At 65.6% G+C, this 57,424-nt stretch carries 54 protein-coding genes and 1 tRNA gene (1 of these 55 cut by a window edge); 29 read left to right on the top strand and 26 right to left on the bottom strand.

What is annotated here, in order from left to right:
• The first annotated feature begins 17 nt into the window (after window positions 1-17).
• On the top strand, window positions 18-710 hold the full coding sequence (locus tag ABQF30_RS21635; protein WP_448467567.1) for a class I SAM-dependent methyltransferase: 693 nt from the start codon (window positions 18-20) through the stop codon (window positions 708-710).
• A gap of 12 nt (window positions 711-722) precedes the next feature.
• Window positions 723-1,577 (top strand): alpha/beta fold hydrolase, encoded by an 855-nt coding sequence (locus tag ABQF30_RS21630; protein ID WP_448467565.1) that lies wholly within the window; start codon window positions 723-725, stop codon window positions 1,575-1,577.
• A gap of 64 nt (window positions 1,578-1,641) precedes the next feature.
• On the opposite strand, the gene ABQF30_RS21625 is transcribed toward ABQF30_RS21630, so the two are convergent.
• The gene (locus ABQF30_RS21625; protein ID WP_448467563.1) at window positions 1,642-2,913 is read right to left on the bottom strand and encodes a hypothetical protein; all 1,272 of its coding nucleotides are present in this window, start codon (window positions 2,911-2,913) and stop codon (window positions 1,642-1,644) included.
• A 673-nt stretch (window positions 2,914-3,586) separates the two neighbouring features.
• Here ABQF30_RS21625 and ABQF30_RS21620 point away from each other — a divergent pair.
• Genes ABQF30_RS21620 through ABQF30_RS21610 form a run of 3 tightly spaced genes read left to right on the top strand, consistent with a single transcriptional unit; the run spans window position 3,587 to window position 4,609 of the window.
• Entirely contained in the window at window positions 3,587-3,880 is a 294-nt protein-coding gene (locus ABQF30_RS21620; protein WP_448467561.1) for a hypothetical protein, read from the top strand.
• A 59-nt stretch (window positions 3,881-3,939) separates the two neighbouring features.
• Entirely contained in the window at window positions 3,940-4,218 is a 279-nt protein-coding gene (locus tag ABQF30_RS21615) for an ArsR/SmtB family transcription factor (protein ID WP_448467559.1), read from the top strand.
• Window position 4,219: 1 nt separating this feature from the next.
• Window positions 4,220-4,609, top strand: a complete 390-nt coding sequence (locus tag ABQF30_RS21610) for a VOC family protein (RefSeq protein WP_448467557.1) — start codon at window positions 4,220-4,222, stop codon at window positions 4,607-4,609.
• Between the two features lie 12 nt (window positions 4,610-4,621).
• On the opposite strand, the gene ABQF30_RS21605 is transcribed toward ABQF30_RS21610, so the two are convergent.
• A complete protein-coding gene (locus ABQF30_RS21605) occupies window positions 4,622-4,918 on the bottom strand; it encodes a hypothetical protein (RefSeq protein ID WP_448467555.1) in 297 nt (98 codons plus the stop codon).
• Window positions 4,919-4,937: 19 nt separating this feature from the next.
• Window positions 4,938-7,907: a PQQ-dependent sugar dehydrogenase gene (locus ABQF30_RS21600; protein ID WP_448467553.1), complete on the bottom strand. Its 2,970-nt coding sequence runs from the start codon at window positions 7,905-7,907 to the stop codon at window positions 4,938-4,940.
• A 321-nt stretch (window positions 7,908-8,228) separates the two neighbouring features.
• Between ABQF30_RS21600 and ABQF30_RS21595 the strand changes: the two genes are divergently transcribed.
• The 4 genes from ABQF30_RS21595 (at window position 8,229) to ABQF30_RS21580 (ending at window position 11,724) form a co-directional block, all read left to right on the top strand.
• A complete protein-coding gene (locus tag ABQF30_RS21595; protein WP_448467551.1) occupies window positions 8,229-8,522 on the top strand; it encodes a DUF4193 domain-containing protein in 294 nt (97 codons plus the stop codon).
• An 88-nt stretch (window positions 8,523-8,610) separates the two neighbouring features.
• Window positions 8,611-9,972: a cytochrome P450 gene (locus ABQF30_RS21590; protein WP_448467549.1), complete on the top strand. Its 1,362-nt coding sequence runs from the start codon at window positions 8,611-8,613 to the stop codon at window positions 9,970-9,972.
• Between the two features lie 107 nt (window positions 9,973-10,079).
• On the top strand, window positions 10,080-11,408 hold the full coding sequence (locus ABQF30_RS21585) for an MFS transporter (protein WP_448467547.1): 1,329 nt from the start codon (window positions 10,080-10,082) through the stop codon (window positions 11,406-11,408).
• Window positions 11,344-11,724 (top strand): ArsR/SmtB family transcription factor, encoded by a 381-nt coding sequence (locus ABQF30_RS21580; protein ID WP_448467545.1) that lies wholly within the window; start codon window positions 11,344-11,346, stop codon window positions 11,722-11,724. Before ABQF30_RS21585 ends, ABQF30_RS21580 begins: the two co-directional genes overlap by 65 nt.
• 92 nt (window positions 11,725-11,816) lie before the next feature.
• Here ABQF30_RS21580 and ABQF30_RS21575 read toward each other — a convergent pair whose 3' ends face one another.
• From ABQF30_RS21575 to ABQF30_RS21560, 4 genes are all read right to left on the bottom strand, one after another.
• Window positions 11,817-12,950, bottom strand: coding sequence for a hypothetical protein (locus tag ABQF30_RS21575; RefSeq protein WP_448467543.1), 1,134 nt, complete (start codon window positions 12,948-12,950; stop codon window positions 11,817-11,819).
• Between the two features lie 106 nt (window positions 12,951-13,056).
• Window positions 13,057-14,559: a pyruvate kinase gene (locus ABQF30_RS21570; RefSeq protein WP_448467541.1), complete on the bottom strand. Its 1,503-nt coding sequence runs from the start codon at window positions 14,557-14,559 to the stop codon at window positions 13,057-13,059.
• A gap of 56 nt (window positions 14,560-14,615) precedes the next feature.
• Complete coding sequence (locus tag ABQF30_RS21565) at window positions 14,616-15,524, bottom strand: alpha/beta hydrolase (protein ID WP_448467539.1); 909 nt, start codon at window positions 15,522-15,524, stop codon at window positions 14,616-14,618.
• Window positions 15,525-15,576: 52 nt separating this feature from the next.
• Window positions 15,577-15,768: a hypothetical protein gene (locus tag ABQF30_RS21560; RefSeq protein ID WP_448467537.1), complete on the bottom strand. Its 192-nt coding sequence runs from the start codon at window positions 15,766-15,768 to the stop codon at window positions 15,577-15,579.
• Window positions 15,769-15,856: 88 nt separating this feature from the next.
• Here ABQF30_RS21560 and ABQF30_RS21555 point away from each other — a divergent pair, with 88 nt between their 5' ends.
• Entirely contained in the window at window positions 15,857-16,168 is a 312-nt protein-coding gene (locus tag ABQF30_RS21555; RefSeq protein WP_448467535.1) for a GNAT family N-acetyltransferase, read from the top strand.
• Window positions 16,169-16,241: 73 nt separating this feature from the next.
• Here the strand turns inward: ABQF30_RS21555 and ABQF30_RS21550 are convergent, their stop codons facing one another.
• From ABQF30_RS21550 to ABQF30_RS21540, 3 genes are all read right to left on the bottom strand, one after another.
• The gene (locus tag ABQF30_RS21550; protein ID WP_448467533.1) at window positions 16,242-17,390 is read right to left on the bottom strand and encodes a zinc-binding dehydrogenase; all 1,149 of its coding nucleotides are present in this window, start codon (window positions 17,388-17,390) and stop codon (window positions 16,242-16,244) included.
• Between the two features lie 39 nt (window positions 17,391-17,429).
• Window positions 17,430-19,316 carry a hypothetical protein gene (locus ABQF30_RS21545; RefSeq protein WP_448467531.1) on the bottom strand — a complete coding sequence of 629 codons (1,887 nt, stop codon included), beginning with the start codon at window positions 19,314-19,316 and terminating at the stop codon, window positions 17,430-17,432.
• Window positions 19,317-19,438: 122 nt separating this feature from the next.
• Window positions 19,439-20,065 carry a hypothetical protein gene (locus ABQF30_RS21540; RefSeq protein WP_448467529.1) on the bottom strand — a complete coding sequence of 209 codons (627 nt, stop codon included), beginning with the start codon at window positions 20,063-20,065 and terminating at the stop codon, window positions 19,439-19,441.
• Window positions 20,066-20,279: 214 nt separating this feature from the next.
• Between ABQF30_RS21540 and ABQF30_RS21535 the strand changes: the two genes are divergently transcribed.
• From ABQF30_RS21535 to ABQF30_RS21520, 4 genes are all read left to right on the top strand, one after another.
• A complete protein-coding gene (locus tag ABQF30_RS21535) occupies window positions 20,280-20,939 on the top strand; it encodes a response regulator transcription factor (protein ID WP_448467527.1) in 660 nt (219 codons plus the stop codon).
• 1 nt (window position 20,940) lies between these two features.
• Window positions 20,941-22,353 (top strand): sensor histidine kinase, encoded by a 1,413-nt coding sequence (locus ABQF30_RS21530; protein ID WP_448467525.1) that lies wholly within the window; start codon window positions 20,941-20,943, stop codon window positions 22,351-22,353.
• 153 nt (window positions 22,354-22,506) lie between these two features.
• Window positions 22,507-23,874, top strand: a complete 1,368-nt coding sequence (locus tag ABQF30_RS21525; RefSeq protein ID WP_448467523.1) for an MFS transporter — start codon at window positions 22,507-22,509, stop codon at window positions 23,872-23,874.
• 27 nt (window positions 23,875-23,901) lie between these two features.
• Entirely contained in the window at window positions 23,902-24,816 is a 915-nt protein-coding gene (locus tag ABQF30_RS21520) for a TAXI family TRAP transporter solute-binding subunit (RefSeq protein WP_448467521.1), read from the top strand.
• 86 nt (window positions 24,817-24,902) lie between these two features.
• Here the strand turns inward: ABQF30_RS21520 and ABQF30_RS21515 are convergent, their stop codons facing one another.
• The gene (locus ABQF30_RS21515; protein ID WP_448467519.1) at window positions 24,903-25,547 is read right to left on the bottom strand and encodes an LGFP repeat-containing protein; all 645 of its coding nucleotides are present in this window, start codon (window positions 25,545-25,547) and stop codon (window positions 24,903-24,905) included.
• A gap of 262 nt (window positions 25,548-25,809) precedes the next feature.
• Entirely contained in the window at window positions 25,810-26,556 is a 747-nt protein-coding gene (locus tag ABQF30_RS21510; RefSeq protein ID WP_448467517.1) for a DUF2637 domain-containing protein, read from the bottom strand.
• A gap of 408 nt (window positions 26,557-26,964) precedes the next feature.
• Here ABQF30_RS21510 and ABQF30_RS21505 point away from each other — a divergent pair, with 408 nt between their 5' ends.
• Entirely contained in the window at window positions 26,965-28,224 is a 1,260-nt protein-coding gene (locus ABQF30_RS21505; RefSeq protein ID WP_448467515.1) for a hypothetical protein, read from the top strand.
• A gap of 180 nt (window positions 28,225-28,404) precedes the next feature.
• Here ABQF30_RS21505 and ABQF30_RS21500 read toward each other — a convergent pair.
• From ABQF30_RS21500 to ABQF30_RS21490, 3 genes are all read right to left on the bottom strand, one after another.
• Window positions 28,405-28,478, bottom strand: a tRNA-Leu gene (locus ABQF30_RS21500).
• Between the two features lie 257 nt (window positions 28,479-28,735).
• Window positions 28,736-29,926 (bottom strand): RNA-guided endonuclease InsQ/TnpB family protein, encoded by a 1,191-nt coding sequence (locus ABQF30_RS21495; protein ID WP_448467513.1) that lies wholly within the window; start codon window positions 29,924-29,926, stop codon window positions 28,736-28,738.
• Window positions 29,923-30,063 (bottom strand): transposase, encoded by a 141-nt coding sequence (locus ABQF30_RS21490; protein WP_448467511.1) that lies wholly within the window; start codon window positions 30,061-30,063, stop codon window positions 29,923-29,925. Before ABQF30_RS21490 ends, ABQF30_RS21495 begins: the two co-directional genes overlap by 4 nt.
• Before the next feature lie 488 nt (window positions 30,064-30,551).
• Here ABQF30_RS21490 and ABQF30_RS21485 point away from each other — a divergent pair, with 488 nt between their 5' ends.
• The 3 genes from ABQF30_RS21485 to ABQF30_RS21475 are packed head-to-tail and all read left to right on the top strand — an operon-like array spanning window position 30,552 to window position 34,651.
• A complete protein-coding gene (locus ABQF30_RS21485) occupies window positions 30,552-31,250 on the top strand; it encodes an ABC transporter ATP-binding protein (RefSeq protein WP_448467809.1) in 699 nt (232 codons plus the stop codon).
• Window positions 31,247-33,748, top strand: coding sequence for an ABC transporter permease (locus ABQF30_RS21480; protein ID WP_448467509.1), 2,502 nt, complete (start codon window positions 31,247-31,249; stop codon window positions 33,746-33,748). Before ABQF30_RS21485 ends, ABQF30_RS21480 begins: the two co-directional genes overlap by 4 nt.
• A 42-nt stretch (window positions 33,749-33,790) precedes the next feature.
• On the top strand, window positions 33,791-34,651 hold the full coding sequence (locus ABQF30_RS21475) for an alpha/beta fold hydrolase (RefSeq protein WP_448467507.1): 861 nt from the start codon (window positions 33,791-33,793) through the stop codon (window positions 34,649-34,651).
• A 10-nt stretch (window positions 34,652-34,661) separates the two neighbouring features.
• On the opposite strand, the gene ABQF30_RS21470 is transcribed toward ABQF30_RS21475, so the two are convergent.
• The 5 genes from ABQF30_RS21470 to ABQF30_RS21450 all read right to left on the bottom strand — a co-directional run bounded on the left by ABQF30_RS21470 (window position 34,662) and on the right by ABQF30_RS21450 (window position 39,248).
• The gene (locus tag ABQF30_RS21470) at window positions 34,662-35,747 is read right to left on the bottom strand and encodes a hypothetical protein (protein WP_448467505.1); all 1,086 of its coding nucleotides are present in this window, start codon (window positions 35,745-35,747) and stop codon (window positions 34,662-34,664) included.
• A 256-nt stretch (window positions 35,748-36,003) separates the two neighbouring features.
• Window positions 36,004-36,636, bottom strand: coding sequence for a class I SAM-dependent methyltransferase (locus ABQF30_RS21465; RefSeq protein ID WP_448467503.1), 633 nt, complete (start codon window positions 36,634-36,636; stop codon window positions 36,004-36,006).
• Window positions 36,623-37,222, bottom strand: coding sequence for a DUF4389 domain-containing protein (locus tag ABQF30_RS21460; RefSeq protein ID WP_448467807.1), 600 nt, complete (start codon window positions 37,220-37,222; stop codon window positions 36,623-36,625). Before ABQF30_RS21460 ends, ABQF30_RS21465 begins: the two co-directional genes overlap by 14 nt.
• Window positions 37,219-38,418: an FAD-dependent oxidoreductase gene (locus tag ABQF30_RS21455; protein ID WP_448467501.1), complete on the bottom strand. Its 1,200-nt coding sequence runs from the start codon at window positions 38,416-38,418 to the stop codon at window positions 37,219-37,221. Before ABQF30_RS21455 ends, ABQF30_RS21460 begins: the two co-directional genes overlap by 4 nt.
• A gap of 68 nt (window positions 38,419-38,486) precedes the next feature.
• The gene (locus ABQF30_RS21450; protein ID WP_448467499.1) at window positions 38,487-39,248 is read right to left on the bottom strand and encodes a type III PLP-dependent enzyme domain-containing protein; all 762 of its coding nucleotides are present in this window, start codon (window positions 39,246-39,248) and stop codon (window positions 38,487-38,489) included.
• Between the two features lie 196 nt (window positions 39,249-39,444).
• On the opposite strand from ABQF30_RS21450, the gene ABQF30_RS21445 reads away from it, so the two are divergent.
• From ABQF30_RS21445 to ABQF30_RS21415, 7 genes are read left to right on the top strand one after another with little or no spacing between them, the layout of a single operon-like run.
• On the top strand, window positions 39,445-39,552 hold the full coding sequence (locus tag ABQF30_RS21445; RefSeq protein ID WP_448467497.1) for a potassium-transporting ATPase: 108 nt from the start codon (window positions 39,445-39,447) through the stop codon (window positions 39,550-39,552).
• The gene (locus tag ABQF30_RS21440; RefSeq protein ID WP_448467805.1) at window positions 39,549-39,635 is read left to right on the top strand and encodes a potassium-transporting ATPase subunit F; all 87 of its coding nucleotides are present in this window, start codon (window positions 39,549-39,551) and stop codon (window positions 39,633-39,635) included. The genes ABQF30_RS21445 and ABQF30_RS21440 overlap by 4 nt, the downstream gene beginning before the upstream one ends.
• Window positions 39,635-41,317 carry a potassium-transporting ATPase subunit KdpA gene (gene kdpA / locus ABQF30_RS21435; RefSeq protein ID WP_448467495.1) on the top strand — a complete coding sequence of 561 codons (1,683 nt, stop codon included), beginning with the start codon at window positions 39,635-39,637 and terminating at the stop codon, window positions 41,315-41,317. The genes ABQF30_RS21440 and kdpA overlap by 1 nt, the downstream gene beginning before the upstream one ends.
• Window positions 41,317-43,467: a potassium-transporting ATPase subunit KdpB gene (gene kdpB, locus ABQF30_RS21430; protein WP_448467493.1), complete on the top strand. Its 2,151-nt coding sequence runs from the start codon at window positions 41,317-41,319 to the stop codon at window positions 43,465-43,467. Before kdpA ends, kdpB begins: the two co-directional genes overlap by 1 nt.
• Window position 43,468: 1 nt before the next feature.
• Window positions 43,469-44,341: a potassium-transporting ATPase subunit C gene (locus tag ABQF30_RS21425; RefSeq protein ID WP_448467491.1), complete on the top strand. Its 873-nt coding sequence runs from the start codon at window positions 43,469-43,471 to the stop codon at window positions 44,339-44,341.
• A 7-nt stretch (window positions 44,342-44,348) separates the two neighbouring features.
• The gene (locus ABQF30_RS21420; RefSeq protein WP_448467489.1) at window positions 44,349-46,871 is read left to right on the top strand and encodes a DUF4118 domain-containing protein; all 2,523 of its coding nucleotides are present in this window, start codon (window positions 44,349-44,351) and stop codon (window positions 46,869-46,871) included.
• A complete protein-coding gene (locus ABQF30_RS21415) occupies window positions 46,868-47,554 on the top strand; it encodes a response regulator (protein WP_448467487.1) in 687 nt (228 codons plus the stop codon). The genes ABQF30_RS21420 and ABQF30_RS21415 overlap by 4 nt, the downstream gene beginning before the upstream one ends.
• A gap of 33 nt (window positions 47,555-47,587) precedes the next feature.
• Here ABQF30_RS21415 and ABQF30_RS21410 read toward each other — a convergent pair whose 3' ends face one another.
• On the bottom strand, window positions 47,588-48,058 hold the full coding sequence (locus ABQF30_RS21410) for an SRPBCC family protein (RefSeq protein ID WP_448467485.1): 471 nt from the start codon (window positions 48,056-48,058) through the stop codon (window positions 47,588-47,590).
• Between the two features lie 107 nt (window positions 48,059-48,165).
• Here ABQF30_RS21410 and ABQF30_RS21405 point away from each other — a divergent pair, with 107 nt between their 5' ends.
• Window positions 48,166-50,037, top strand: a complete 1,872-nt coding sequence (locus tag ABQF30_RS21405) for a propionyl-CoA synthetase (RefSeq protein ID WP_448467483.1) — start codon at window positions 48,166-48,168, stop codon at window positions 50,035-50,037.
• A gap of 40 nt (window positions 50,038-50,077) precedes the next feature.
• Here the strand turns inward: ABQF30_RS21405 and ABQF30_RS21400 are convergent, their stop codons facing one another.
• Window positions 50,078-52,018, bottom strand: coding sequence for a heavy metal translocating P-type ATPase (locus ABQF30_RS21400; RefSeq protein WP_448467481.1), 1,941 nt, complete (start codon window positions 52,016-52,018; stop codon window positions 50,078-50,080).
• A 99-nt stretch (window positions 52,019-52,117) separates the two neighbouring features.
• Between ABQF30_RS21400 and ABQF30_RS21395 the strand changes: the two genes are divergently transcribed.
• From ABQF30_RS21395 to ABQF30_RS21385, 3 genes are all read left to right on the top strand, one after another.
• Complete coding sequence (locus tag ABQF30_RS21395) at window positions 52,118-52,471, top strand: ArsR/SmtB family transcription factor (protein WP_448467479.1); 354 nt, start codon at window positions 52,118-52,120, stop codon at window positions 52,469-52,471.
• Window positions 52,472-52,960: 489 nt separating this feature from the next.
• Window positions 52,961-53,668, top strand: coding sequence for a ZIP family metal transporter (locus ABQF30_RS21390; protein WP_448467477.1), 708 nt, complete (start codon window positions 52,961-52,963; stop codon window positions 53,666-53,668).
• Window positions 53,669-54,012: 344 nt separating this feature from the next.
• On the top strand, window positions 54,013-55,029 hold the full coding sequence (locus ABQF30_RS21385) for an MPT63 family protein (RefSeq protein ID WP_448467475.1): 1,017 nt from the start codon (window positions 54,013-54,015) through the stop codon (window positions 55,027-55,029).
• A gap of 68 nt (window positions 55,030-55,097) precedes the next feature.
• On the opposite strand, the gene ABQF30_RS21380 is transcribed toward ABQF30_RS21385, so the two are convergent.
• The 4 genes in view from ABQF30_RS21380 to eno are tightly spaced (at most 34 nt apart) and all read right to left on the bottom strand, a layout consistent with a single transcriptional unit that may run on beyond the window.
• Window positions 55,098-56,057 carry a Ppx/GppA phosphatase family protein gene (locus ABQF30_RS21380; protein WP_448467473.1) on the bottom strand — a complete coding sequence of 320 codons (960 nt, stop codon included), beginning with the start codon at window positions 56,055-56,057 and terminating at the stop codon, window positions 55,098-55,100.
• A complete protein-coding gene (locus ABQF30_RS21375) occupies window positions 56,048-56,539 on the bottom strand; it encodes a DUF501 domain-containing protein (protein ID WP_448467471.1) in 492 nt (163 codons plus the stop codon). Before ABQF30_RS21375 ends, ABQF30_RS21380 begins: the two co-directional genes overlap by 10 nt.
• The gene (locus tag ABQF30_RS21370) at window positions 56,532-57,233 is read right to left on the bottom strand and encodes an FtsB family cell division protein (RefSeq protein ID WP_448467469.1); all 702 of its coding nucleotides are present in this window, start codon (window positions 57,231-57,233) and stop codon (window positions 56,532-56,534) included. The genes ABQF30_RS21375 and ABQF30_RS21370 overlap by 8 nt, the downstream gene beginning before the upstream one ends.
• Before the next feature lie 34 nt (window positions 57,234-57,267).
• Window positions 57,268-57,424 carry the final stretch of a phosphopyruvate hydratase gene (eno, locus tag ABQF30_RS21365; protein WP_448467467.1) on the bottom strand. It continues 1,127 nt past the right edge of the window, so 157 of the gene's 1,284 nt are visible here — the last part of the coding sequence; the start codon falls outside the window, past its right edge; the stop codon is at window positions 57,268-57,270.

The raw sequence follows: 57,424 nt of genomic DNA, 5'->3' as shown, positions 1-57,424 counted from the left end.
CGCCCATCATCGGACAGGTGGACAAGCTCTCGGATTCGTTCTCAGACCCGAACTCCGTTGCTACGTATGCGGACCGCCCCCCGAAGCTGGTGCCCGGTTACTACGCCATGCAGCGGATGGCGGCCATACTGCTGGCCGAGCGTGTGCCTGCGCGCGGCCGGGTGCTGGTGTTGGGCGCCGGCGGCGGACTGGAGCTCAGCACATTCGCTCAGGCTCATCCCGAGTGGACTTTCGACGGCGTCGACCCGGCTCCCGAAATGCTGCGGCTGGCAGAAACCACGTTGGGACCGTTGATGTCACGCGTCCGCCTGCACGAGGGCTACATCGACGACGCCCCGCCGGGGCCGTTCGATGGCGCGGCCAGCTTGCTGACCCTGCAGTTTCTCGACCCGGACGAGCGTAGGCGCACGGCCGCACAAGTGCGCCGCCGGCTGCGGCCCGGGGCGCCGTTCGTGGTCGCACACTTCAGCTTTCCGTATTCCAACGACGACGACCGCGCGTTGTGGCTGTCCCGGTACGCCGCCTTCGGAACAGCATCGGGCATCGATGCCGCCACCATGGCCGACGCGCACGCAGCGATCGACGCTCGCCTCCACATCCTGACGCCCGACGAGGATGAACAGGTGCTGCGCGACGCAGGGTTCGCCGACGTCACCCCCTTCTACACAGCGTTCACCTTCCGCGGATGGGTGGGCTACGCGACCGATTGAGAGGATGTGCGGGTGTTCGAAGATTTCGAGGTACATCGCTCCGAGAACGGTATCGCCGCGCGGGTCGGGGGCAGCGGACCACCACTGCTGCTCCTGCACGGGTATCCCCAAACGCACGCCATGTGGCACGCGGTTGCGCCTCGCCTGGCGCAGAACTTCACCGTGGTGGCAGCCGATTTGCCCGGCTACGGAGACTCCGAGCCGCCTCCCGTCGAGGCGGATCATGCACCGCATTCCAAACGCGCATGGGCCGCGCAGCTCGTGTCAGCGATGCAGCAGCTGGGGTTCGATCGGTTCGCCGTCTGCGGCCACGACCGTGGCGCACGCGTGGCATACCGGATGGCACTGGACCACCCGCAGCGCGTAACGCGGGTGGCGGTACTCGATATCGTGCCGACGGTCGAGATGTACGAGCGGGCCGACCAGGCGTTCGGCTTCGGTTACTGGCATTGGTTTTTCCTGATTCAGCCAGCCCCGTATCCGGAGACGTTGATGGGCCACGACCCTGACACGTTCTTCGAGGGCTCGCTGATGAAGATGAGCACGTTCGCCCCAGAGGCACTCGAGGCCTATCGCGCGTCGTGGCGTCGTCCGCCGACGATTCAGGCGATGTGCGAGGACTACCGCGCCGGGTTCGGCATCGATTCCGATCTCGACCGCGCCGACCGCGAGGCCGGACGAAAGATCACCGCGCCGCTGCTCGCGTTGTGGGGCACCCGCGGCGTGATCGGTCGGTGGTACGACCCGCTGGCACTGTGGCAGGCGTGGGCCCGGGAGGTGTCCGGAACAGCTGTCGACGCAACGCATTTCCTGGCCGAGGATCAGCCGGATGACGTCGCCCGCCTGCTGGAGCAGTTCATGGGCTGACGTCGCTGACCGCAGCAGGCCCCTCCCGATGGTGCTTTGGAAGGGGCCTGCGTGCGGTGCTGGGTTATTCGTTGGCGCCCTTGGCAGAGTCGTTCGACGCCCCTGCCTTCTCGGCCTTGTTCTTCTTCAGCCCGTTGGTCGCCTTCTTGACTGCCGACTTCATCTGGTCGCGGACGGTCTTGGCGGGGCTGTCCCCCTTGACGTGCGCCTTGCTCGAAGCCTTCGGCGATGCCTTGGTGGACACCTTGGCGGCCTCTGTCTCCGGCGCCTCGACTGCACCGTCAGCTTCGGCGCCAGAAGCGTTGTCTGCGTTAACAGCTGGAGCGGACTCCGTCGTCGCGATCTCCTCGGTTGCCGGCTCGGCCGTCGTCGCAACGTCCGCCGTGGTCGCCGCTTCGATGGCCACCGGGGCCGGTGCGATCAGCGACTTGGTGGTCACGACGGTGCTCTTGGGCGTGATCGCCTTGAGTGCGTTGACGAAGCCGTCCGCGGCGTAGTTGCCCATGCTGATCGTCTGATCGATTTGGAAGATCGCACTCTCGGTGAAGTCGGCGACGCTGTGCTGTACGGCATTCACCACATTGACCAGATCACCGGAAGCGACCGCATCCGCCACATCCTGGGCTCCGACGAGGAGCTGCTTCACCACGGCCCGCGGCTGCCCGTCCAGGTCCATCCCGACACCGACCGTTGCAGCGGCCAGTCCGATCACCGTGCCAAGGGCGGCCTCTGACGCAGCATTGATGATCGGTTGCGGAACGTTGAGTACATGCCCGATGGCGTTGATCTGAGGACTCACCGCGAAGACCAAGATGTTGATGATGGATTGCATCCCCGCCTGCACCAAGCTATCGAGGGCGGCGCCGGCATCGCCTTCGGCGACCAGCGCCGCTGCGACCTGCAGCGCCTCGGGCAGTCCGGCACCCAGCTCACTGAGGGCTGCGCTGAGCGCGGTCGCGGCAGCAGATGTGGTCTCCCCGAGCGCGATCAGGTTGGGGCCGAAGGCCGCGGCGGCGGCCTTGCCGTCCTGGATGGCCTTTATACCGACGTTGATCGGGTCGGCGGTGTAGGCGTCGGAGAGGGCGATGGCGTTGGCGATGAGCTGCCGCGGGATCGGGGCGGGATTGGTGGTCTGGCGTTCGATGACGTTGCTGATCAGCGTCTGAGTGGCGGTTGCCACCGGCTGGAACACGGTCAACGGGTTATCGACGGCAGCGGTCAGAACCACCGGCAGATTTACCTGCGGTGCGGCCGGAGCTACGGGGCTGACTGCGATGGCGCTGGCACCTACGAGTGCCACCCCCGCGGCCAGATACGACCGGGCTGCGAGTTGCATTGAATCTCCTTACGGGAGCGTAATTTAGGTCAGCGCAGAAGTTACCTGAAAGTAAGTTGTGTTGTCTGCAAATTTTCTCAACCTTTTTTCAGGCGTCCAGAACGCTCGTACTGCTCCGCAAATGCCGTCTCGTCATCTGTGATCTTGCTGGTAATGCCGATTTTCGGCGTCCATACCACATGATTGCGCAACGGCAAGTAGCGATACGTCCGAGCAGTTCAGACGATCAGTAGCAAATATATGACGGCCTATGCCACCAGGTTGCCAGCGAAGGGCCCGACGATAGGTGTGATCCGGTTACCCAGCGGTAATGTCGTCGCGTTGTCAGATGGGCAGTTAGCGTGCACACATTGGACAATCGAGTGTGATGTGTAAAACATCGGACCGCAGACGCGACGGCGAACACTCCGGTGGCCAGTGCCGGCGGTATTCGTAGGTTTACCCGGATCAGCAACCAAGTGGCAGGCTCGGTCACCGTCAAAAACTACGGATTTCGTTGTCAGCGTTTGCCGGTCGACCGCACCCAGAGCGGCGGGAGCACGCCACGTTGGCCGCGCATCACCGCACGCCAAACTCAGGTAGTTCACTACTCGCGAACGGTGGTGAGCACCGCCGTACGTTCCTTTCATCGAAGCGCCAGACCGTCCGACGCTGAGGTCAGAGGAAGTTCAACATGAGCGTTTTCAAAACGGCTACCGCCGTCAAGCGCGGAGCCACAAAACCGGCGACAGCCACCCATACCGCTGCGCCAGTATTGATTACCGAACAGGAAGTGCTGTTCAGCACAGCAGCGAGCATGCCGCTGCCACGTCGTCGGCATATCGCCGACACCGTCTACCAAGTTGCGAATTCCGTTGTGGCGCACTGGCAGACCCGAGCAGAGCGCCGCCCCGTTCGGCGGGACCGCCCGTCCCACCTGGGCTATCTCGAACACTCGATGATGTCGCGGGAGATGGACCGGCTCTGAACGGATCCGGCAGCTTCTCAACCTTGACAGGCAAGTGTTTGCTTGCATAACGTGGAGCCGTGGGTGACGTCTTCAAGGCCTTGGCTGATCCCACGCGCCGGACCATCCTCGATGAGCTGACCGACCGAACTGGACAGACGCTCTTCGAGATCTGCGCACGCCTGACGACCAAGCACGGACTGTGCTCGTCGCGGCAGGCCGTGTCGCAGCACCTCGACGTCCTAGAGGCCGCAGGGCTGGTCGAGACCCGCCGCGAGGGCCGGTACAAGTTCCACTACATCAACACAACGCCGCTGGAGCCGATCATTGCGCGGTGGCTCAAGGACCGGGAGGGATGACGTGAGAATCAATCTGACCAGCGTGCTCGTCGACGACCAGGACAAGGCGCTGCAGTTCTATACCGAGATCCTGGGCTTTACAAAGAAACACGATGTCGCGATGGGTAAACACCGATGGATCACCGTGGTGTCCCCACAGGAGCCCGACGGCACAGAACTCGTGCTCGAACCCGACGAACACCCGGCCGCCAAGCCGTTCAAGGAGGCACTGGTCGCCGACGGCATCCCCTTCACGTCCTTCGCCGTCGCCGACGTCGAGGCGGAGTATGAGCGGTTGAGTGGGCTCGGGGTGCGCTTCACCCAACAGCCCGTGAACATGGGCCCGGTGACCACCGCAGTCTTCGACGACACCTGCGGCAACCTGCTCCAGATCGCCCATCAGGCCGGTTAGACCCGTAACGGGTCAGTCGATACGGATGACGTACGTACCGTCCTCGTCGCGCTCGATCTCGTGGTCGAGCGCGTTGACCCACACCGGGGTGTCACGGCGAGAACCGAGAAATGCCCCCAGCACCGCACCGCCCGGCTGGAGGTCGACGTTCCACTCGTCGTCCTGCGCCACGATCGTCACGATCTCTTCGCCATTCGCGCGGCGGATCGAGAGCACTTGGCCGTTGGACTCCTGGTCCTCCAGCTCGGCCTCGTACTCGTCCAGTTCGATCTCGTCAGCGATCTCGTTATCCAGGCCATCCTCATGCACGCCGACGACTGTACTTACCTCACAGAACTGACGGCACCCTGTCGTACGTCACGATGTATACGGTGTCGGTATCCGGCGTGACGATCGTGTGGGTTTGCGCTCCCCCATCAGACCAGTTGTTGAAGACCAGTTGCCCGTCGTCGACGAATTGCGGTGAGGGCGCACCGAGTACGCGCTCCACCCCCACGACCGACGTTTCGGTGTAGGACCCCGTATACGGCTTGCCGTCGATGGTGAACGTCGCGTCTGGGTCGCTGGCGGTGAACGTCTGGGTGACGGTGTTGGGATAGACGTTGGCCGTTTGAGTCGTCGACACGCCACGGCTGTCGGTCACCGTCAGTCTGACCTCATACCAGGTGTTTGCGACATTGTGCGGGTCGCGCGGCACGACGATACTGCCAGTCTGGCTGACGATATTGTCCGCGACCGGATGGATGTGGTCGGCATGATGGAACACCACGGTCCACTTGTAGGCATCGTCCGGGAGGGGTTCGTCGTCCTTAGCCGTGGCGCTGAACGTAATGGTGTCACCGGCATTGTATTTCGAGTTGTCGAGTGGTTCGCCTTCCAGTGTCGTGATAGTGACGTCGTACGGTGCGGTGGTTCCCACGGTGACTGTCTGAGTGGCCTGGCCCGTCTTCTCGCCGTCACTCACTGTCAGTGTCACGTGGTAGGTGCCATCAGTGGCGTAGGTCTTCGTCGCGTTGGGCTGTGTCGAAGTCGTACCGTCACCGAAGTCCCAGTTGTAGGTGAGCGTGGTGTTCGGATCGGGGTCGCTCGATCCCTGTGACGAAAAGTCGACGGTCAGAGGCGCTTCGCCACTGCTCGGGGTTGCGGTCACGACGGCCGTCGGGGCCCGGTTGCCCCCGGACGGGGCGATCACCGAGAGTTCACCCGGGTAGATGTTCAACTGGTAGATGTTGCCGTCCGGCCCTTGAATCAGCCGCACGGGTGTTCCGGCCTGCCCGTCCAACGTCTGCTCGCTGACGAAGCTCGTGTAGCCCTCGTCGAAGGTCAGTACCTTGATCCAGCCCAAGCTGTAATCGGCGATGAAGACCTTGCCCTGGTATTCCTCGCCCAGGGTGTCGCCCGTGTACACCAGAACAGATGCAATCGAGGCCGACCCGGACGGCGAGAGGGCGTGGGTGTACGCGTAGACGGGGTCGACGTAACCGCAGCCGACACAGTTGCCTTCCGCGTTCGGCCAACCGTAGTTGGCGCCCTTCTGAAGGACATTGAGTTCTTCCCAGGCAGTGTCGCCGACGTCGCCCACCAGCATCTGGCCGTTCGGTGCAACGTCAAACCGGAAAGGGTTGCGCAGACCGTACGCCCAGATTTCCTGTCGGGCACCCGGTGTGTTGTAGAAGGGATTGTCCGTAGGGATCGATCCGTCGGGATGGATTCGCAGGATCTTGCCGTGGATGTTGGTCAGATCCTGTGCATTGGTGCTGACCGAGTTGTCGCCCTTGGCCCAGTAGATGTAGTCGGGGGTGCCGTCGGGATTGTCCTGGTAGTAGATCTCACCGCCGTGGTGCACGGGCCCGGCCGCCTCGGTCGACGCCACCAGCTCCAGCTCGGAGGCGAGGATGGCCGCCGAATCACCGGAAAGAGTAAGGCGCGAAAGAACATCCACGTTGTCGCCCCGGGTGTACGACACGTAGACGTAGTGGTTCTCCGCGAAGTTCGGATCGACCTCAATGCCCCCGATACCGCTCTCGAAGTCGGTCTGTGCCGGCAGTGTCACAAGCGTGGTCGTGCCTTGCCCCTCCTTGTAAAGCTTGATCGCTCCGCCCTTTTCGGCGATGAGGATCCCGCCGTCGTCCGGGTTGTCCGGATCGTCAGGCAGGAAACGGAAATCCACCGGTTCGGATAGTCCCGACACGATCACGGTGCGTTCGAGGTCTGGCGGCAATCCCTGTACTGGCCCCCCGCAGGACTGGGTCACCTGCTGCAGGCTCACCACCCCCCAACTGGTGACGGCCTGCACGACATCGGATACCGGTGGGCTGGACAGTATTTGATCGGTCTGCCGGCGTACCCACGCCAGCACGGCCCACAACCCCGGTGATTCGGGGGTTTCGCCCGGTTCCGGTCCGGCGGCAAGCGGCCCAAGGATCCGGTTGACCAAGCTGCCGATCTGTTGCACGACCGGTGCGACCTCGTTGAAGACTTTGCAGAAGCAATCCCAGGCTTTCCTGATCGGCTCGGGTGAATCCGGCCCCGGGATGGGAAGTGGCGGGATTGTGATCGCTCGCGGCTCCTCGGCCGTCGTCACGGCCGCACTTACCGTGGGCTTGACGAGCGAGGCGGTGTCATCTGCCTGCGGTTGCGGATCGACGGCCGCGGCGGTTAGAGCGTGCTGGATGCGCTCGAACGGCCGTTTCCACGGCGCGTCGTCGTTGTGGCTGGAGCCGTCTTGAGGATCGCTCTCAAGAACCGGTGCCGCCGCAGGCAATATCGGTGTGACGTCGACGTCGGCTGGGGCGGTGTCTTCGACTTCGTCCTCGGCGGTGTCGCCGGCGTCTTCCTCGGCGGTGTCGTCAGCGACATCTTCGTCGACGATGTCTTCTTCGTCACCCGCGGTGTGCGCACCGCCCGAACTCCGGACGATCACGCCACCGTCGAGCGTGACAATTTTCTGACGCGACGTCGAGTTATCGTCGGCGGATTGGCGTGATTTACCGGTGGTCGGTTCGGACGCACCCGATTCGGATGGGGATGGCGGCAATGTGTCCGGTTCGGTCGATGCGGTATCCGTCTCGGCGGTTTGCGCATTCGATTCCGTTGGACCGGACTCCGACGATTCAGCCGAGGCCGAATCCTCGGCCCAGGCCACGCCGGGTGTGGTGGCGAGGGCACCGCCGACGCCCAGGGCGACGGCCAAAGCCCCCACGCGGGCAACGTGTTTGGCATACGTGGTGGCCACCGCTGGTTGATGCTTCTGCAGCCCTGCGTCGACCGCTTTCCCCCGCGCCTTTGCTGTCGTCATCACCCACCCCTGTGAGGCACATCGTGGCCACACCGATATCGGCGCATCGCCATTATTTCCATCGCCGATAATGCGGCGCGGGCGATTCTCCATCGCCGAAATACGGGTACTTTCGTTGGCAACTAGTAGTCACCCGCAGATTGGATATCAGCAAACCGCCCAGCCGCTGCGACGAGAGGCCGTCCGTCCCAGCCCCCGGACCGGATCTCCATCGTCCGGCACCGCCACACATTCACGGGAGGTTTACCTGTACCTTGCACCGGGAACAACGGACGCCACGGCGACGTTCCCCAAGCACCGGTCTGGAGAGGGAGGATCAGCATGGCTACCGACTACGACGCACCACGTACCAAGGAAACCGACGAGGCTACCGACGAGTCACTCGAAGAGCTGGCTACTCGGCGCGCGTCTGCCGATACTGCGGTGATCGACGAAGACGAGGTGGTCGATTCGTTCGACCTGCCCGATGCGGACCTCTCCGGTGAGGAGCTTTCGGTACGGGTCATCCCGAAGCAGGCGGATGAATTCACCTGCTCGAGTTGCTTCTTGGTGCAACACCACAACCGATTGGCCCTGCAGCGCGGCAACGAGCAGGTCTGCATCGACTGCGTCTGACGAGCGGTTCGGCAAAACCGCCCAACGTCACGCCGCGTAGTTCCTATTCTCGAGCTGCAGACCGGCAGCGACGGGGGAACGAACGCGGATGACCGACCACGCCACGGCAGATGCGCGTCTGACCAATCACGCGTACCACTTCGACCGCCACACTCCGCAGTATCGGGACCAATTCGAGGCGGTCACCTCGGAGATGCTCGGATCGTGCCCACTCGCATGGACGGACACCTACGGCGGGCACTGGGTGGCCGCGGGCAGTAAGGCCGTCTTCGAACTGGCACGGTGCCCGCATATCTCGAATGATCACGACATCAGCGGCGAACGCAACGGCTACCGCGGAATCACTATCCCGACTGCAGACTCCAGCACACCGTTCCGCGCCGGCATTCTGGAAATGGACGAACCAGGACACCGGACCTACCGCACACCGCTCAACGGGTACTTGTCGCCGGCCGCCGTACAACGGTGGGTCCCCGTCGTCGACGAACTCGTCAAGGCGTGCCTGGACGAGAAGATCGAAACGGGCAGCATCGACTTCGTCGACGACCTCGCGAACATCGTCCCCGCCGTACTGACGTTGGGGCTGTTGGGCGTACCGCTCAACGAGTGGGAGATTTACTGCGAACCCGCCCACGCGTCGGTGTACACGCCCGCCGATTCCCCGGACGCCAAACGCATCTTCGACCTGTCTATCGCCTCGGCGGTGCACATGATGGGCCATGTCGCCGTCATCCGCGAGACGCCGCGGCCTGGTCTGATCGACGCCATGGTCCGGATGCGCGTCGACGGCCAGCCTGCACCCGATCACGAGATTCTCGGCATGCTCATGCTTCTCATCGGTGGCGGATTCGACACCACGACAGCGCTGACCGCGCACACCTTGGAATGGCTGTCCCAACACCCCGATCAACGCGAACGACTCAGCCGGGATCGAGACACGTTGCTGCACAGCGCCACCGAAGAGTTTCTGCGGTTCTTCACCCCGGCACCGGGCGACGGCCGCACAGTCGCCGGCGACATCGAGCTGGACGGTGTCACCCTCAAAGAGGGTGAGCGGCTTTGGTTGTCGTGGGCGATGGCGAACCGAGACCCCGAGCTGTTCGAGAACCCCAACGTGGTCATGCTGGACCGAACAGGCAACCGTCACTTCAGTTTCGGACTCGGGGTACACCGCTGCATCGGCTCGAACGTCGCCCGAATGGTCTTCAAGTCTATGCTCACCGGGGTGCTCGACCGGATGCCCGACTTCCGCTGCGATCCGGCGGGCACGGTGCACTACCAGACCATCGGCGTGATCCAGGGCATGCAACACCTGCCCGCCACTTTCAGCCCCGGCCCCCGGCTCGGACCGGGCCTTGATGCCACTTTGGAGAAACTGCAGCGCATCTGCGACGACCAGGAACTCGCGTCGCCGATCACCGTGCGCAAGGCTGCTGCGGTCATCGACTGACTTACTCGCGAAACACCTACCTCAGCATTGCCGTGAGGCGGAGGAGGTGCAGCCTCCACCAAATACATACATGTGCGCAATTGCGCACATGAGTGTAGAAAGGAGGCATGCCAGAGGCTTCGAACCCACGGTGGCTGTCGGGTGCGTTGGCCAACAAGGTGTTTCGGCGATTGTTCGCTGCGCAGGCCGTGGCCCTGGTGGGCACCGGCCTGTTGACGGTCGCGCTGGGTCTGTTGGCCTATGACCTGGCGGGCAGTAACGCGGGTGCGGTGCTGGGCACCGCCCTGGCGATCAAGATGGTCGCCTATGTGACGGTGGCACCGCTGATGGCGGCGATCACCGACCGCATCTCGCGCCGGGCACTGTTGGTGGGCACCGACGTGGTGCGCGGCAGCGTGGCGTTGATGCTGCCGTTCGTCGATGCGGTGTGGCACATCTATGTGCTGGTTTTCGTACTTCAGGCCGCCTCGGCCACATTCACCCCGGCGTTTCAGTCGGTGATCCCCTCGGTGCTGGTCGACGAGGACGACTACACCCAGGCGCTGTCGATGTCACGACTGGCCTATGACTTGGAATCTTTGTTGAGCCCGATGCTGGCCGCCGCGCTGCTGACGGTGATGTCGTATCACTCCCTGTTCATGGGCACCGTGGCCGGTTTCACCGCCTCCGGGGCGCTGGTGCTATGGAGCCGACTCCCGGCGATGCCTGTGCCCGCGCGGCCCGCCCTGCTGCGCGACCGGATCCTCGTAGGGGTGCGAGTGATGGGCGCTCACCAGGAGTTGCGGGTACTGCTCGCGTTGAATCTCGCGGTCGGTGCGGCGACCGGGCTGGTGGTGGTCAACACCGTCGTCTACGTGCGTGACCTGCTCAGCGCACCGCAGTCCGGGCTCGCCGTGGCGCTCGCCTGCTACGGCGGCGGGTCGATGATCGTCGCGCTGACCGTACCCAGGCTGCTGCGCACGATGAGCGACCTGCCGGTGATGCTCGCCGGCGGGATGATCGCCGCGGCCGGCCTGGCCGCCACCACCCTGTTCGTCGTGAGTAATCCGGCCCCGCCAGCAGGCTGGGTCGCCCTCGGTGGGTTGTGGGTGGTGCTGGGCGCAGCGACCTCGATGGTCAACACCCCGTCGGCGCGGCTGCTGCGCCGCAACTCGACAGTCGACAACCGCACTGCGGTGTTCACCGCCCAATTCTCGCTGTCGCACGCGTGTTTCCTGCTCACCTATCCCATCGCCGGGTGGGTGGGCGCCACACTGGGTCAAACCGTTGCCGCGCTGCTGCAAGCCGTGGTCGCTACACTCGCCGCAGCGATCTCGCTCACGCTCTGGCGGCCGGCCACGGGTGCGGCCGGTCAGCAAGAAGGTGATGCAGATGACTCCAACAGCACCACGCGAACCGCTACCGACCCTGTCGCCGCGGGCCAGTCTGCGCCATGACATCGAGCCCGACCAACAGCGCCTCGACACCGCCAGCGACCTATTCCGCATGTTGGCCGACTCCACCCGACTGCACCTGCTGTGGCTACTGGCCCAAGGCGAATCCGACGTCGCCGCACTCACTGCCGCTACCGGCGCCACTCGAACCTCGATCAGCCAGCACCTGGCCAAACTGCGCTTTGCCGGACTGGTAGCCACCCGCCGCGACGGCCGTCACATCATCTACCGGCTGGCCGACGGCCACCTCACCCGCTTGGTGCAGGAAGGCCTCAACCATGCCGACCACCGTGTCACCGGGGAACCCGCGCACCCCTAGTGGTCCACCGTTGCCGGTAAGCGCGTTCTGGGCGTCCATCGGAGGCCGGGCATCTCGTCCGAATGCTCTGAGTCCAAACGAAAGACGTGAACCTACTCGTCTCCGGCATCCGACGCAGGTTTCGTGTCGGCGCCGCCATCCCTCTTATTCTCGGTGTCCTTATCCTTGGTGTCCTTCTTGACGCCGGCGGTCGCCCGGTCGCTCAGGCGCTTGACCGTCGTCTCCACCCGCTTCACCGCATCCTTGACCGGGGTCGCGCGGACCGGCTTCTTCGGTGCGTCAACTGAGTCCGTTTCAGCATCCAACCCTGGTGAAACATCGCTCTCCGCAATGGGTTTGGGCTCATCCACTGCTTCTGGCCCGGTCGCGGCGTCAACCACGGCGGTGCCGACCGTCGTCTGCTTCTCGGACCCGGCGGGGGCGCCGAGGGCGACGGACTTGAACGGCGCGGCGAGAGCCAACGTCGCATTGACTGCGGGGGTGCGCAATTCAGAGTTGTCGAAGGTGGGCGGGGGTGGCGGCTCGGTGGCGAGCGCATCGGCGATCCCCCGCTGCGCGGATTCGATACCGTCGATGATCGCCCCAGCGCCGTCACCGAGGGAGATCAGAAAGTTCCGCGTTCCATCGATGGTGGCATCGGCGATGTTGCTCAGATTGAAGGTAAGGACGGCGGCAACCAAGTCTTGCGTGCCCTGAATGAACGCCGTCGCGACTCCGCCACCGGCATCAAGGAATCCGTTGGCCACGTCGATGATCGCTTGGGGCCGCGCCTCCGACAACGCCGCCTCCACCAAGAGGTACTTCTGGTTGCGCCAGATCACCGAGTCCAATAGCGGCTGCCCAACGGCGATCACCGAATCACGCACTGCCTCCCCGAATGTCTCAAGGGCTCCGACGAAGTCGAGGTTGAGCAGCTCCTGAATGATCTCCACGGTAACCCCGGGGATGGCCACCAGAGACTCAACCAACCCGATGCCGGCCTGGGCAAGCCCGGAGAGGTAAACCGCCCAGTTCTCGGCCCAGTTGCGGAGGGACTGCCGCACGATCGGCAGCGTCAGGATGTAGGGGATCTCGATGTCGGTGAGTTGAACCTCAGACGAGATCGCTTTCGTTGCAACATGTACGTCCTCCACCGGCCACGACGGCGAGACCGGTGCCATCGCCACCGCACTCGCGCCGACGAGCGCAACTCCCGTGGTGAACCACGGGCGTACCGAGATGTCCATGCGCAACCCCAATCCTCCGAATTTGCTGAAGACCAAGCCGAACTGTAACCCGGGGCGCACACCCCGGGCAGGACAAGCACAGAACGTTCATCTTCCCAAGTGCGGTTCAGAAGTCGGGATTCGTGGCACGCGAGGTCGGGCCGGGCCGCCAGGACCGCAGGGTACGCAGCAGGGTGTTCTTCTTGTACAGGTGCTCTTCCATGCGATCCAGAATGCTGGCCAGCGTGCGCACGGCGTCGACGATATACGGGCCTTTGTTGAGCATCACGCACTCAGCGCGGACACCCATCGATGCGTCGCTGACCTCGGATCGCGCCGGTCGGCCCTTCTTGGCCAACTGTTCGAGCACCTGGGTCGCCCAGATGGCAGGCAGATGAGCGGCTTCACACAACCACAGCACCTCCTCCTGTAATTCGGCCATCCGTTCGTAGCCGACCTCGACGGCAAGGTCGCCGCGCGCAATCATCACGCCCACCTTGCGCCTCGCCATGGCCGCCATCACCAGTTGCGGCAGATTCTCGAAGGCCGGGCGGGTTTCGATCTTCAGCACGACGCCCAAGTGGTCGGCACCGATCCGGTCCAACTCGGCGAAGAGCCTATCGATGTCGCCCGGCGTGCCGACGAACGAAAACTCCACCACGTCAGCCACTTCGGCGACAATGCGGAGATCCTGGATGTCCTTGTCGGTCAGCGCCGAGATGGGCAACTCCGTGTCAGGCACGTTGATGCCTTTGCCTCCCTTGAGTTTTGCCGGTTTCAGTGTCGGGTGCTCGATACGCACCTCAAGAGTGTCGGGCTGGGCCTTGACGATGGTGCCGCCCAGCTTGCCGTCGTCGAAGAACACTCGCTGCCCTGTTCGCGCATGGTCGAACACTTCGGGCAGCGTGCAACCGATCCGCGGCGTGTCGGTTTCGGTGGGCGCCGGTGAGCAGTCGCGGGTCAATCGCAGAACGTCGCCGTTCTGCAGTCGCAGGCTGTCGTCTTCGCCTTCCAGCGGACCTGTGCGCAGCTTCGGTCCGGCGAGATCCATTGCGACGGTGCAGGATGGGTTTGCCTCCCGCACGTTGGAGGCCATGGCGCGCCATGCGGCCGCGTCGTCGTGCGCGCAGTTGATGCGGGCGACGTTCATACCGTGCTTGACGAGATCGGCGACGAGAGCCGTGTCATCAGCCGCCTCCGATGGCAACGTCACCATGATCCGCACACCGCGGTCGCTGGGAGACGGGCCGAGGAGGTCGGCGGCGTTGCGCGCAAGGAGTTCCGCGCCTTCTTTGACTCCCACCGCGACGTTATCGGGCGGCACATAGGCCCTACCCGCCATCGACTTGAGCGCCGCCGAAACCAGTTTGAGCGTGGCCTGCACATGCGCCTCACTGCGGCCGAGTGACGACAATCCCAGCTCGGCCAGGCGGCTTTGCAAGTCGCGCAGGTCCGACTGCCTGATCGCCCAGTAGTGCGCAAGATTGATCGCGCTGCGGCGATGCTCGGGCGCGGTGCGCTCAATCCACGACGACCATTGCCGCTCCGCGTCATCGAGCCTGTCGAGCAGCGCGTCGACGTCGCGGCGAAGTTCGTCGAAGTCGGCCTTGGTTTCCGTGTCGGGTGCCATGAGCATTGATTTGCCCTGGCCGCCGGCGCTCAAACAACATGCGACGGCACGCGTGCCTAGGCGCTCGACGCGCGAAGCCAGGTGTCGATGTCGCGGAGGGCGACGGACGCCATGGTGGTCGGGTGAGATGTGAAACCGTGCGGCGCTTCGGGGTAGATGCGCAGGTCAATGTCGACGCCCGCGGCTGACAGTCGAGCGGCCATGGCCATGTTGTCTTCGAGGAGGATGTCGGAGCTGCCGACGATCATCAGGAGTGGCGGTAAGCCGCGGAGGTCGGCGTAGATCGGGGACACGTCCGGGACGGTGCGATCGGGCACCTGGCCGACATAGGCCTCGAGGAAATACTCGCCGGTGATGAGACGGCCTGCTGGCGTCTGCTCACTGAGATCGTAGGTACCGCATTGCAGGACTGCTCCCGCGAAGGGATCCAGGCCTCGATCACGCAGGCGCAGCAAGGTTGTTGTCGCGAGGGTCGCTCCGGCCGAGAAGCCGCCGATCATGAGCCGGGTTGTCCCGAACCGGCTCTCGGCCGAATCGATGAGCCACAGCGCGACGGCTTCGCAGTCGTCGGGCCCGGCCGGCCACGGATCCTCAGGGGCCAGCCGGTAGTCGATGCTCACCACCGCGAGTCCGAGGCTGTCGGAGAGGTGTCGGTTATATAGGTCGTTGTGAGCGGCGGAGCCCATGTAGAAGCCGCCGCCGTGAATGTCGACGAACACTCCCGTCGGCTGGCCGCCTACAGGCGTGATGATCCGGACCGGCACGCTGCCGCCGCCCCACTCGACCACCGCGGTCTCGGCAGGCGGATCGCACGGCGCGGCAGCGCTCCGCCGGGCGCGGACCTCTTGTAGCCCGTCCCAGCCGCTCGGGCCACGCGCATCGGCCTGCCCTGCACGAAAAGTACGAACTTCCTCTGCATGAGGCGCCAACCGAGGGTCAATCAGTTCGTCGAGCCCGAGTTTCACCGACGCCACGGTAATGCGGCCCACGCCACGTGATCAGCCCGACGCGCAGGCGTCACCCTGTCTTTCGGCACAGTGACCGCGCGGCCGCCACAGCCACCGATATCCCGACGCTCAACGCGAACACCGCAACCACGGCATGCCGAGTTCGATCGGTGTCAATGAAGGCCCATAGCTGCAGCCCCCCGGCGACCAGAGCCAGGACGCCGAACGCCAGGCCCGCGAGTGCGAGGCGCCTCTGTGCCATGTCCGCAGTGTAATGCCTTCGCGGGAAACGGATTTGAGCCAGCACAGCTGCCTGTGGTTATCGTGGGGTATCGGCGAATGGAGGCAAAATGAGTTCCGAGACGCAACCCGACAGAACCGGTGCCGGCACGACTGTCACCGAGCACCCCGACCGGTTCACGATCGCGGTCGACGGCGCCACGGTAGGGCTCGCCGACTACCACGACCGCGACGGCCAGCGCATCTTTCCGCACACCGAGGTTCAGCCTGAGTACCGCGGTCGCGGGCTGGCGACGATCCTCATCGCCGAAGCCTTGCGTTCCACGCGTGCTGCCGGCCTGCGGATCGTCCCGACGTGCTGGATGGTGGCCGAGTACATCGATAAGCATCCGGAGTATGCGGATATCACTGACTCCCAGTGAGGTGTGCCGGCCAGGGCGTTGAGATTGCAGTCAAGGCTGCGATCCTCGAAGAACCACGACCCTGTGCGCAATCTCAACGCGGCGCTGCCTGAGGAGTCACCAGGAATTTCTCCCCCGTCGCGCGCTTGAGATAGCTGTTGTACGCGTCGGGCTTGAGCATGCCGGCCAGCGACACCTCCCGGGTGTAAGAACTCGCGAACGTCGTGGTGAGCTCCGCGGCCACGCGGGCACGAAGCCTGGCAAGGGTGTCCTGCCCCGCACTGGAGAGGAACGGCGTGAGCAGCCAACCACCCACACCCCATGTCATGCCGAACTTTCTGGTGAGGACGGTGGGGCCCGTGTCGAGGCCGCCGTAGATGTAGACCTGCTTGTGGACGGTCGAACCGTATCGGGAGTACTCCGTCGCGGTCGCGTTGGCGGCCTGCTCCATGCCGTTGAGGATCTGACTTGCCAGGGTGCCTCCACCAATGGCGTCGAACGCCAGCGTCGCCGATGTCACCTTGAGCGCCTCGACCAGGTCCGCCTCGAACGACGGTGACGCCGAGTTGCAGACGTAATCCGCCCCCAACCCACGCAGCAGTTCTTCCTGTTCGGCCTTGCGGACAATGTTGACCAGCGGCACGCCGTCGGCAAGGCAGATCTTGACGAGCATCTGGCCGAGATTCGACGCCGCAGCCGTGTGAACCAGTCCCGAATGTCCTTCGCGGCGCATGGTTTCCACCATTCCCAGCGCCGTGAGGGGATTCACGAACGACGATGCGCCGTCCTTCGCCGTCGCCCCCTCGGGCAGCACCAGACACGCCGCGGCATTCATCACCCGGTACTCCGCGTACATCGCGCCGCCGGCGATCCCCACAGTCCTGCCGAGCAGGGCTTGCGCGTGCGCAGAATCCCCCGCCGCCACCACGGTGCCCGCGCCTTCGTTGCCCACCGGCAACGACATACCGACGCGTGCCGACAAACCTGCCAGTGCCCCTGACGCCAGCGGTGCGGTGACGATCGGACGCTCCGGCGTACCGGCGACCGTCGCCGCCGACATGTTCGCACCAGGGATGAGCAGAGCCAGATCCGACGGATTGACCGGCGCCGCTTCGACCCGGACCACGACTTCGTCGGACGCCGGATCTGGAACGGGAACCTCATCCAACGACAGCTCGAGCGTGCCGTCCGTGGTCACCAACGACCGCAATTCCAAAGCAGTCTCGGGTAGCGCTTTGGTCATGGGTGTACCTCGTTCCTTGCCTCCACCACCAATCCTGCCCTACACCGGGCAGCTGCCCCCTGAGAACAGGTCGCAGGTGGTCTGCAGGCCGTTGAGCACTCCGGCCGGGATGGCGGTGACGAAGTCGGTCACGCTGATCGCGCGCAACGACGTGAGGTCGGTGGCCCGTTGGGAGCCGATCAGCACCGCCACTGCGTCACCCTCCGGCGTGGAGATGATGAAAGAGTCGTCGCCGTCGCCGTATTGGCCCGCGCAGTCGCTACTGCAGGCCCCGGTAGCGGGATCGATCTTCTCGTCGAACATGTCGTTGATCCACCCGGTGGACAGTTCGCGGACCGCCAGCGGGTTCTGCGGCTGCGGGAATCCGGCGATCGCGTAGGCGGCGACCTGGATGAGCGGATTACCGCCCTGCATCGGGTCCATGTGCACGCCGTCTTCGAGCACCACGCCGGTGAACTGCCCGGGCCTGGCCTCCGACAGCTGGTCGTTGACGTCGCTGAACACGTTCAGGAAGTTCAGCGGGGCGCCGATCTCGTAGATCGGGATGTAGTCGGCTGGGTCGTCGTCGCTGGGGTCGGCGGTCCCGTTCGTTTCCAGCTCGTCCAACCGGTCCATGGCGTCGGGGATGATCGAGCCCATCGGCACCGCGTCGTAGATCACCGCGCCGTCGAGATCGTTGGGTGCCTCTTCGCCGGCCGCACGCCGCGCGACCAGGCCCTCGGCGTAATACCCGGCAACCCCGGGGGCGAAGCCGCCGCCCAACGAGTGCCCGACGAGGACGAACTGCGTCGGCACGTCGACGTCGCCGGTGCGGCCGGCCTTCAACTCCGCGGTGTCCATGCTGGCGTTCAGCGCCGTGCGTTCCGGGTCGAGGAACAGCTGAGCGACCGCCTCGTGCAGGTTGTCGCCGCCCAACCACATGCCGTCGGCCTCGAACGGGTTGGACGTGAACGTGGTGGTGACGACGATGCTGTTGGTCTGATCGGCCAGATACGACGCGGTATAGCTGTAGAGCGGCCCGTTCGCCAGGAAGCCGTGCTGCAGGTAGATCAGCCGGGTGGGTGCCGGTTCCCCCTCCGCTGAGGTGGGGAAATACCAGTTGGATTCGACTTCGTGCCCTTCGGAGATGACCAGCGTGGACGTGCTGACCTCGACCGAGTCGCGCAGTGCCGGCGGTACCACCGGGTCGCCGCCCACGGCCCGTTCCAGGGTGGCGAGGGTGTCGAAGACGACGTCGCCGATTGCCGACAGCGGCTTGGGATAGTTCTGCGGCTCGGGATTGAGCACCAGCGCGCCGAGGCTGCGCAGCACGTCGTGGATGGTCTCGACGGGATCGTCTTGGGCCGGCGTCGCGGCGGTACGCAGCGTCTTCGCGACGGGGATGTCGGGTTGTTCGGCAGCCGCGTTGAGTCGCCACGCCGGCTCAAGGCGCTCACGTGGTGCGGCGAGCGCCGACCGGATGCTGATCGGCGGCCGGACCCGGACTTCGGCGGTGCGCGGTGCGGTCTCGATGACGTTGCGCGTGGTGTCTTCGATGCGCTCGCGGGCCGTATCGCCGATGTCGCGTGCCACGTTCTGAACGTCGCGGGTGGAATCCTGAATCGCGGTGCGGGCCTTCGCCCGAACCGAATCGGCGAACTGGCGCGCAGGCCGGTCGGATTCCTCGGTGCGCGTTCGTCGTTGTTTGGTGTTATCGGTCTTGTCTGCGCTCGTACTGTCCGCGGCTTCGGGTTTCGCCCGCTGCTTCACCGAGCGGGTCTTCCGGTGGTTGGGCCGCTGGTTGTCGTTCTGCGTTGCCGACGGTTTCGCGTCTTGCTTCGACGCGCCGTCCTCGTCGGCGTTGGCGGTCCCCGCACCGGCGAGCACGGCCGCCGACAGTCCCGCCGTGAAAACTCCGGCACCAACCCACGCTGCTACTCGCGTCATTCCCACTCCCCCTGTGTCGAACCTTTAGCGACGCTAACGGGTCAGCGCGGGGTTCCGGGCGAGATTCGGCGAGATCAGTTGGTGCGCAACAGCGTCGTCGACCCGGGTGCGGTGACGCGCGGTCAGGAGGCCAGCGAGTTGCCTTCTCGCGGCGTCGAGCTCGACCCGCCCCGGATCCGCGGCCGCAGGCCGTAGTCGTCCGGGCGGAGCGTGAGGTCCCCGTAGCTGGCGAGGTCTTGTTCGGTTCCCAGCGTGAGTTCGACCGCGGTCTTGGCCTGGAAGAGCGCTATCACCGCCTGCTGATGCTGTTCGGTACCGAAGGAGGTGAGTGCCAGCGTGAGCTTCCGGTCGACGTATTGCGCCGACCGCTGTAGTTCCGAATCGGCCGGCTCAGCCGGGTAGGCATCGGTGCGCTGCGGGGCTGTCTCTGCGCCGAGTCTGCTGTACCAGCGGTGCCCGAGCGCACCGAGAACGCCGGCGCACACCGGCACCACCATGACTGTGCAGAGCACGCCCAGAGCGTTGTCGAGCGCGATAGCGCCGGAGATTCCGAGGAGCAACGCGAGGACCGCAAGCGAGAACAGCTTGGCCGCCGGAGGCACCACTTCGAGCCGACGCCACATCTTCGCGGCAGCGGTCGCGCCGTATCGAGCCGCGCCCGCGATGAACCCGGCGACGCTGGATATGGCCCTGGACAGGGCGCGGCCGATGTCGTCGGTCTGCTCGCGGCTGAGCGGAGGCTTCGGCATCGACCACGAGCGCTGCCGATTCGACGGAGCTGGCCCCGCCGGTTGCTCGGCTGGCGTTTCACTGGTCGGTTCGTTAGTCACATTTGCCTCAGCAGACACATGCGTATCATCGCCCATTTGCATCGGATGACCACACGTGGCGCGCCGACCGGAACCCTCAGGAGAAAATCGCCGGACGCGTTCACCGGTGCGCAGCTGTCGTACCTTTGACCCGATGCGGATCGCGGTGGTGGAGGACGACGACGGCGTCGGTGAGGCGCTGGTTGATGCGCTCGCCGAGGTGGGCCACTCGCCGGTCCGGATGCGCCGCGGCGCCGACCTTCTGCTCGGCCACCGCGACGTCGACCTCGTGCTGCTCGACCTCGGCCTCCCTGACGCCGACGGGATGACCGTCCTGCGGCAACTGCGAGTGGTCAGCCAGGTGCCCGTCGTCGTGTTGACCGCCCGCGACGACGAGCGTTCGGTGGTACGGGCGCTGCGCGGTGGCGCCGACGACTATGTGGTGAAACCCGCGCGCCTCGGTGAGCTGCGCGCCCGCATCGAGGTCGCCGCGCGCAGGCGTATTTCAGCCGTCGACGAGGAACCGGACACGGTGGAGTCCGGTGACATCATCGTCGACCTGAATGCCCGGCGGGTTGAAGTCGGAGGCGAGGAAATCTCTCTGGCGCCCAAAGAATTCGAGGTGTTGGCCTACCTCGTGTCCCGCCGGGGCGAGGCGGTCAGCCGGCAGGAAATGATGGATGCGATCTGGGGTGACGCCTACGTGGCGATCTCCCGCAGTCTCGACGTGCACATGACGTCGCTGCGCGCCAAGCTCGGTCGGCCGCAAGCTATTACGACCATCCGCGGATACGGCTACCGGTGGAGTTTGTGACATGTGGCGGCGTGTTCTGCTGGTTCTTGTCATCTACTCCGCGATCGCCGTCATCGGCCTTGCGATTCCACTGGCAGTGACCCTCAGCCGAGAACGCCTGCAGCGGTTCGGCGAGAACAGATTTGCCGCCGCCTCGCACTTCGCCGGCCTGGCTTCGCGACAGGATGGCTACCAGGACATCGATCTCCAGCAGGCCGTCGACCGCTACTACACGCTCTACGGAGAGCCCGTCGTCATCGTCGACAGGAGTGGCAAACCACGGGCATCGGCAGGGTCGGGCACCACCTCACCGGACGTCGCCGGCGCCGTCTCGGAAGCCCTGCGCAATCAGCGCAGCCGCGTTCCGGGCACACTGACCCCCTGGTCTCCCGCACAAGTATTGATCGCGGTACCAGTCGGAACCGGCACACAGGTCGACGGCGCCGTCGTGCTGGCCGCCTCCACCGCCGCCGCCAAAGGCGACGTGACCCGGGCATGGCTGCTGATCGTTGCCGGCGCGGTCGCATTGCTGGCGGTTGCATCATTGATTGCTTTGGCCCTGTCGCGCTGGACGATTCGACCGCTGACCGAGCTCGCCGCACGAGTATCCTCCCTCGGCCACCGCGTTCTCGATCGCGCTCCCGGGGGCGGCTCCGATGACGACGGGCGCCCCGACACTGTGGGCGGATATGCCGGCCCGCAGGAGGTTCGCAGGCTTTCGGCCGTCTTCGACGCGATGGCCCGTGATGTGGAAGCGGCCGCCACCGCTCAGCGTCGGCTGGTCGCCGATTCAGCACATGCACTCCGAAACCCGCTGGCAGCACTGCGGATTCGACTCGACACTCTGGGCATGGCATTGCCGGAATCGTCAGCCGCCGCGCATCACAAGGCGGCGGTGGAAGTCGATCGACTCGAGGGCATCGTCGCCGACCTGCTCGCGTTGGCCACCGCCGAGACACGCCCCGACCCCGACGGCGAAGTCCGCAGCGCCGATGTGAGGGCAGCCATCACCGAGCGCCACGACTTCTGGTCGACGGCATTGACCGAGGCCCGCATCGAGGCCAGCGTCACCGATGCCTCCGACGGTCCGCTGTTCGCGAGCATCCCCGACCGCGACCTCACCCAGATCCTCGACATCGTCCTGAGCAACGCGGTGAAGTACGCCGGCACCGGTACCCACGTCGATATCGGGGTCCGACGTGTCGGCGACGACGTCGCGGTGTGGGTGGAGGACAACGGTCGCGGGGTATCCGAGCAGGACCTCCCGTTGATCGCGACCCGCTTCTTCCGGGCCGCCAACACCAACGGTCAGGGCACCGGACTCGGCCTGTCCATCGCTCGGGCGCTCACCGAGCGCGCAGGTGGGGTGTTCGGCATCGGCCCCGGCAGCAGCGGCGGGTTACGCATCGACCTGCGGCTCCCCGCTGCTGACTGAGACCGCAGGGCCGAATGAGTTTCGTCCTAAGGGAGTGTTAGGGATCGCGCCCGCGCCTTCCAAAGACCTTGTGACTGCCACCACAGTGGGGTCGCGACGGCGATGTCGGCGGCTCCGGTCCCGCCACAGCCCGTCACGGACAAGGAGACAGTCATGACCAGTTCGGCCATCCGTGAGCCGCTCGACGGTGCCGCGTCGACGACACCCGAGTCGTCGCCGGCCGCCACCCGCCGCGCGATCTTCAACACGTTGCGCGGGTCCTCGGGCAACCTCGTCGAGTGGTACGACGTCTACGTCTACACGGTGTTCGCCACCTACTTCGAGAGTCAGTTCTTCGACTCCGCGGACAAGAACTCGACCATCTACATCTACGCGATCTTCGCGGTCACCTTCCTGATGCGCCCGGTCGGTTCGTGGTTCTTCGGCCGTTTCGCCGACCGCCGCGGCCGTCGTGCGGCGTTGACCTTCAGCGTGTCGCTGATGGCCGCATGCTCACTGCTGATCGCTCTGACTCCGGGCCGGGAGAGCATCGGCGTGTGGGCCGCGGTCATCCTGGTGCTGTGCCGCCTGGTTCAGGGATTCGCCACCGGCGGGGAGTACGGAGCATCGGCCACATACATGTCCGAGGCGGCGACCCGTGAGCGACGCGGATTCTTCTCCTCGTTCCAGTACGTCACGCTCGTCGGCGGCCACGTCTTGGCGCAGCTGACCCTGCTCGTGATGCAGACGTTCCTCGAACGTGAGCAGATTCAGGAGTTCGGTTGGCGCATCGCCTTTTTCATCGGCGGTGTGGCTGCGGTGGTGGTGTTCTGGCTGCGGCGCAGCATGGACGAATCGTTGACCCCCGAACAGCTCGATGCGGTACGGCGCGGCGAGGACGACGGCTCGGGCTCGATCCGAGAGTTGATGGCTCATCACTGGCGGGCCCTGCTCACCTGCTTCGCCGTCACCATTGGCGGCACCATCGCGTTCTACACCTACAGCGTCAACGCCCCGGCGATGGTCAAGACCGCCTACGAAGACCATGGCATGACCGCGACGTGGATCAATCTCATCGGGTTGACCTTCCTGATGGCGATCCAGCCGATCGGTGGATTGATCAGCGACAAAGTGGGCCGCAAGCCCGTGCTGCTGTTCTTCGGGTTCGGAGCGGTGGTCTACACCTACGTACTCATCACCGTCTTGCCCCAAACCACCTCAGTGGCAATGTCTCTGACATTGATGTGCGTCGGCTACGTGATCCTGACCGGGTACACCTCGATCAACGCCATCGTCAAGGCAGAGCTGTTCCCGTCGCACGTACGGGCACTCGGAGTGGGTCTGGGCTACGCGCTGGCGAATTCGGCCTTCGGTGGCACCGCGCCGCTGATCTACCAGGCGGCCAAGAGCGGTGGCCACGTCACGTGGTTCATCGGCTACGTCACCGTCGTCATCGCGGTTTCACTGTTCGTCTACCTGTTCGTGTTGAAGAACAAATCCGAGACGGCGCTCGATCGCGAACAGGGCCGCGCGTTCGTGTGACGTTCTAGGCTGCCGACTGTGTCGTCGATGTCCCGAAGGTCTGTCCTCCGGGGCATCGCGATGCTGTCGGCAGGCTTGTCGATCGCGTCCTGCCGCACCGGCGACGACGACTCTGTGCGTCTCGCGGCCGGCGAGCCGGGCGGCTTCTTCTGGGAGTTCTCCGGTCTGCTCGCCGCGGCCGGCGCCCGATCGGCGACCGCGCACATCGAACCGCTGCAGACCAACGGTTCAGCCGACAACATCGAAGCATTGAGATCGGGACGTGCCGAGTTCGCGATGAGCCTGCGCGACACAGCGCAGGACAGTCCCGACGCGCTGATGGCCGTCGGGCGTGTCTACGAAAATTACTTTCAGGTCGCGGTGCGCGACGACTCCCCCATCCGGTCGCCGTCGGACCTGCGGGGACGCGTCGTCAGCGTCGGTGCGCCGGGCTCCGGTGCGACGACGCTGTCGCAGCGAGTTCTAGTCGCCGCCGGATTGGCCGAGCCGGGCGCTGTTCGCCAAGTGCAACAGACGATGAGCGATGCCGCCGCCGCGCTCACCGCAGGCGACATCGACGCGGCCATGTGGGCCGGAGGCCTGCCCACCCCCGCGTTCGGCGAGCTGAGCGTCGGCATCCGACTCCTCGACCTGGCATCGGTGGTACCCGCGCTGCGGCAGACGTACGGGACCACCTACGAGCCCGTGTCGGTGCCGGCCGACGTGTACGGTCGCCACCCGGCGGTGGTCACCGTGGGGGTGGCCAATCTGCTGTTGGTACGCCGAGATGTTCCCGACCACATCGTCGCCGCCATCGTCGATCTTCTTCTCGACGATCCGTCATCGCTCGTGCCGACACAGGCAGTCGGGAGCCAGTTCCTCGATGCCCAATCACTGATCCAGACCGGCCCGGTCGCTTTGCATCCCGGAGCGGCTGCGGAGTATCGGCGGAGACACGGTTGAGACGGCGGCGTCACTTGCGCGACACCGCCGTCCAGACCGCCTCGCGCCCCTGTACGAGTGCGCGGATCGTCGAACTGTAGCGGTGCTTACTTCGGTGTGATGGTTTCGGCGAACGTACCGCCACCGCGGTTCAGCCAGGTGACCGTGCCATGCTGGAATTCGCTGATCCAGCCACCGTTGGCGACGTCCGGTCCTCCGGCCGTCTCGGCCTCGTCGGCAGTGGGGAAGCCCAACTGGCCTGCCGGACCGCCGTTTTCGGTATAGACCCTCAAGATCTCGCCCTGCACCACGTGTGCGCCGGTCGAGGGCGAGGAATAGATGGTGCCGTTGGCGAAAGCTTGCACCGTGCCGTCGCCCACCTTCTCCGGCTGCGCAGTCGGGAGACCCAGCGTGGCCTCACCGCCGGCCTTGGCGAATGCGTCTGCGGTGGGGCCGTCGAGCGTCACGTCGCCGACACCGGGCGCGTTCAGCGTGCTGGGCGCTCCGCCGGTGGCCGACTCGACCGCGCTTGAGGCTTCGCTGGCGCCGGACTCGACCGCGCTTGAGGCTTCGCTGGCGCCGGACTCGACCGCACTCGTGCCGGCATCGACGGCCGACGATGCGACGCTCGATGCACTCGACATCGCGTCCTTGGCGGCATCTTCTGTTTGTGAGCACGCAACGCCGGCCGCCCCCGAGATCGCAAGAGCTGCAGCTACCGCGCCTGTACGTTTCATCAGCATTGTGTTCATTTGCTGAACGTAACACCGGGGGCCACGACTCGTCAGCACGTGCTTGGAAATTTGGGATGGCAGGCCCACATTTGGGATGCCTCGCCGACATGCGGGCTGATGACAGATTTGCTGTGCGCTCGCATGGGTTCTTATCAGGCCATGTCCAGCGAACGAATCTTCTGGTCAGGCAGGGCAACACCCGAATTCGTCAGCTAGTTTCCGTTGGCCTCATTCACCGCGTCGCAGCCGGAGTCCTGCTCGCCGCGGGAGTGGCCAGATGTCAGGAAGCGTCAGCGGTCACCACTCTCGATTGCAGTACCCGCTCACCAGCGGTGACAATCTTCGCCACGGTTCTGGGTTCGATGTCGAGTTGCCGGGCGATGGACCTGTTGGGCAGCCCCCGCTCAAAGGTCAAGCGCAGCACGTCGGTCACCGCGCTCGGTTCGACACCCTCGACGGCATCGCCTTCGGTGATCGCCGCCGTCAGCGCCGACCACCGGTCCGCCGGCTCCTCCCGCTGCTGCACCGGCCGTGGAATCGGTTCGGCAGCAATGTGTTCCGGCAGCACACTCACGTCGGCAGCCACCTCCACCTCCTGTGCCCGCACGCGCGCCAACAGCGACAGTCCATGCGTAGAAGCCAGCAGCATCACCGGCGGCACCATCGCGATAGCGGCGGCCAGCCAACTCGACAGCGGAACACCTTTCGGGATGACCGCGTGCAGCGCGTTGCCGCCGATGCTGACCGCCGCCGAGGCGACCAGCACAGCCCAAAAGAACCGCCGGTCCCGGTCCCGATCCGAGTATGGCGCCAGTGCGACCACCGCCATCGTCGCCATCAGGATCGCGCCGTCGACGATCAGGGGCCACACCGACGCCAGGTTGGGCGGCCACCCCGCCCGCGCCGCCAGATCCCGCAATGCGGCGAATGACAACACGAAGCTGCCCACCCCGATCGCAGCGGTAATCGCCACCGCCGCGACCCGCGTAACCCGCAACACCGCCGGCGAACTCGGTCCCATGGTCATTCGCTGCCCCTTTCTGTGCCCGCCGGAACGTACCCGCCGGCACCGACACACTTGGCGCAGCGGACCGTACCTGGGGTGTCGGCGGCCAGTGTTGGGCGTTGGTATCCCACAACAGAAACAGCTAGCCGATATGGCAGATGCATTGGTCAACGTAGTGTGCGATTTTGACGCAGCAATTGCAGCAACGACGCGAAAGGTTGCCAATTATTCTCACTGACGACGTCGAATTTGAGCACTGTTTGCCAATCGTTTGGTAGACGACCGGGATTACCACGTAGATTCGACGGCCACAAATATTTTCGTTCGAAAATATTCGCGACTAATCAATTAGGAACACGTCCGCATGATCACCTTCCGACATAGCGTCGTATGCGTTCGTGTCAATTTCCTCGGGAGGAAGGAACAGAGATGGGTAAGGGTCTGAATATCTCCAAGGACACACTCACCAAGGCAGGAATAGCAGCTGCAGTGGCCTCGGCTATGGCCGTCGGAGCGTTCGGCGCGACCGCACCCGCGCACGCATGGTGCGCGGGAATCAGCGGCATCAATATCGGCGGGGGCTGCTCGAGCACCTTGGGCAACTTCGCACTCGGCCTAGGGCCGAACGCGATTGCGAGTTCCAGTGGGTTCATCACCGGCGCCATTGCCTTGGGAGACGCTTTTGCAGCGTCTGCGGGTACTCTCACCGCCGCCTGGGCGGGCGGCACCGGTTCGGAGGCATACACAGACGGCCTCCTCAGCTGGGCCATGGCGCAAGGCACCAACGTATCCGCAGTTGCAGGTGGGCAGAATTCTGACTTTGCCAACTTCGCCTTCAACTTCGGCAACGCCGTAGAGCCATGGCTCGGCGGAGAAAACGAAGAGTTGGGAACAAGCAACGTTGACGCGAGTTTCGGCAGCTTCAACCTTGCGGCCAACCTCGGCGGAAATGCCAATGCCGTCGAGGGAACCACGAAAGACATGCGCGTGTGGGCCGGCGGCTTGGAAGGCGATGAGAGTTTCGGTTCGGCAGCGCTCAATCTCTTCGGCAACCGTAACGATGTCCAAGCCTTCGGCTCTGGCGTTGCGGCCATCGCCGTCGGCAACCCGTTCGGGTTTCCGAACGGCAGCGACAGCATCGTGCGGGTCGGCGATTTTGTTGAGGGGATATCTGGCGGAAGCCTGAGCCTGGCATTCAATGTTCAGCCGCCGTTTATCACCGAAGAGTGCGGCACGGGGCAATGCGGCAACACCGTGACCGTCGGCAATGGCTACCTGTCGATCGCGGGCGCAGTGGGATTGGTCAATCGGGTCGTCGAACAAATTGGACCGGGAATCCGGATCAATACCCCATTGAATCCGCCCCCGACGGTCACGAATGTGCTTGCTGCAAGCGACACGGACAGCGCAGCCAAAGCGAAGAACACCAAAGCGTCAGCGCCGAAGTCGATCAGTGACGGGATCAAGGCCAACAAGCAGCGAAGCCTCGTCCGGTCCAGCCTCAACTCCAGCCAAGGTGCCAAGGCGGATGCTGACGGCGGTGATAGTGCATCCAGAGCGAACGGCGAGGGATCATCTGCACCGAAGTCGCTCAAGAGCCGGATCAACGAGACCAAGAAGAAGGTGAGCGACGCCGTCAGCAAGGCCACCGGCAAGAAGTCGACAAAGGCCAACGCCGACGCCGAATGACGCTCGCTCCCCGGACTGGCATGAAGTGTTTCAGTTACCGGCCCTAGCGGCGCCCCTACGGTGCCCCCAGTCGGACTCGAACTGAACCGTCGTGGTCTGGATGGAGACCCTTCCATCCAGACCAGGACGGTTCACGCTGTGTAGAGATGCCAGCTTTCAAATCCCGTATCCATGCAGCGGTGCGGATGGTGGGACTCGAACCCACAACACAGGGATTTTAAGTCCCCTGCCTCTGCCAATTGGGCTACACCCGCTTGAGCCGGGAGTCTATCTAGGTCCGTGTGAATGCAGGTCAGAAGGTAGTCTCCTGAATTTTGTACCTAGCTTTGTTGCGCCGTTCGAGAACCCCTGCGCGGCCATCGATCTTCCCTGTCAGACGACCGCTTTCAACCCTTTGACCTGTACCACCTTCCTTTGGGCAGACCGCGTGAATCCGCAGGCCGGACAGATTTTAAGTCCTCTGCCAATTGGGCTGTGACTTCTCTGACGGCTGGAAGCCGTCAGATTCTTCTCACGCCGCGTGGGCGTGAAGGGCCAGTCCAGCCCGTAGAATGTTGCGTGCGGCGTGTTCGTCGGCCTGGATCGGTCCGTGACCGCATGAGACGCAACGAAATACCGCTTGGGTGACACGATTCTCGGGTGCTGCGTGGCCGCATTTCTCGCAGCCGTCGGAGGTGTGCCGGGGATCGACCTCAATCCAGACACGCCCAGCCTCTTCCGCTTTGGCGCGCAGTTTTGAGACGAAAGCTCCCCAGCCCGCGTCGCTGATACTCCTATTCAACCCGGATTTCGCCCGGGCACCGTTCTTGAGGAACTGCCCAGGATTGTCCGGGTCGGGCACCGGTTGGGCCCGCCGCAACATATTGACGATCTTGAGATCCTCCACCACCAGCACGTCGTAAGACTCGACGAGAGCACGTGCCCGCTTGTGGTGAAAGTCCTTGCGCTGATTGGCGATCTTGCGATGCCGCGCCGCCACCGTCTCGCGCCGCCGTTGACGGTTCTTCGAACCACGCTGAGCGCTCTGCAATCGCTGCTGAGCGGCGACGAGTTCATCGCCGGCGGCTCGTCCCCAGCGCGGATTATCAATATGCACACCGTCGCTGGTGGTGACGAAACTCGCGATCCCGACGTCGATCCCGGCCTGGCGCCCGGTGGCCGGCAGCGGATTGGCCGGCACGTCATCGCACGACAACACCAGCATCCAGCGCCGCCCCTGACGTTTGACCTGAATCGTCTTCACTCGGCCCGCCACCGAGCGGTGCAACTCGACCTTGACCTGTCCGATACCCCGCAAATACACCCGCTTAGCCTCGGGCAGCCACCGGGCACCATCACCGTCTTTGGGCCACTCCACCGAATCGAACCGGGCCTTGCCCTTGAACCGCGGATAGCCAGCCTTGACACCAGGTTTCGCAGTCTTCACCCGGCGAAAGAATCCCGCGAACGCCTTGTTCAACCTCCGCAACGTGGCCTGCTGCGACGAGAACGACCACACCGCCTGATCCGGGCATGCCGCCCGGATCTCGGTCAACTGCGCCGACTGATCCCCGTAGTTGATCCGGGTCTGGCTGCGCGACCAGGCATCGCGGCGCTCCTGCAACGCCGCGTTATAGAGCTCGCGGTGGCCTTCCAGGCAGGCCGCCAACGCGACGTGCTGGCGTGCGGTCGGACGCAGCCGAAACACGTAAGAACGTCTCACGATGATGCCACCGCGTCCCCCTGATACTTGATGTAGCGGCGCACCGTCGACTCCGAGGCATATCCGACCGACGCGGCGAGATACGACGGCGACCACAGCGCATTCGCCAACCGCAGGTGCAGCCCTAGCGAACTCACTCCACCTGGAGTTCGGCGAAACCGGCGCTCAGACACGCCGCACACGTTACGAGACGACACCGACAAACCCACGACCACACGCTGTTCACCAGGCCCGATACCCCCCGATGGCTAACACCCGCCGGTCCCCTCGCGCCGCACTGGTGGGGGCTGTGAGCGATCGATCGCACGATATCCGGTGGCCGACGGTCTAGCCTCCCGCAACCCGGCAGCAGGTCCGTCTGGATGTGGCACAGGCGTGAACTGTGCGCAATGTGCAGGCCGGACCGGCCGGGGTGGTGCACCGGGGCAAGCAATACCGGCTGACCGATCCCGCAATCCAGCGCTCCCCAGACCAGCACGCTCGGCTCGTCGCGACCTTGGCACCGCGAATGTGAACAAGTTGGCGAGTTTCAGCCAGGATCTCGCCAACTTGTTCACGTTCGGCCAGAGGGCGGACGGGCGTAGGCTCCCCATATCCCGAGCCTCGGGAGGTCGCCGTGCACGAACTGACCATCGAACTCCGCGATGTGGTGCGTGAGTACCGGGTCGGCGGTCAAACAGTGCGTGCCCTCGACGCGATCAGCCTGCAACTCCGCGGCGGACAGTTCGTGTCGGTCGTCGGGCCATCGGGCGCGGGCAAGAGCACGTTGTTGCACCTGCTCGGCGCGTTGGACTCCCCCGACTCGGGGTCGATCACCTTTGACGGCGACGAGATCGGCCGGCTGAGTGATGCGCAGCAGTCGGAGTTCCGCCATCATCGCGTGGGGTTCGTCTTCCAGTTCTTCAATCTCTTGCCCACCTTGTCTGCGTGGGAGAACGTCGCAGTCCCGAAGCTGCTCGACGGTGTCCGCCTCGGCAAGGTGAAAGCCGACGCCATTCAACGACTGGAGCGCGTCGGCCTCGGTCACCGGACCGCACACCGTCCCGCGGAACTGTCCGGTGGCGAGATGCAGCGGGTCGCGGTGGCGCGGGCGTTAATGATGGACCCGCCGCTGATCCTCGCCGACGAACCGACCGGCAACCTCGACTCATCCACGGGCACTGCGATTTTGGCACTTCTGGCCGAGGTCGCACATGAGAAGGGTGAGGGTCGGCTCGTGGTGATGGTGACCCACAATGCCGATGCCGCGGCGGCGACCGACCGGGTGATCACCCTGCAGGACGGCCGGCTCGGTTCCGACGAGGTGCTGGTGGTCGGAGGGTGAGACCGGCCGCCATAGCCGCCGCAGCCAGCCGCCTACGCCTGTTCAGCGTGCGCGAACTGGCCGTGCATCGTCGGCGCACGATCGCCTCGATCGCCGTAATGGCCGTCTCGGCAATGTATCTGGTGGCGATCTTCGGCATCTTCGGATCCATCACCGGATCGGTCAACCGGCTGGCCGACAGCATCGCCGGCGTCGCCGCACTCGAAGTTTCGGGCATCACCGACGCGGGATTTCCCGACACGATCACGGCCGATGTGGCCGCAGTTCCCGGCGTAGCGACCGCGGCGCCGATGATTCGGACGTCCGCGTCCACAGCGTCGGGACCCGTTCTGTTGCTCGGCGCCGACGAGAGCAGCAGCGAGTTCGAGAACGCCCTCAAAGACGCTGTCGACGTACGACTGGACGCGCCATCGACAAACCCGAACGGCGTCCGCATCGGGCCGGGGATCGGTCACACGGAGGGCGAGCAGTTCCAGCTGGGCTCGGGTCTTGTCACCGTCACCGACGTCCTCGAAGGTGAGCAGCTCGCGGAACTCAACGGTGGGCACTATGTCCTCGCCCCACTTCCCTTGGCGCAGAAACTCACCGGGCGGCTCGGCCAGATCGACTCGATCCTGATCAGCACGGAGCCGGAAGCAGACATAACCACGGTTCGCGACCAGGTAACAGCCAAGGTGGACGGCCGGGCCATCGTCGCCGACCCCAGCCTGCGGGCAACCCGGGCCGGCGACGGTGTCAAGCTGATGAACTACATGGCCCTGATGGGTGCCGTAGTGGCGCTGGTGGTCGGTGCATTCCTGATCTACACCACGATGACGATGGCCATTTCCCAACGCCGGCCAGTCATCTCGATGCTGCGGGCAATCGGCGGACGACGCGCCACCATCGTTCGCGACATGCTCGCCGAGGCAGCGATTCTCGGACTGATCGGTGGAGCAATCGGATGCGGCTTAGGAATCATCCTGGGCCGCATGGCGATTGGCAGGCTACCACCGGCAGTCACGCAAGGTCTGGAAGCTCGCGTCGAGTACTGGCTGCCCGGCTACGCAATACCGGCCGCCCTCGTCGCCACGGTAATCACCAGCGTGGTCGCGTCGGCGGTGGCCGCGCGGCAGGTCTACAAGGTCTCCCCGATCGAGGCGCTGGCACCGGTCGGGGTGTCCCAGGCGGACGTCGTTCCCCGATGGCTGCGGATCGCCGCCGGCGTCGGAGCCGTCGCGGTGTTCGTCGCAGCCCTGCTGATGGTGCTCCGTGAAAGCGGCACACTGGCATTCGTCGCGATGTCGGCCCTGTTTTGCGCGCAGATCGCGCTTGGCTTCGCCCTCGCCGGCCCCATCGTCCGAGCCACCGCCGCGACGGCGCGCGTGTTCGGATCGGTCGGGGCGTTGGCCGCGGCGACGGTCGAGCGGGCGCCGCGCCGCGTGTGGGCCACGGTGATGACTGTGCTCATCGCCGTCGTCACCACCGTCGTGATCACCGGCACGAACAACGACATGATCCGCTCCGCACGCGACATCTTCGCTCCGGTCGCGGATGTCGACGTGTGGGTGAGCGCAAACCCACCCGACAGCTACCCCACCGACCCTCTGCCGCAAGGCCTTTCCGAGAAAATAGCGGACATACCGGGCGTCGCCCACGTCACCGAGGGCGCCTCAGGGTTCGCGGTGGTCGGCGGCACCCGCGTGATGCTCGACGGGTTCTCCCCCGGATCCAATGATTCGTTCTTCCGCGCGCTCGACGAGCCGACCCGCGACGCGGTGCTCGCCGGCCGGGGCGTGGTGCTCTCCCAGAACCTCGGCAGCACACTCGACGTACAGGCCGGTGACGCACTGGAACTACAAACACCGCACGGCCCACGGGAAACCACAGTGCTGGCCCTGGTGCCGTACTTCTCCACGGTCATCGGCACGGTCGGCATGGACCTCGATCAGATGCGAGCCTGGTTCGACCGTCCCGCGGCGACAACGCTCCAGATCACCGCGGCCGACGGTGTCGATCCGAACACGCTGCTGGCCGACGTCCGCAATGCGGTGCCCGCACCCAACCACATCTACGACGGCCAAGCAGCGCTGGCAGGCCGAGAGGCGCCGCTGCATCAGAGCATGCTCATCGCCAACGCGGTGCTGGCCATCGTCGTCCTCGTCGCCGCTGTCGCACTGCTCAACACGTTGACGCTGTCAGTTCTCGAACGGCGTCGCGAAATCGGTGTGCTGCGGGCGATGGGGTCCAGCCGCCGGTTCACCTTGCAGATGGTCCTGGTCGAAGCGGCCGCCATCGGTGTCGTCGGCGGCGGGTTGGGGCTGTTGTTCGGCCTGTTGGATCAGTGGCTGTTCAGCCTTGTCAGCGGGGACATCATGAACTTCGCCGTGGACTTCCGGCCGAGCCCGATGGCGCTTGCCTTCGCGATCGGCGCGCTGGTGGTGAGCCTGCTCGGCTCGGTGCCACCTGCGCGACGTGCGGCGCGGCTCAACATCATTGAGGCGGTCGGCACCGAATAAGCAGGACTGGACGAACCACGAACCACCGGACACACTGGCGCAATGCCGACCGTCTACAAGAACCCGCGTGGTCAACAGGCGGTGCGGCAATGGTGTTCGGAAGCGTTGGCGCGAGCGGACTTCCCAATTGCCAACGCGACCTTGCACACGAGCGTCGGCCGGGTGGAACTCACCTCCGCCGGAACTGGACGACCGCAGGTCGTCATGGTGCCCGGCACCGGGTTCAACGCTGCGGTGGCTCTGCCGTTGCTGCACGCCCTGTCGGCCCATTGGGCGACCACAGTCGTGGATCTGCCCGGTCAGCCCGGACTCAGCGATCCGCGTCGGCCCCGCAGGGGGCGGCTGGCCTGGTACGGCCGAGTGCTGGATGAGATTTTGGCGGCGATGGATGCCGACGGGATTGTGGTGGTCGGCAATTCGCTGGGCGCTGCCGTGGCGCTAGCCGCCAACTCGCCCCGAATCGCGGCGCGGGCGCTGATCTCACCCGCCGGCTTTATCCGGCTCAGCTTGGACCCGAAACTAGCGCTGGCTTCGGCGGTTTGGCTGATGCATCCCACAGTCGAACACACCCGCCGCATGCTTCGGCTGTTCGTCGCCCCCGGTGCGGACCCGCCTGAGACCGAGGTGGAATGGATGGCCCTCATGGCTGCCTGCTGCCGAACGACTCTGGCGCCTCCGCCCCTGCCCGCCGAACTACTGGCCCGTCGCGCCGACCGACCGTGTGTAGTCGGGGTCGGCGAATATGACCGGTTCCTGCCACCACATCGACTGGCACCGGCGGTGCGCCGAACCATGAACCGCGACGTTCGGGTGTTCTCCGGCGTCGGCCACCTGACCACCTCAGCTCACCTCGACGAGGTGGTGTACCTGGTGGCCGAGGTTGTCGATCGACCCGCCAGCTGAGCCCAGACCGTCAGATGATGCCGAGTTGAATGAGCTTGATAAACAGCTCGTCGAAGGGATCCGTGACGGGAATGGCCAGCGAGAAATTCCCAAACGGGCTGATGAACGTGTTCACCGTTTGTCCGGGCACCCCAATACTCGCGGCGCCGAACCCCAGGTTGTCCTCGGGATCAGTCCCGGAGGTCAGAACATTCGTGAAGAACGGGGTCTCGACAACAACCGCAACATAATTGTCGTCTTCAGGGTCGCCAGCTGACGTGATCTTGATCAAGCCGAACAAATCGATGGTGGAACTCACGAAGCCCGGTTCAACCGCTGAGGTGACGAGCCCGGTGGTCGTTTGACCGGCGAACGGGTTGGTGATCGTCGACGGGCTTGAGACGGCCTGCTCGAATTCGCGGCGGGCGAAGGCCGCCAGTGTCCACGCGGCAGGCGACTGCACCGGCGCGGTGGGCGTGCTGTCGGCGAACGGCGACAGGACCGCGTTCACCAAAGTCGACACGACCCGATCCACCGGATCGGTGGGGGGCGCCGTTGCCGGGGCCTCAACACGTGAGCGCGCCTCGACGGCGACGTCGCGGACGTCGACGAAATTGCCTAGGGATGCCGGTGGGTCTGCGGCGGGCGGGGTAACCACAATGGTTGGCTTCGGGCTGGTCTTCGTCGATACGTTGCGTGACCACGGGCGGAATGTGGCGCCATCCGCATCGGTGCCACGCCTTTCCAGTTTCGCCGGCGCGCTCGCCTGCCCTGTCGAAGTGGTCGAGTCGGCCGCAGCCACCTCACCGGGCGCACCCTTGGCCACCTCGGCCCGCGGATTCAGCGAGCCGCGATCACGTTTCCGGGGTCCGGCCTTTGCCGACGAATTGTCAGACGACTTGTCAGACGACGCCGAGCCGGAATCCCGCGACGCTTCGCCACGCGAGTTCAGCGAACCCCGGTCACGCTTCCGGGGTCCGGCCTTTGCCGACGATTTATCAGACGACTTGTCAGACGACGACGCGCCCGATGAACGCGAGCCGGAATCGTCCGGCGCGGCCAACGCCACCGCCGGCGTACTGGCAACCGCCGCACCGACACCCAGCGCGACCGCCATTGCCCAAATACCATCGATGTGCTTTGCGTTACCCATGGTGGTTTCCCTTCGCTCACCCGCGCCGCATCGACGGGGAGATGGTGATCAAAAAGGCGTCGCAGGGTTGGCGGCGGGTCACCGTCGTGCGCGCCGGTGTCGTCGCGACCGCACAAAGTCGCTGCATAGCTATCGCCGAACCTTCAGAATGTTGACGTTGAAGCTGTACCCATACTGGTTACGGGCTAGCCCGTCCGACGGTTCAAATCCGTCCGCGGATTCACGCGCTGCTCTTGGCGACAGTCGCGTATCCCTGCAAATGCGGTGTGCACGGTGGCGGCACAAGGGTCCGTCGGATGCTGCGCAGCCCCGCGGTATCGAATCCGGCCGCGGCAATCGCCTCGATAGTTCGGCGGTTCGGGTGGCAACCGGACGCCAACCACGACCACGGCTTCGCGATCAGATCCTGGAACCGACCCATCGCGCCGTCCCCACGGACGTGCTCGAGGACAATCAACCGTCCAGTTGGTGCCAGCACGCGCCGGATCTCGCGGAGGGTAGCGCTCACATCATCGACCGAGCACAACACCAGCCCCACGTGTACCGAGTCGAAACTGTTGTCCGGGAAAGGAATGGATTCGCCGACCCCGTCGACGATTTCGACAGCAATGCCGTGCCGGTGGGCAAGGGCCGAAGCCATCCGTCGCATCGCCGCATCGGGCTCCACCGCGGCGACCGCCGTCACCGCGGGCGGAACAAACAGCAAATCGGTTCCGGGGCCGACACCGACGATCAGCAACCGGCCGACCGCGTTGCTCATCGCCTCGCGCCGATAGCGGCGATAGAACAATCGGTCGAAGATCGGCATGCCGAACCGATATACGTACGGGAACAACGGATTACGGCGAGTCATCGGCACCCAGATCCATCCGGAACGGCGGATACTCGTCGCTCATCAACGACACATAGACGGCCACCCGATAACGCCACCGGACCATTCCCATCAGGAGATCGAACATGTCCTGGGACACCGTCCCCCTGGCCAACAGCCGCACCGCGGAGATGACGCACAGCACCTGCAGCAGGGCCTCCATCGCCCAGCAGACGACGATCTGTGGAAGCGCCACGAGCCACCTCACCAACACGGCTGAGTTCGTGACCCGTTCGGGATAGTCGACCTCCAGGTCACCCGGGTAGTCCGGCCGGGGCGCGAGCGTGAACGGCGGATACTGGTCGGTGGTGTTCATCGGGAAGCGGTAGTTCATCACTCGCCAGGACCAGCGCAGCACCCCGACGTTGAAGTCGAAGATCGGCCGCGGATACCGCCCGGTGAACAAGATCGCCACGCCTGCAACGAAAGTCGACAATGGATACACCAGATAGAGACCGATCAGGATGGGATAGTGCGGGACAGCCAGCACGCACCACTTGACGAGCCACAGCCAGCGTGACGGCGCATCGATGGCTCCGCGTACCCGTACCGGATCTGACGTGGTCATCGCCATGGGTCCGACGGGACGGCACTCTCGCGGCCGATCTCTGCGGCGATGCGGCGGTGGCTCACCGCACCGAGGAACATCATCAACGCCCACGTGTTAACCCGATCAGGAATGAGCGCCGCCGGCTTGAGCACCGACTCATTGTGGGCCACCTGTAGCGACGCCAACCGGGAAACCGCCGCGACCTGGCGCCTGCGGGTCTTCTCGTACCACCTCAACGCCGCCGGAATGTCACCGTGGGCGCCCTGACCGTAATCCGAGACCGCCTTGCGCAACACCATGGTGTCGAGCAGCGCCTGATTGGTTCCCTGCGCGAAGGTGGGCGGCATCGTGTGTGCGGCGTCCCCGACCAGGGTGAGGGCACCGACGCCCTGCTCGCGGGATACCGGATGCCGAAAGTGCGGGTACGGCGAGTGCGCGAGATGGTCGTCGGTCAATGTCTCGAGCACGCGATCGGCCAGCTCGGACCAGCCGGCGAACGCGGACCGGATCAGGCCGATCGGGCTGTGCGGTCTCACGAAGTCCGCTGACCACGGCAGGTCGAACCACCATTGCAGAGCGTCGCCACCAGCCGGCCACAGGCCGAGATTGCCGCTCTCGCCGACAACGACTGTCGCGACGTTCTTGTCGCCGATGTCGGGAAGGGTGACCAGACCCTGCCAACTGCACCAGCCTGTCGGCTCCGCCGGCGGCGCACCGACGTATTCCCGAAGTATCGAATGCAGGCCGTCAGCACCGACCACCACATCCCCGTGAACCGCGCTGCCATCCTCGAAGTCCAGACGGACCCCGTCGGGCGTGCTGACCACGCTCACCCTGGAATTACACCGAATGCGTTCCACCGGAAAGCTTTCCAGAAGCCGTTCGAGCAGCATGCGACGTGGCACCATCGACACCGGCGCGCCGAGCCGAGCGGTGATCGCCGCCAAATCCAAGGTGGCAAGCCTGCGGCCCGTCGACGTCACGACTCGCACCTTCGAGAGTTGCTGACCGGCGCCATCCATATCGACGCCGAGCTGCCGCAGAACCGTCTCACCGTTGGACCAGATGGTCACCGCACCGCCACCGGCGCGCACCTCGGGACGCTGCTCGAAGACCGTGACATCGTGCCCGTCCCGCAACAGTGCGCGGGCAATGGAAACACCGCCCACGCCGGCACCGACGACGAGGGCCCGAAGCGGCCGTTTCGTCCCCACGGCTCAAGTTTCGACCGCCTGTGGGCCCGGTGTACAGGTTTCTGCCAGTTGTCGCCGCGTTCGACGGATCAGGACAACGACGGCTGAGCGGCGACGACGACCACCGGCCGGGGAAACCGCAGCGTCGCGCAGGCATCGTCGAGGGTCTCGTCGACCGCGGCCGCAATCTCCGACAAGTCACCGCGCCCGACACCGAAGGTGAGCCCACAGCCGCCGAGCGCGATCCGGGTGAGAATGACCCCGTGGTCACGACGGATCTGCGTCATCTCGGCGAGCAGGTCACCGATCGCGGCGGGATAGCTGACGAAATGGTGTTCGTCCGAGCCGATCTCGCCATACAACCCCACCAGCTCCAGTCGGCGGCAGCCAGGCAACGACAGCGCTGCGCCGGAGCGCGTCATACCCACCAACACGCGCTGCCTGCGCCTCGCGGTAGCCGCCAGCAGGTCGGCCTGCTCGGCGGCGGTGACCACTACCCGCCCCACCCCGAGACTGGCCGCGCAGAACACCAATTCGTCGGCGGACATGCCGGCGGCGTGCGCGGTCATCCGCATCGGGTGGATGCCCGTTGCGATCGCCACCGCGAGTTCCTGGCTGTCTCGGATATCGACGGCCACACCGTGGTCCCTCGCCCAGCGCGCAACAGCGTTGTTTCGCAACACCGTCGCAGGTAGCGCCAACTGCACCACGCCCAGCGCGCGCCGGTTGATCGTGCAGCGCCGCAACGTTTCCCGGTCCTGCGGCGGATCTGCAGGCATGGTGGTGACCGACGGCTTGGACATAAAGAACGAGGAGAGCGTCACACCTCGACCGTTCACCGCGTGGGCCATACCGGCCAGTGTCCTTGCGGTCTCTTGACGGCCCCTGTGTGAACCTTGACGCCTTGCTGACAACGTCGCGGCGCGACAGTGATCGAAGACCGTTAAAGACCGCCGCGTGCGCGTAAAGAAACCGTCAAGACCCCGTTCACGGCGCTGAGCTGGGCAGATCCTGGTTCAGGTCGCCGAAATCCGGTGACCTGTAAACGTGAGAGACGGGATGCCGGTATTGATTTCCGCACTGATTTACGCGGTGCTGACAGTGGCGATCTTCGCCCTGCTCGGCCTGGTGCAGAGGTTGGTCGAGCGGTTGTGATCGAAAACATCGTCGGCCTGATCCTCGCCGTCCTGATCGGGCTGTTTCTCTTCGCCGCCCTGCTCTTCCCGGAGAGGTTCTAGTGAGTACTACAACCGCGGGGGTCGTGTTCCTCGCAGCTCTCGTGCTCGCGCTGGTGGCTGTTCACGTGCCGCTGGGCGACTACATGTACCGGGTCTATTCCTCGGAAAAGCACTCGCGTGCCGAGCACGTCGTCTACCGGCTGATCGGCGCCGACCCGAAATCCGAACAGAGCTGGGGTGCGTACGCCCGCAGCGTGCTCGCGTTCTCCGCGATCAGCATCCTGTTCCTGTTCACCCTGCAACTCGTGCAGGGTGATCTGCCGCTGCATCTGAACGACCCGGCCACCCCGATGACGCCTGCGCTGGCCTGGAATACCGCGGTCAGCTTCGTGACGAACACGAACTGGCAGGCGTATTCGGGTGAATCGACCCAGGGTCATCTGGTGCAGATGGCCGGCCTGGCCGTGCAGAACTTCGTCTCGGCGGCAGTCGGTATAGCGGTCGCGATGGCCTTCGTCCGGGGCCTCGTCCGGCGCAACACCGGCGACCTCGGCAACTTCTGGGTCGATCTGGTGCGCGGCACCACCCGTATCCTGCTGCCGATTTCGATCGTCGGCGCGATCATCCTGATCGCCGGCGGCGCGATCCAGAACTTCGACCTGCACAACCAGGTCGTGAACACGCTCGTCGGGGGCCAGCAGACCATCCCGGGCGGCCCCGTCGCCAGCCAGGAAGTCATCAAGGAACTCGGCACCAACGGCGGCGGCTTCTTCAATGCCAACTCCAGCCATCCGTTCGAGAACCCCACCACGTGGACCAACTGGTTCGAGATCTTCCTGATCCTGCTGATTCCGTTCGCACTGCCCCGCACCTTCGGCCGCATGGTCGGAAATGGCAAGAAGGGCCGCAATCAAGGTCTGGCGATCGCGGCAGTGATGGCCGTCATCGCCACGGTCAGCGTCAGCCTGATGATGCTGTTCCAGCTGCAGGCACACGGCACGGTGCCGACCGCGGTCGGCTCGGCCATGGAAGGTGTCGAACAGCGGTTCGGTGTCGCCAACTCGGCGGTCTTCGCCGCCGCGACGACACTGACCTCGACCGGCGCGGTGGACTCGTTTCACGACTCCTACACCAGCCTGGGCGGCATGATCACGATGTTCAACATGCAGCTCGGTGAAGTTGCGCCGGGCGGTGTCGGATCCGGTCTGTACGGAATGCTCGTCCTGGCGATCATCACGGTGTTCATCGCGGGCCTGATGGTCGGCCGCACCCCGGAGTATCTCGGGAAGAAGATCACGCCACGCGAAATCAAGCTGGCCGCAACGTATTTCCTGATCACTCCGCTGATCGTGCTGACCGGAACCGCGGTGGCGATGGCGATGCCGGGACAACGCGCGGGAATGCTGAACACCGGACCGCACGGCCTGTCGGAAGTGCTGTACGCGTTCACCTCGGCCGCCAACAACAACGGCTCTGCGTTCGCCGGCCTGAGCGTCAACACCGAGTGGTACAACACCGCCCTGGGGATGGCGATGGTGTTCGGCCGCTTCCTGCCGATCATCTTCGTGCTGGCGCTCGCCGGATCTTTGGCCCGCCAAGGCAAGACGCCGGAGTCCATCGGCACACTGCCCACCCACCGGCCCCAGTTCGTCGGGATGGTCGCCGGCGTCACGCTGATCCTGGTCGCCCTGACCTTCTTGCCCATGGTCGCCCTTGGGCCCCTTGCTGAAGGAATTCACTGATGTCCGTTCCAACCATCGAATCACCTGTGCCTGCCCTGCAGAAAGCGCGCAGCACCAAGCGAATTCAGGGTGGGCTGCTCGACCCGCACATGCTGTGGCGCTCGCTGCCCGACGCCCTGCGCAAACTCGACCCACGCACGCTGTGGCGCAACCCGGTCATGTTCATCGTGGAAATCGGCGCGGTATGGAGCACGATCCTGGCCGTAGTCGATCCGTCCTGGTTCGCCGGCCTGATCGTCGTGTGGCTCTGGCTGACCGTGATTTTCGCCAATCTCGCCGAAGCGGTCGCCGAAGGACGCGGCAAGGCCCAGGCCGAATCCCTGCGCAAGACCAAGACGTCCACCATGGCCCGCCGGCTGGCCGGCTGGTCCCCGGGTGCAGCCGGTCAGGAGGAGGAAGTCGCCGCGCCGCTGCTGCAACAGGGCGACATCGTGGTCGTGGAAGCCGGGCAGGTCATCCCGGGTGACGGCGACGTCGTCGAAGGCATTGCCTCCGTGGACGAGTCGGCCATCACAGGTGAATCGGCACCGGTCATCCGTGAATCGGGCGGCGACCGCTCGGCGGTCACCGGCGGCACCACTGTGCTCAGTGACCGCATCGTCGTGCAGATCACCCAGAAACCCGGCGAGAGCTTCATCGACCGGATGATCGGCCTCGTCGAGGGCGCCAACCGGCAGAAGACACCGAACGAGATCGCCCTGAACATCCTGTTGGCGTCGTTGACGATCATCTTCGTCTTCGCCGTCGCGACCCTGCAGCCGTTGGCGATCTACGCGAAGGCCAACAACCCGGGCGTCCCGGATACGTTGGCGCTCACCGGTAACGGCATCACCGGCATCGTGATGGTGGCGCTGCTGGTGTGTCTGATTCCGACGACGATCGGGGCGCTGCTGAGCGCCATCGGCATCGCGGGAATGGACCGGCTGGTGCAGCGCAACGTCCTGGCGATGTCGGGGCGGGCGGTGGAAGCCGCCGGCGATGTCAACACCCTGCTGTTGGACAAGACCGGCACCATCACGCTCGGTAACCGTCAGGCGGCAGCGTTCGTGCCGCTCACCGGTGTCAGCATGGAAGCGCTGGCCGACGCGGCACAGCTTTCCAGCCTGGCTGACGAGACGCCGGAAGGCCGGTCGATCGTCGTGTTCGCCAAGCAGGAGTATGGCCTGCGGGCCCGGACACCGGGCGAGCTGGACCAGGCCCGCTGGGTCGAGTTCAGTGCCAACACCCGGATGTCCGGTGTCAACATCGGTGAGCAGCAACTGCGCAAGGGCGCGACGAGCGCAGTGACCGCATGGATCCGTTCCGAAGGGGGTGACGTCCCAGCCGATCTCGGCACCGTCGTCGACGCGATCTCCGCCGCCGGAGGCACTCCGCTGGTCGTCGGCCGGGTCGTCACCGATGCCAAGCGGGCCGAGATACTCGGCGTGATCCACCTCAAGGACGTCGTCAAACAGGGCATGCGGGAACGCTTCGACGAGATGCGCCGCATGGGCATCCGCACGGTGATGATCACCGGCGATAATCCCTTGACGGCCAGGGCCATTGCCGACGAGGCAGGTGTCGACGACTTCCTCGCCGAGGCCACCCCCGAGGACAAGATGGCCTTGATCAAGAAGGAGCAGGCCGGCGGCAAACTCGTCGCGATGACCGGCGACGGCACCAACGACGCGCCCGCATTGGCGCAGGCCGACGTCGGCGTCGCGATGAACACCGGTACCTCGGCGGCCAAAGAGGCCGGCAACATGGTTGATCTCGACTCCGATCCGACCAAGTTGATCGAGATCGTCGAGATCGGCAAGCAGTTGTTGATCACCCGCGGGGCGCTGACCACGTTCTCCATCGCCAACGACATCGCGAAGTACTTCGCGATCATCCCGGCGTTGTTCGTGGCCATCTTCCCCGGCCTGGATCTGCTCAACATCATGCGACTGCACAGCCCGCAGTCGGCGATCCTGTCGGCGGTGATCTTCAACGCGATCATCATTGTCGCGCTGATCCCGCTGTCACTCCGGGGCGTGCGTTACACCCCGAGCAGTGCGTCGAAGCTGTTGAGCCGCAACCTGTATGTCTACGGGCTCGGCGGTATCGTCGCCCCGTTCATCGGGATCAAGCTGATCGACCTCGTAATCCAACTCTTCCCGGGAATGTGACATGAGATTCACCAACCTTGTTCGTCAACACGTCGCGGCACTGCGGGCACTTCTCGTGTTCACCGTGATCCTCGGCATCGCTTACCCGGTCTTCATCTGGCTCGTCGCGCAACTGCCCGGCCTGCAGAGCAACGCCGACGGATCACTCGTCGAGGCGAACGCAAAGCCGGTTGGCAGCAGCCTCATCGGGCAGTCGTTCACCGACGCCGACGGCAATCCGCTCCCCCGGTACTTCCAGAGTCGCCCGTCGGCGGCCGGTGACGGATACGACCCGATGGCGACCAGCGCGAGCAACCTGGGCCCGGAGAGCATTGTCGACGCGCCCGACAACCCCAGCCTGCTCACGCTGGTGTGCTCGCGCAGTGCGGCGATCGGCGAGCTCGAGGGTGTCGACGGGACGCGGCCGTTCTGCACCGGCGACGGTGTCGGCGCGGTGTTGTCGGTGATCGGCCCGCGGGACGCACGCGGGAACGTGATCCATCCGACCAGGGTGGTCAGCGTCAATCAGCCCTGCGAATCCACCCAAACCCCGTTCCTGAACACCTACGAAGGCGTGCGAGTCGAGTGCGCCAAGCCTGGCGAGGACTACAGCACGGGCCAGATCGTGCCGATCCGGGGCAGCGCCCGGGCGGAGCCCCAGGTTCCGGCCGACGCGGTCACCGCCGGCGGCAGCGGGCTGGACCCGCACATCTCGCCGGCCTACGCGGATCTGCAGGTCGACCGGGTGGCACAAGCCCGCGGCATCAACCCTGAGCAGGTCCGTGAACTGGTAGCGCAGCACACCGACGGCCGGACCCTAGGATTCTTCGGCGAACCGCGGGTCAACGTGCTCGAACTCAACATCGCGCTCGACACGCTGTCTGCGCGAGGATGATGGTTTTGTGAGCACACCGGCGGCCTACGCCACCAAACGCGGGGAGCTGCGCATATATCTGGGCGCAGCTCCCGGCGTGGGCAAGACGTATGCGATGCTCGGCGAGGCCCATCGCCGCATCGAACGCGGCACCGACCTGGTGGCCGCGGTGGTGGAGACGCACGGCCGCAAGAAGACCGCGGACCTGTTCGGCGGCATCGAAGTGATTCCACCGCATTACGTCGAGTACCGCGGTGGCCGGTTCCCCGAACTCGACGTGCCCGCCGTATTGGCGCGCAAACCGCAAGTCGTCCTTGTCGACGAACTCGCCCACACCAACACGCCCGGTAGCAAGAACCCGAAACGCTGGCAGGACATCGAAGAACTGTTGGAGGCCGGGATCACTGTCATCTCGACAGTCAACGTCCAGCACCTGGAAAGCCTCAACGACGTCGTCACCGGCATCACCGGCATCGAGCAGCAGGAGAAGGTGCCCGACGAAGTGGTGCGCGCGGCCGACCAGATCGAACTGGTCGACATCACCCCGGAAGCGTTGCGGCGCAGACTGTCCCACGGCAATGTGTATGCGCCGGAGCGGATCGACGCGGCACTGTCGAATTACTTTCGCCGCGGAAACCTCACCGCGCTACGCGAATTGGCGTTGTTGTGGCTGGCCGATCAGGTCGACGCGGCGCTCGCCAAATACCGGGCCGACAACAAGATCACCGATACCTGGGAGGCCCGCGAACGCGTCGTCGTCGCCGTCACCGGCGGCCCGGAGTCGGAAACACTGGTGCGCAGGGGATCCCGCATCGCCTCGAAATCCAGCGCCGAGCTCATGGTGGTGCATGTGGTTCGCGGCGACGGACTTTCAGGCGTCACGGCGCCGCAGATGGGGAAGGTTCGCGAGCTCGCCGGCAGCCTGGGCGCCACGCTGCACACCGTCGTCGGCGACGACGTTCCCGCCGCGCTGTTGGATTTCGCCCGCGAGATGAACGCAACCCAGCTGGTGCTGGGGACGTCGCGGCGCTCGCGCTGGGCCCGGATCTTCGACGAGGGCATCGGTTCCACCGTCGTCCAGCAGTCGGAGAAGATCGACGTCCACATGGTGACCCACGAGGCAGCCAAACGCGGGTTCCGCTGGTCGTCGACCACTCCCCGGCAGCAGCACGTGGCGTCCTGGCTTGCCGCACTGGTGGTTCCGTCGGCGATCTGCGCCCTGACCGTCCTGCTCCTTGACCCCCTTCTCGGAGTCGGCGGTGAGAGCGCGCTGTTCTTCGTCGGCGTGCTGATCGTCGCGCTCCTCGGCGGTGTCGCGCCCGCCGCGCTCTCGGCAGTGCTGTCCGGGCTGCTGCTCAACTACTTCCTGATCAGCCCGCGCCACACCTTCACAATCTCCGACCCAGACAGCGCCCTGACCATCGTGGTGCTGCTGGCGGTCGCTGTTGCCGTGGCGGCGCTGGTCGACGGGGCGGCCAACCGTGCCCGCGAAGCTCGGCGGGCGTCGCAGGAGGCCGAGCTGTTGGCGTTGTTCGCCGGGTCAGTGCTGCGCGGGGCGGATCTGGACACCCTGCTGGAGCGGTTGCGCGAGACGTACTCTCAGCGCGCGGTCAGCCTGTTGCGTGAGGGCGATGACGGCGCGAACATCGTCGCCTGTGTGGGCAAGGATCCTTGCGTGCAGGTGGATACCGCCGATACCGCCATCGAGGTAGGCGACGACGAGTTCTGGCTGTTGATGGCGGGGCGCAAGCTGGCCGCGCGGGACCGGCGGGTGCTCGGCGCGGTGGCCAAGCAGGCCGCCGGTCTGGTCAAGCAGCGGGAACTGACCGAAGAGGCGAGCAAGGCCGAGGCCATCGCGCAGGCCGACGAGCTGCGCCGGTCACTGCTCTCGGCAGTCAGCCACGATCTACGCACCCCGTTGGCGGCTGCCAAGGCAGCGGTTTCGAGCCTGCGCAGCACCGATGTCGACTTCTCGGACGAGGACACCGCCGAACTGCTGGCCACCATCGAGGAGTCGATCGACGCACTCACGGCGCTCGTGGGCAACCTGCTCGACTCGTCACGGCTGGCGGCCGGGGTGGTCCGGCCGGAACTGCGGCGGGTGTACTTGGAGGAGACAGTGCAGCGCGCACTGCTCGGAATCAGCCGCGGCGCCACCGGCTTTGGCCGTGAGGGCTTGGACCGGGTCAAGGTTGAAGTCGGCGATGCGGTGGCGATGGCCGACGGGGGCCTGCTGGAACGGGTGCTGGCCAACCTCATCTCCAACGCACTGCGCTACGCATTCTCCGGTCCGGTACGCGTCACGGCCGGGCAGGTCGGCGAGCGGGTGTTGATCGCCGTGGTCGACGAGGGACCCGGCGTGCCCCGCGGCACTGAGGAAGCGTTGTTCGCGCCGTTCCAGCGGCTCGGCGACCACGACACCAGCAGCGGTGTGGGGCTGGGACTTTCGGTGGCGCGTGGGTTCGTCGAGGCGATGGGCGGCACCATATCGGCCACGGACACCCCGGGTGGCGGTCTCACCGTCGAGATCGAACTGGGGGCACCGGCATGACAGCCAAGATCCGGGTCCTGGTCATCGACGACGAACCACAGATCCTGCGGGCCCTGCGCATCAACCTGTCGGTGCGCGGCTACGAAGTCATGACCGCGGCCACCGGCGCTCAGGCGCTGCGCAGTGCGGCCGACCATCGTCCCGACGTCATCGTGCTCGACCTCGGCCTGCCCGACATGTCGGGCATCGAGGTGCTGGCCGGGCTGCGCGGCTGGCTGTCGGCCCCGGTGATCGTGCTGTCGGCCCGTACAGATTCCTCCGATAAGGTCGAAGCCCTGGATGCCGGCGCCGACGACTACGTCACCAAACCCTTTGGCATGGACGAGTTCCTGGCCCGGCTGCGGGCCGCGGTGCGCCGCGGCGCCGTATCGGACATCGACCAGCCGATCATCGAAACCTCGTCGTTCACAGTCGATCTCGCCGCCAAGAAGGTCACCAAGAACGATGCCGAGGTGCATCTGACCCCGACCGAATGGGGCATGCTGGAGATGCTGGTGCGCAACCGCGGCAAGCTCGTCGGCCGCGAGGAGCTGCTCAAGGAGGTCTGGGGCCCGGCCTACGCCAAGGAGACGCACTATCTGCGGGTGTACCTTGCCCAGTTGCGCCGCAAGCTCGAAGACGACCCGTCACACCCCGTGCACCTACTCACCGAAGCCGGGATGGGTTATCGATTCCAGGAGTGAGTTCTCCTCGACGAGCAGGGAAAAGGAGCAACGTTACGGCTCGGCCCGGCGCTCGGCCAGTGCCACCAACCGCTCCGTGCATTCGCGGTTGCGCGGGTACGCGAACAGGAGCGCCAGCCGACGCGGCACCCAGTCGAGCGGTCCACCGAGCGGAACTTCCGCCATTTCCACACGCGTCCCGTTGTCAGTGTCGAACAGCCGCAAGGTGATTCTGGCCCCGGCGAATGGCCGCCCTTTAGCGTGCAGCACCAGCTCCTTCTGCGGAACACACGACTCCACCATTGTCTCGTCGTTCAGCACCACAGGCCAGACGCCGATCGTGTGGTGAATGGTGCTTCCGGGGGCCGGCCAACTGGGGTCGACGGCACGCATCCGCGTGTTACCCACGACCCACTGCGAGTACGTCCACCCGTTGGCGATGACGTCCCACACCTGCTTCCGGGTCGCGGTCGTGTCGCGTTTGACGGTCAACGAACTGTCCACTGCTGCCGGCGATGACTCCATCCTCGTTGGCTACCCGGGCCCGACCAACTCAAACGTCGTCGCGATCTCGTTCGCAGGTTTTCCACCGTTGCATACACGTTGCATGTGACGCGGATTACGGTTTGCGTATGTCCGGTTATCGCGACCTCTTCGAATCCAGCATCAATGACCCCGCTGCGTTCTGGGCCGACGCCGCCAAAGCGGTGACCTGGACGCGTGCCCCCGAGCGCATACTCGACGACACGAACCCGCCGTTCTATCGCTGGTTCCCCGACGCCGAGCTGAACACCTGCGCCAACGCGCTCGACCGGCACGTGCCCGAGCGCGGGGACCAGGCGGCGCTGATCTACGACTCCCCCGTCACCGGGACACAGCGCACCTACTCCTACCGCGAGTTGCGCGACGCGACCGCACAGTTCGCGGGCGCGCTGCGCGGACTCGGCGTGGACAAGGGCGACCGCGTCGTGATCTACATGCCGATGATTCCCGAAGCCGTCATCGCGATGCTGGCCTGCGCACGCCTGGGCGCGGTGCACTCGGTGGTGTTCGGCGGGTTCGCCGCCCACGAGCTGGCCGCCCGCATCGACGACGCCCAGCCGACCGTGGTGGTCAGCGCGTCCTGCGGCATCGAGCCCACCCGCATCGTCGAGTACAAGCCGATGCTGGACAACGCGCTGGAGATCGCCGAACACCGCCCGCGGGCCTGCGTCATCCTGCAGCGCGAGCAGAAGCCCTGCGAACTGATCGACGGCCGGGACCGCGACTGGCGCGAGCTGACGGACGCCGCGGCACCCGTCGACCCGGTGCCGGTGGCGGCCACCGACCCGCTGTACGTGCTGTACACGTCGGGCACCACCGGCAAACCAAAAGGCATCGTCCGCGACAACGGCGGGCACGCCGTCGCCCTGCTGTGGAGCATGCGCAACGTCTATGACGTCGCCCCCGGCGATGTGTACTGGGCGGCCTCCGACGTCGGCTGGGTCGTCGGCCACTCATACATCGTGTACGCGCCGCTGCTGCTCGGCGCGACAACCGTTCTCTACGAAGGCAAACCGGTCGGCACGCCCGATGCCGGTGCGTTCTGGCGGGTGGCCGCCGAGCACAAGGTCGAGGTGCTGTTCACCGCGCCCACCGCGATCCGCGCCATCAAGAAAGAAGATCCCGAAGGCACGCACATCGGCAAGTACGACTTGTCCGGGCTCAAGTACCTGTTCCAGGCCGGCGAACGGCTCGATCCCGACACCTACCACTGGGCCGCGGACAAGCTCGGTATCCCGGTGATCGATCACTGGTGGCAGACCGAGACCGGATGGGCGATCGCGGCCGATCCGATGGGAGTGGAAGCCATGCAGGTCAAGCCGGGTTCGGCGACCGTGCCGATGCCGGGCTACGACGTGCAGATTCTGCGTCCGGACGGCTCCGTATGCGACGCCGACGAAGAGGGCGCCATCTGCATCAAGCTGCCGCTGCCGCCGGGCACGCTGCCCACCCTGTGGGGCGACGACCAGCGTTATGTGTCGGCATATCTGTCGGCCTTCCCCGGCTACTACCTGACCGGAGACGGCGGCTACGTCGACTCCGACGGCTACCTGTTCGTGATGGGCCGCACCGACGACGTCATCAACGTGGCCGGGCATCGCATGTCGACAGGCTCGATCGAGGCGGTGCTGGCCGAACACCCCGCGGTGGCCGAGTGCGCGGTGATCGGTGTCAACGACGAGATCAAGGGACAGGTCCCCCGCGGGTTCGTGGTACTCAAGTCCGGGGCGTCGGCAGACCGGCTGGCTGACGAGCTGGTCGCGTCGGTGCGCGAAAACATCGGAGCGGTAGCGTTTTTCAAGATGGTCGACGTGGTAGCTGCGTTGCCGAAGACCCGGTCCGGCAAGATCCTGCGCAAGACCATGCGCGGTATCGCCGACGGCCGCGACGAGCCGGTGCCCTCCACGATCGAGGACCCGTCAGTGCTCGAGGCGCTCAAATCAGTGCTGCGGCGCCCCTGATTTTCTCGCCGAGCAGACGCAGAGTCGCACGAATCAGGCTCTAAGTGTGCGAGTCTGTGTCTGCTCGCGCTCTTGCCCAGGCCCGGTTGCCCAGCAGCCGCAGGCCGTTGAGCGCAACGAGAATCGTCGAACCTTCGTGACCGGCCACACCCAGCGGTAACGGCAAGTGCCCGAACAGGTCCCAGGCGACCAGCACAGTGATCGCGGTGGCCGCGATCACCAGGTTGGCGATGACGATCCGACGGGCCCGGCGGGCCAGCGCGATCACCGTGGGCACGGTGTCGAGTTCGTCACGGATGGTGACGACGTCGGCGGTCTCGACCGTCAGATCGGCACCGGAGGCGCCCATCGCCATCGACGTGTGGGCGGCAGCCATGGCCGGCGCGTCGTTGACGCCGTCACCTACCACCAGGACACGCAGGCCGTCGGCCTCAAGTCGTTGCACCGCACCGGCTTTGTCGTCAGGCAGCAGTCCCGCGCGCACGTCGCCGATACCGAGCTGTTGCCCCAGCCGACTGGCGGCACGCTCATTGTCACCGGTGAGCAACACGGGCGCACGGTCGGTCATCGCGCGCAGCCGTGCCACCGCGGCCTCGGCGTCGGGCCGCACCCGATCGGCCAGACCCAGCACCCCGACTGCTGCCCCGTCCACGGTCACGACCACCGCCGTGGCGCCGGCGTCCTCGATCTCACGCACGGCCGGTAGCTCGATGCCGTCATAAGCCACCGGGCTGAGCACCTGAACGGTCCGTCCGGCCACGACGGCCCGCACACCACGGCCCGGCAGTGCAATGAAGTCCGTCGCCGGTGCGACAGGGACGCCACGCTTGGTGGCCTCGGCGACGATGGCCCGGCCCACCGGGTGCTCACTGAATTGTTCTGCAGCCGCAGCTGTTTCGAGAACATCGACCTCCGTCAACGCGACCACGGCAGATACCTGCGGCATGCCCGACGTCAGCGTCCCGGTCTTGTCGAGCGCGACCACCGCCGTGTCGGCCAGCCGCTCCATCGCCACGGCGGATTTCACCAGCACGCCGTGGCGGCTCGCGTTGGCGATCGCCGAGAGCAGGGGCGGCATGGTGGCCAGCACCACCGCGCAGGGCGAGGCCACGATCATGAATGTCATGGCGCGCAACAGGGTCGAGCGCAGATCGGCACCCAGCACCAGCGGCACCACGAACAGTGCCAGGGTCGCGACTACCACGAGCGCCGAGTAGCGCTGTTCGACCTTCTCGATGAACAACTGCGTCTTTGCTTTGGTGGCGGACGCCTCGGCGACCATCGCGACGATGCGGGCCACGACGGTCTGCGACGGATCGCGCGTCACGGCGACCCGCAGCGCTCCTGAGCCATTGAGAGTGCCGGCGAACACCTCGTCGCCGCACTGCTTGGCGGCCGGCAGCGGTTCGCCGGTGATGGAGGATTGATCGACCTCAGAGGACCCGGCAATCACGTTGCCATCGGCGGAGATTCGTTCGCCCGGCCGGATGATGATGTGGTCGCCGGGCCGAAGCTCATCCGCGGCGACCGCATGTTCGGTGCCATCGGGGTCGAGGATCGTCGCGCGGTCGGGGGCGAGATCGAGCAGCCCGCGCACCGACCGCTCGGTGCGGGTGGTCGCCACGTCCTCCAGCGCTCCCGAGGTGGCGAAGATGACGATCAACAAGGCCCCGTCGAAGACCTGTCCGATGGCGGCCGCACCGATCGCCGCGACGATCATCAGCAGGTCGACATCGAGCGTCCGCGCCCGCAGCGCCTGAATACCGGCCCACGCAGGTTCCCAGCCGCCAGTCAGGTAGCAGGCCAGATACAGCCCCCACCACACCGGTTCCGGCGCGCCGGCCAATTGCGCAGCCAGGCCGACGAGGAACAGCCCCAGCGCAGCCGCCGCCCACCTCACCGATGACACCGACCACAGCCAGCCGGCCGAACCAGCCGAGGAACGGGTGGCGAGTGCCGGCGCGTTGGCCAGTGTGGTCATCGACGGCCTCCGGTGATAGATGCAATGACGCACACCTTTATACATGTAGAGGTTGAAATGTATCAAGTAGTGCTTGCCCGCCATGTTTCAATGGATCACATGGGCCATGGAGTCGAAGGGCGCGCGACGCCGGCTGCATCCCTCGATGCCGCTTCGGCCGCCAAGGTCGCCGAGACCCTGCAGGCCTTGGCGTCCCCCAATCGGTTGTTGATCCTCACCCGGCTGCGGGAATCGCCGTGTTCGGTGACCGAATTATCCGCAGCGGTCGGCATGGAACAGCCGGCGGTTTCCAATCAACTGCGGCTGTTGCGGGCCTTGGGACTGGTGACGGGCGACCGCTCCGGACGCAATATCGTCTACCGGCTTTACGACAGCCACGTCGCCCAGCTTCTCGACGAGGCCATCTACCACATCGAGCATCTCCGGCTCGGAGCCCGCGACACCACCGCCTGAGGCGAGAAGGCGCTGCGGCCAAAGAGTTTCACGCCCCGTTCACCACAACGACATGCGTGACAGCAAAACGCGCGCGCGGTTGCCGGAATCCTTTATTTTCGAGATCACCCGAACTATTGTGAAGTCGTTATATGTTGATATCCGCCCGTGCCCGGGCATTTGCTACCAGCCACAACCGGTACAGCCCGGGCGAGTAAGGAGTTGAACAACGATGCGCATGGCAACCAAGGGATCTTGCACGTGTCGCTGCAATGCCTGCGACGGTGGGCACCACTGCGGGAACCCCCCGAACTGCAACGCACGGCGCTGACACCGTGGGTGACCTGTCGTCGGGGCAACCTGCGGCAGGTCACCACCACACATCAGTTCTGATCCATCCGAGTCCATCGATCACGCTGATCGATCGGACTTTTTCGTGCTCGTAACTCTTTTCGCCACACCGCGCCGCGACACGGCTCGCCCGCACTTCCCGACCGTATGCTGCAGGCTGTGCTCACCGCGCTGCTCTGGGGCCTGGTTGCCGCCTCCTCGCTGATCATTGGTGCAGTCGCCGGTGTGGCCCACGACTGGAACAAGCGATTCGTTGGCCTCGTTCTCGGCTTCGGCGCAGGCGCACTCATAGCCAGCATCTCTTTTGAGTTGGCGGAGGAAGGTTTTCGCGCCAGCGGGGCGTTGTCGGTAGCCGTGGGCCTGGCCGTCGGCGCGATCGTCTTCTATCTCGCCGACACTGCGGTGGACCGGATGGGCGCCGGCAACGGAGCCCAAACCGCAGGCCTGCCACTGCTACTCGGAGCGCTCCTCGATGGCATCCCCGAGCAGGCGGTGCTGGGCATCGGGATCGCCGGCGGCGCGGGCGTCAGTCTCGCTCTGGTCGTGGCGATCTTCGTGTCGAACCTGCCGGAATCGATCGGTTCGGCCAGCGACATGAAGAACGCCGGCCATTCGGTGCGGTTGATTCTTGGCGGCTGGGCCGCGATCGCGGCGTTGTGTGCAGTGGCCACGGTCGGCGGGTACCAGTTGCAGAAGGTGGCCGGCGCCGCACTGCAGGGTGGCATCAACGGATTCGCGGCCGGTGCACTGCTGGTGATGTTGGTGGGTTCGATGATCCCGGAGGCCACCGAGAAGGCCCGCGAGAAGGCCGGACTGGCCGCAGTGTTGGGGTTCGCGGTGGCAGCGGGACTTTCCCTGGCCGGATAGCCGCCGTCGGCTGATGCCCCGGCCCCCGACCCGCGGCCCCCCGGCAAATTTACGCTGTTGCCAGTCGTGGAGATGCGCGACCGGAGCCCGCATACCGCACAGCAAATGCGCATTGCCGCAATTTCGATTGGTAATCGATTACCTGCACGTGGTCGCCGCCATTGCTGTTGCTGTCCTCATGTCCAGCTACTGGCCTCGCCGACCCGCCCGCACCGCGTCCGCGCCAGGCCGTAGTGGCACAATCCGCGACTCCGGTTCCACAGACTTCTCTAATACTGCTAACTTCGCATGCAGTGGGCATCCCCACTGTCGGGGGGCCTGCCCGTCCATCGGACCACTCAGGAGTGAATGCCTTGAAGATCACGAACGTCAGTTCTGCCTTGGCCGCCGCGGCTGTAGCCGCGGCCGCGATCCTCGCCAGCGCGCCGGTCGCACTCGGCGACGCCAGCTCAGTGACCACCGCGACCGTGGGCAGCCAGGCAACGTTGGACAACGGAAGCTGGACGGTCGCCGACCTCAAGCCCAGCACCGACACCATCCCCTACAACGTGCGCGGCACCCTGTGGGAGATCACCGCCACCAACGAGGCGACTGACGGTTCGGTGACGCCGATCGTCTCCAACTTCAACGTGCGCGCCGCTGACGGCCAGAACTACCGGGCCCTCTTCCAGGTCGCCACCCCGCAGGGCGTCAACCCCGCCACCGTCCCGCAGGGCCAGAAGGCCAGCGGCAAGATCTACTTCGACGTCACCGGCGCCGAGCCGGCCTCCGTCGTGTACAACGCGGGTGGCCGCGACCTGCTGGTGTGGGACAAGCCGGCGGCACCGGCGCCCGCACCGAGCGGCCAGAGCCGCCCGGCGACCCCGGTGGCCGCCGCAGAAACCGCAGAAGCGGAAGAAGGCGCAGAGGCTGCCGAAGCCACCCCGGCACCGGCTGCTGCTGAAGTAACCCCGGTTCCGGCTGGTACCGAAGCTGTCCCGGCCGGCGCAGGCACCCGGGCCACCGACCTGCCCGCCGGCACCGCGGCCACTCCCGCCGCTGTCCCCACCGGCACCGAGGCCGCCCCGGCTCCGGCTGGTGCCGCTGAAGCGACGCCGACCCCGGTGGCCCACGGCACGCCGATCGTCGAGGGTGCCCCGGTGCCCGCCGCCGCCCCCGCGGGCGCAGGCAACGCTGCGACCGCCGTTCCGCCGGCACAGCCCGCACCGGTTCCGGCAGGCACCGAGGTTCTCCCGGCAGCACCCGCCCAGCCGGTTCCGGCCGAGCCCGCCCTCGTCCCGGCCGGAGTCCAGCCGACGACGGTGATCCCGACCCCGGCACCCGGTGCCGCCCCGGCCAGCAATCACGGTCCCGCGGCCTGACGCAAAACCACCTACGGCAACGGCCGGACGCGGGAAACCGCGTCCGGCCGTTGTCTTTTGCCCGCAACTCAGGGGTGCGCGATCGACAGCGCGATACCGTCGAGGATGTCGTGCTCACTCACGACGAGCTCGTCGATCCCGGCACGTTCGGCGAGCACCGCCGCAAGCTCCTCGACGATGATCGCGCCGCCCCCGATGACGTCGGCCCGCCCTTCATGCATCGGCCCGAGCGTCAGACGCTGCGCTTTCGTCATCGTGATCAAGTCGTCACACACCCGAAGCAGATCACCGAAACCGATGCGGGACAGGTGAATAGCAGCGGCATCGTATTCGGCCATCCCCTGCGCCAACGCCGACAACGTCGTCATCGTGCCCGCCACACCCACCCAGGTGTGCGCCCCGTCGATCGGAACCACACGCAGCGCCTCGGCCAGGCCGTCGCGGACCACTCCCCTGGCGGCCGCGACCTCGTCTGCGGTGGGTGGATCGGAATGCAGACACCGCTCGGTCACCCGTACACATCCGACGTCCGCCGAGAAGCCGGCCTGCACCGCCTCAGTCCCGAGAACCAACTCGGTAGAGCCTCCGCCAAGGTCGACGACAACGAAAGGCCCTGCGGCAGGGTCGAGTTCACCCACCGCACCGCGGAACGACAGCTCGGCCTCCTCGGTGCCGGTGATCACCTCAGCCACACAGCCCGGCACGACCCCACCGAGCAGCCGTGCGGTCATGGCGAAGAACTCGTCACGATTGCCGGCGTCCCGGGCGGCGGAGGTGGCCACCATCCGGATCGCGGACACCGAGTGCTCAGCCATCAGCGCGGCGTAGTCGGCCAATGCGGATTCGGTGCGCGCCAACGCTTCCGGGGCGAACTGCCCGGTGGCGTCGACCCCTTGGCCCAACCGCACGATGCGCATCTCGCGATGCACGTCGCGCAGTTTGCCATCCGCCGAGTCGTCCATATCGGCGATCAGGAGCCGGATCGAGTTGGTGCCACAGTCGATTGCGCCGACGCGGTTCACGCCCACGTCCTCCGATCCAGGATTCCCGCCATACCCGGCTCGACGGCCAGTACGGCGAGAGCTTCATCGCCAAACGGGTTGACCCCCGGGCCTTTCGCCAACGAATGCGCGATCACCACATGCAGGCACTTGACCCGATCCGGCATGCCGCCGCCGCTGAACGTGGTGCCGAGCGAGTCGATCGCATCGCGCTCGGCCAGATACGACTCGTGCGCACGCAGATACGCGGCCGAAAGCTCCGGATCCTGTTGCAGGCGCTCCGTCATGTCCCGCATCATGCCCGACGATTCGAGCCGGCTGGCCGCCGCGGTCAACGCCGGATGCGTCAGGTAGTACAGCGTGGGAAATGGTGTGCCGTCGGGCAATCGGGGCGCGGTCTTGACCACGCCCGGTTCCCCGTTCGGGCATCGGTAGGCGATTTCGAGGACACCGCGCGGCTCACGGCCGAGCTGCCGTGCGACGGCCTCGAGGTCGGCGGGGTCAACCACCGGGAGCCGGGGGTTGCGACGGCGGCGGGCCGCCAATTGGACCCGGCGGGCCGCCCGGAGCGGGCGGGGCCGGCGGAATCGCTGAAACACCGTGTGGCTGATCGGCAATCGTGTGCCACAGCGAGGTGTACCACGGCTGGCCCGCGGGCACCGTCGACCCGGGCACACCGGGAACCCCGGGCTCGCCCGGCACCGCGCCGGTCGGCGGCAGCTGCACCTGGTACGGGGTATCACCGGGCATGACGAAGCCGAGCCGCTCCCGGGCCTGTGCCTGGATGTACTGACGATCGGCCAGTTTGACCTTCTGCTGCTCGAGTTCGGCGATCTGCACCCGCAGTTGCTCCTCGCTGGCCTTGAGTTGCTTCATCTCGGTGCGCTGGGCGAAGTAGGTGCGAACCGGCCCGGCAATGGTCAGCGTCAGCACGCACACCACCGCAGCCAGAATGGCCGCGCGCCGTGCCGCCGACCCGAACCGCTGTTCGGATTGCAGCTCGGCCTGCTGTTGTGCCTGTACCGCAATCGCTTTGGTGACTGCTTCGTCGGGCGCAGGCTCGGCCTCTGCCGAACGCGTTTCGGCCCCTCGACGGCGGGCCTGCGATGCTCGCGGCCGATTCGACTCGCCGGTCTTGCCCGGCCTGCCAGGTCGGGAGGCCGGGGACCGTCGCTTCGGATCGGGCCGCTTCGCTTCGGGCATCTCAGGTCAGCATCGTCGTGGGGCCGGCACCCGCCTACTTGGCTTCGAGCCGTGGGAACGCCAGATCACCGGCGTAACGCGCGGCGTCGCCGAGGGTTTCCTCGATGCGCAGCAGTTGGTTGTACTTGGCCACCCGCTCGCTGCGGGCCGGAGCACCCGTCTTGATCTGGCCACTGCCCACCGCGACTGCC

Source organism: Mycolicibacterium sp. XJ870 (genome assembly GCF_053483975.1).
The sequence above is the reverse complement of the archived record's forward strand: the minus strand, read 5'-3'. Positions and strand labels throughout refer to the sequence as shown.

Coding starts and splice junctions, on each gene's coding strand:
- ABQF30_RS21625 (WP_448467563.1), bottom strand. CDS start 2,913: ATGCAACTCGCAGCCCGGTCGTATCTGGCCGCGGGGGTGGCACTCGTA.
- ABQF30_RS21620 (WP_448467561.1), top strand. CDS start 3,587: ATGAGCGTTTTCAAAACGGCTACCGCCGTCAAGCGCGGAGCCACAAAA.
- ABQF30_RS21600 (WP_448467553.1), bottom strand. CDS start 7,907: ATGACGACAGCAAAGGCGCGGGGGAAAGCGGTCGACGCAGGGCTGCAG.
- ABQF30_RS21595 (WP_448467551.1), top strand. CDS start 8,229: ATGGCTACCGACTACGACGCACCACGTACCAAGGAAACCGACGAGGCT.
- ABQF30_RS21590 (WP_448467549.1), top strand. CDS start 8,611: ATGACCGACCACGCCACGGCAGATGCGCGTCTGACCAATCACGCGTAC.
- ABQF30_RS21585 (WP_448467547.1), top strand. CDS start 10,080: ATGCCAGAGGCTTCGAACCCACGGTGGCTGTCGGGTGCGTTGGCCAAC.
- ABQF30_RS21580 (WP_448467545.1), top strand. CDS start 11,344: ATGACTCCAACAGCACCACGCGAACCGCTACCGACCCTGTCGCCGCGG.
- ABQF30_RS21575 (WP_448467543.1), bottom strand. CDS start 12,950: ATGGACATCTCGGTACGCCCGTGGTTCACCACGGGAGTTGCGCTCGTC.
- ABQF30_RS21570 (WP_448467541.1), bottom strand. CDS start 14,559: ATGGCACCCGACACGGAAACCAAGGCCGACTTCGACGAACTTCGCCGC.
- ABQF30_RS21560 (WP_448467537.1), bottom strand. CDS start 15,768: ATGGCACAGAGGCGCCTCGCACTCGCGGGCCTGGCGTTCGGCGTCCTG.
- ABQF30_RS21555 (WP_448467535.1), top strand. CDS start 15,857: ATGAGTTCCGAGACGCAACCCGACAGAACCGGTGCCGGCACGACTGTC.
- ABQF30_RS21550 (WP_448467533.1), bottom strand. CDS start 17,390: ATGACCAAAGCGCTACCCGAGACTGCTTTGGAATTGCGGTCGTTGGTG.
- ABQF30_RS21545 (WP_448467531.1), bottom strand. CDS start 19,316: ATGACGCGAGTAGCAGCGTGGGTTGGTGCCGGAGTTTTCACGGCGGGA.
- ABQF30_RS21540 (WP_448467529.1), bottom strand. CDS start 20,065: ATGCCGAAGCCTCCGCTCAGCCGCGAGCAGACCGACGACATCGGCCGC.
- ABQF30_RS21535 (WP_448467527.1), top strand. CDS start 20,280: ATGCGGATCGCGGTGGTGGAGGACGACGACGGCGTCGGTGAGGCGCTG.
- ABQF30_RS21530 (WP_448467525.1), top strand. CDS start 20,941: ATGTGGCGGCGTGTTCTGCTGGTTCTTGTCATCTACTCCGCGATCGCC.
- ABQF30_RS21525 (WP_448467523.1), top strand. CDS start 22,507: ATGACCAGTTCGGCCATCCGTGAGCCGCTCGACGGTGCCGCGTCGACG.
- ABQF30_RS21520 (WP_448467521.1), top strand. CDS start 23,902: ATGTCCCGAAGGTCTGTCCTCCGGGGCATCGCGATGCTGTCGGCAGGC.
- ABQF30_RS21515 (WP_448467519.1), bottom strand. CDS start 25,547: ATGAACACAATGCTGATGAAACGTACAGGCGCGGTAGCTGCAGCTCTT.
- ABQF30_RS21510 (WP_448467517.1), bottom strand. CDS start 26,556: ATGACCATGGGACCGAGTTCGCCGGCGGTGTTGCGGGTTACGCGGGTC.
- ABQF30_RS21505 (WP_448467515.1), top strand. CDS start 26,965: ATGGGTAAGGGTCTGAATATCTCCAAGGACACACTCACCAAGGCAGGA.
- ABQF30_RS21475 (WP_448467507.1), top strand. CDS start 33,791: ATGCCGACCGTCTACAAGAACCCGCGTGGTCAACAGGCGGTGCGGCAA.
- ABQF30_RS21470 (WP_448467505.1), bottom strand. CDS start 35,747: ATGGCGGTCGCGCTGGGTGTCGGTGCGGCGGTTGCCAGTACGCCGGCG.
- ABQF30_RS21465 (WP_448467503.1), bottom strand. CDS start 36,636: ATGACTCGCCGTAATCCGTTGTTCCCGTACGTATATCGGTTCGGCATG.
- ABQF30_RS21460 (WP_448467807.1), bottom strand. CDS start 37,222: ATGACCACGTCAGATCCGGTACGGGTACGCGGAGCCATCGATGCGCCG.
- ABQF30_RS21450 (WP_448467499.1), bottom strand. CDS start 39,248: ATGGCCCACGCGGTGAACGGTCGAGGTGTGACGCTCTCCTCGTTCTTT.
- kdpB (WP_448467493.1), top strand. CDS start 41,317: ATGTCCGTTCCAACCATCGAATCACCTGTGCCTGCCCTGCAGAAAGCG.
- ABQF30_RS21425 (WP_448467491.1), top strand. CDS start 43,469: ATGAGATTCACCAACCTTGTTCGTCAACACGTCGCGGCACTGCGGGCA.
- ABQF30_RS21415 (WP_448467487.1), top strand. CDS start 46,868: ATGACAGCCAAGATCCGGGTCCTGGTCATCGACGACGAACCACAGATC.
- ABQF30_RS21410 (WP_448467485.1), bottom strand. CDS start 48,058: ATGGAGTCATCGCCGGCAGCAGTGGACAGTTCGTTGACCGTCAAACGC.
- ABQF30_RS21405 (WP_448467483.1), top strand. CDS start 48,166: ATGTCCGGTTATCGCGACCTCTTCGAATCCAGCATCAATGACCCCGCT.
- ABQF30_RS21400 (WP_448467481.1), bottom strand. CDS start 52,018: ATGACCACACTGGCCAACGCGCCGGCACTCGCCACCCGTTCCTCGGCT.
- ABQF30_RS21395 (WP_448467479.1), top strand. CDS start 52,118: ATGGGCCATGGAGTCGAAGGGCGCGCGACGCCGGCTGCATCCCTCGAT.
- ABQF30_RS21370 (WP_448467469.1), bottom strand. CDS start 57,233: ATGCCCGAAGCGAAGCGGCCCGATCCGAAGCGACGGTCCCCGGCCTCC.